This window comes from Solibacillus sp. FSL K6-4121, assembly GCF_038002585.1.
Classification (GTDB): domain Bacteria; phylum Bacillota; class Bacilli; order Bacillales_A; family Planococcaceae; genus Solibacillus; species Solibacillus faecavium.
This window is the reverse complement of sequence record NZ_JBBOCS010000001.1, coordinates 689960-746214: the sequence shown is the minus strand read 5'-3', so window position 1 is coordinate 746214 and position 56255 is coordinate 689960. Positions and strand designations below refer to the sequence as shown.

The window sequence follows — 56255 nt, the reverse complement described above, 5'->3', positions numbered from 1 at the left end:
GACGTAGCACAAGATGTTATTGTTCGTGAAGACGACTGTGGTACTGATCGCGGTTTATTAATCGGTTCATTAATGGAAGGCAATGAAATGATCGAAGCGTTAGACGAACGTATTGTTGGTCGTTACGTGAAGAAAACAGTTCGCCACCCAGAAACAGGAGCGGTTATCGTAGAACGTGATGGTTTAGTAACACAAGATGTTGCTCGTGCAATTGAAGATGCAAATATCGAAGAAGTTACAATCCGTTCAGCATTCACATGTAATACAAAACATGGCGTATGTAAAAAATGTTACGGTATGAACTTGGCTACTGGTGAAGAGGTAGAAGTTGGTGAAGCGGTAGGTATTATCGCAGCTCAATCTATCGGTGAACCAGGTACACAGTTAACAATGCGTACATTCCATACAGGTGGGGTAGCAGGTAACGATATTACACAAGGTCTTCCACGTATCCAAGAGATTTTCGAAGCTCGTAATCCGAAAGGGCAGGCAGTGATTTCTGAAATTACTGGTACAGTTATCGAAATCGAAGAAATCCGTGAAGGTCTAAAAGAAATTACGATCCAAGGTGACGTGGAAACACGTAAATACCAAGCACCTTATAATGCACGCCTAAAGGTAGCTGAAGGCGATACAATTATTGCAGGTCAAACTTTATCAGAAGGTTCGATCGATCCTAAACAATTACTAAAAGTTAAAGACGTATCGACAGTTCAAGAATATCTATTAAAAGAAGTACAAAAAGTATACCGTATGCAAGGGGTAGAAATCGGTGACAAGCACATCGAAGTAATGGTTCGCCAAATGCTTCGTAAAGTGCGTGTAATCGAAGCAGGTGACACAGAGTTATTACCAGGTTCACTGCTTGATATTCACCAATTCTCTGAGGCGAATGTTGATGCCGTTCTTAACGGAAAAACACCAGCAACTTGCCGTCCAGTCATTTTAGGTATTACAAAAGCTTCTCTTGAAACAGAATCATTCTTATCTGCTGCATCATTCCAAGAAACAACTCGTGTGTTAACGGATGCTGCAATTAAAGGTAAACGTGATGAGCTTCTAGGTCTGAAGGAAAACGTAATTATCGGTAAACTAGTTCCGGCTGGTACTGGTATGCAACGTTACCGTCAAATTCGCATGGATCAAGAAGGTTCAGCTGAAGTTGTAACAGCTGAATAACAGTCTATCAACAATTGAAATTCCGGTAGAGGTCATTCTCTGCCGGGGTTTTTCTAATAAATATTCCGGAATTAACAATAATCAATATTCTTTCATAAGAAATTGGTTGACAGTATAACTTTGGAATGATAATATATTGAAGGTTGATAGTTAACTGTCTGTACTTAGGAGGATATGTAAATGTCTTACGATCAAGTAAAACAGGCCAGTAAAACAATCATAGGTATAAAGCAAGCAGTGAAAGCAATGTATGCTGGACAAGTATCAGCTCTTTTTGTCGCAATCGATGCAGACAAGTGGGTTACCGATCCGGCCATTCTTCTCGCGAAAGAAATCGGTGTACCAGTTTATTATGTCGATTCTAGAAAAGAACTTGGTAAAGCTTGCGGCATTCATGTTGGAGCTGCAGTTGTTGCGATTACTGCGATGTAGTTTTTGTGTAAAATACACAAAGACTTTGTTTTTACCCAAAAAATGAACCACCTGGATGTGTGGTATTGAAACAAGGAAAAAATGAAGGGAGGACAAATCGATGCCTACAATTAACCAATTAGTACGTAAGCCTCGTCAATCTAAAAACACGAAATCAAAATCTCCAGCGTTAAACAAAGGATATAACTCATTTAAAAAATCTTTAACTGACGTTAAGTCTCCTCAAAAACGCGGAGTTTGTACTCGTGTTGGTACAATGACACCACGTAAACCGAACTCGGCTTTACGTAAATATGCTCGTGTACGCTTAACTAACCAACTTGAGGTTACTGCGTATATCCCAGGTGAAGGTCACAACTTACAAGAACACAGTGTAGTTCTTATCCGTGGCGGACGCGTAAAAGACTTAGCTGGAGTACGTTACCACATCGTTCGTGGAGCACTTGATACAGCTGGTGTTAACGGTCGTTTACAATCTCGTTCTAAATACGGTACTAAACGTCCAAAAGAAAAAAAATAATTTAAGTTTAAATAGACAACGATTTGAAAGGAGGAAAACACATGCCTCGTAAAGGTCCTGTTTCCAAACGTGACGTGTTACCAGATCCAATTTATAATTCAAAACTAGTAACTCGTTTAATCAACAAAATGATGATTGATGGTAAAAGAGGTACTTCTCAAAAGATTTTATACGGAGCTTTTGAATTAGTTCAAGAGCGTTCGGGTCAAAATGCTTTAGAAGTATTTGAAGCTGCTTTAAACAACGTAATGCCTGTACTTGAAGTACGTGCTCGTCGTGTTGGTGGTTCTAACTACCAAGTACCAGTAGAAGTTCGTCCAGAACGTCGTACAACTTTAGGTTTACGTTATTTAGTAAACTACGCTCGTCTTCGTGGAGAAAAAACGATGGAAGAGCGTTTAGCTAACGAAATCTTAGATGCATCTAACAACACAGGTGCTTCAGTTAAGAAACGTGAAGATATGCACAAAATGGCAGAAGCGAACAAAGCATTCGCTCACTACCGTTGGTAATTTGATCTATGCTCTAGCTTGCTAGGGCTTAGGTTTTTTACCCACTTATACAGCTAACCCAATATGGAAGGAGAAATTTCCTATGAAACGCGAATTCTCTCTAGAGAATACACGTAATATTGGGATCATGGCTCACATTGATGCTGGTAAAACAACAACAACTGAGCGTATCCTTTATTACACTGGTAAGATTCATAAAATCGGTGAAACTCATGACGGCGGATCTCAAATGGACTGGATGGAGCAAGAACAAGAGCGTGGTATCACGATCACTTCTGCTGCAACAACAGCTCAATGGAACGGTCACCGCATTAACATCATCGATACTCCTGGACACGTAGACTTCACTGTAGAAGTAGAACGTTCTTTACGTGTACTAGATGGTGCTGTAACAGTATTAGATGCTCAATCAGGTGTTGAGCCTCAAACTGAAACAGTATGGCGTCAAGCTACTACGTACGGGGTTCCTCGTATCGTATTCATCAACAAAATGGATAAAATGGGTGCAGACTTCTTATATTCTGTAGGAACTTTACACGATCGTTTACAAGCGAACGCTCACCCAATCCAATTACCAATCGGTGCTGAAGATGAGTTCTCAGCTATCATCGACTTAATCGAAATGAACGCTACGTTCTACGGTAACGAAGAAGGTACTGCAGTAACTGTTGGAGAGATTCCAGAATCTCATAAAGCACAAGCCGAAGAGTACCGTGAGAAGTTAATCGACGCTGTTGCAAGTGTTGATGAAGAGCTTATGGAAAAATACTTAGAAGGCGAAGAAATTTCTAATGAAGAATTAAAAGCGGCTATCCGTAAAGCTACAATCGCGGTAGAATTCTACCCTGTACTTTGTGGTACAGCATTCAAACACAAAGGTGTTCGTAAAATGTTAGATGCTGCTGTTGATTACTTACCAGCTCCAACTGATGTTCCTGCTATTAAAGGTACTGATGTTGACGGCGAAGAAGAAATCATCCGCCATTCTTCAGATGAAGAGCCATTCTCAGCTCTTGCATTCAAAGTAATGACTGACCCATTCGTAGGTAAGTTAACATTCTTCCGTGTGTACTCAGGTACATTGGATGCAGGTTCTTACGTACAAAACTCTTCTAAAGGTAAACGTGAACGTGTAGGACGTATCCTACAAATGCACGCTAACTCTCGTGAAGAGATTGGAAAAGTATTTGCTGGTGATATCGCTGCAGCTGTAGGTCTTAAAGATACTACAACAGGTGATACTCTATGTGACGAGAAAAATCTTGTTATCTTAGAATCAATGGATTTCCCAGAACCAGTTATCTCTCTTTCTGTAGAACCAAAATCTAAAGCTGACCAAGATAAAATGGGACAAGCTTTACAAAAATTACAAGAAGAAGATCCAACTTTCCGTGCTCATACTGACACTGAAACAGGTCAAACAATCATCTCTGGTATGGGTGAGCTTCACCTTGATATCTTAGTTGACCGTATGAAACGTGAATTTAAAGTTGAAGCTAACGTGGGTGCTCCAATGGTATCTTACCGTGAGACATTCCGTAGCGAAGCTAAAGTTCAAGGTAAATTCTCTCGTCAATCTGGTGGTCGCGGTCAATACGGTGACGTAACGATCGAGTTCTCTCCAAATGAAGAGGGTAAAGGTTTCGAATTCGAAAACGCTATCGTTGGTGGTGTTGTACCTCGTGAATACATCCCTGCAGTAGAAGCGGGTCTACGTGACTCTCTTGACCGCGGTGTAGTTGCTGGATACCCATTAATCGACATTAAAGCGAAATTAGTATTCGGTTCTTACCATGATGTTGACTCAAGTGAAATGGCGTTCAAAATTGCTGCATCTATGGCACTAAAAGAAGCAGCTAAAAAATGTAACCCAGTTATCCTTGAGCCAATGATGAAAGTAGAAGTTGTAATTCCAGAAGAGTACCTTGGTGATATTATGGGTAACATTACTGCTCGTCGCGGACGCGTTGAGGGTATGGAAGCTCGTGGTAACTCTCAAGTAGTACGTGCTATGGTACCACTATCTGAAATGTTCGGATATGCTACAACTTTACGTTCTGCAACTCAAGGTCGCGGTGTATTCTCAATGGTGTTCGATCACTATGAAGAAGTACCAAAATCAATTGCAGAAGAAATCGTTAAAAAAAATAAAGGTGAATAATTGAAATTTCACCTTGCATCAAGTATAAATAATTTGTAAGCTATGATTGACTGACTAGAGATGGGGCCCGTTGATAGTCAGCAATCTTAGAATAAATTTTAAAAAATAAAACATATCTCTGAGGAGGCATTTTCTAATGGCTAAAGAAAAATTTGACCGTTCAAAAACGCATGCTAACGTTGGTACTATCGGACACGTTGACCATGGTAAAACTACATTAACTGCTGCTATCGCAACAGTTCTTTCTAAAAAAATGGGTGGAGTAGCTAAATCTTACGCTGACATCGATAACGCTCCAGAAGAAAAAGAGCGCGGTATCACAATCAATACTTCACACGTTGAGTATGAAACTGAAACTCGTCACTATGCACACGTTGACTGCCCAGGACACGCTGACTATGTTAAAAACATGATCACTGGTGCTGCACAAATGGACGGCGGTATCTTAGTAGTATCTGCTGCTGATGGTCCAATGCCACAAACTCGTGAGCACATCTTACTTTCTAAACAAGTAGGTGTTCCTTACTTAGTAGTATTCATGAACAAATGTGATATGGTAGACGACGAAGAATTATTAGAATTAGTTGAAATGGAAATCCGTGACTTATTATCTGAGTACGACTTCCCAGGCGACGATCTTCCAGTAATCAAAGGTTCTGCTCTTAAAGCTCTTGAAGGAGAGCCAGAGTGGGAAGAAAAAATCGTTGAATTAATGAACGCTGTTGATGAGTACATCCCAACTCCAGAACGTCAAACTGACAAACCATTCATGATGCCAGTAGAGGACGTATTCTCTATTACTGGTCGTGGTACAGTTGCAACTGGTCGTGTTGAGCGTGGACAAGTTAAAGTTGGTGACGTTGTAGAAGTTATCGGTATCGATGAAGAAGCTAAAACTACAACTGTAACTGGTGTAGAAATGTTCCGTAAATTATTAGATTATGCTGAAGCTGGTGACAACATCGGTGCTTTATTACGTGGTATTGCTCGTGAAGATATCCAACGTGGTCAAGTATTAGCTAAACCAGGTTCAATTACTCCACACACAAACTTCAAAGCTGAAGTTTATGTTTTATCAAAAGAAGAGGGTGGACGTCATACTCCATTCTTCTCTAACTACCGTCCTCAGTTCTACTTCCGTACAACTGACGTAACTGGTATTTGTATGTTACCTGAAGGCGTAGAAATGGTTATGCCTGGTGATAACATCGAAATGACTGTAGAGTTAATCGCTCCAATCGCTTTAGAAGAAGGTACTAAGTTCTCTATCCGTGAGGGTGGCCGTACTGTAGGCGCTGGCGTAGTAGCTTCTATCCAAAAATAATTTTAGCTAATTGCTAATTGTTTAAACACCTTGCAGGGACGCTTGCAAGGTGTTTTTTTATTTGCCTTATAACTTAAAAGCATAATGTTTATTCGAATTATGTATTTCATTTATACCCACTCTTTCTATTATAATGAAAACAAGAACAGGGGATTCTTATTTTATTTTTAAATATGAAGGGGGATATATTTATGACAAATTATGTACAGGTGGGGAATTTACAAGTAGCAGATGTATTGCTTCAGTTTATTAATGAACAGGTACTACCAGACAGTGGCGTTGAGCAACAAGCATTTTGGGACGGTTTCGATCAATTAATTCACGAGCTGGCACCTGAAAATAAAGCGTTACTTGCACATCGTGATCAATTGCAGGATAAAATTAATCAGTGGCATAAAGAAAACAAGGGGAATTTCGAATTTGATAGTTATAAAGCTTTCTTAGAGCAAATCGGTTATGTTGAGCCAAAGGTTGAGGACTTCCGTGTAGAGACAGAAAATGTAGACGAAGAAATTGCTTTCCAAGCGGGTCCGCAATTAGTAGTACCGGTAAGTAATGCACGTTATGCCATTAATGCTGCGAATGCACGTTGGGGAAGTTTCTATGATGCATTATATGGGACTAATGTTATCAGTGATGAAGATGGTGCAACTGCAGGGAAAGGCTATAATCCGATTCGCGGGAACAAAGTTATTGAGTATGCAAAAAATTTCTTAAATCAGGCTGTTCCGTTATTAGATGGTGCTTCACATAAAGAAGCAACTCATTATGCAATTGTAAAAGGCACATTACAAGTAACGTTAAATAACGGCGAAAAAACAACATTAGCAAATCAGGAAAAATTAGTTGGCTACCAAGGTACAGCTGAAGAACCAACTGCAATTTTACTTAAGAATAATGATTTACACATAGAAATTCAAATCGACCGTAACCATCCAATAGGAAAAGATGATGCCGCTGGTGTAAAGGATATTTTCCTAGAGTCTGCCATTACAACGATTATGGACTGTGAAGATTCTGTTGCAGCAGTAGATGCAGAAGATAAAGTTGAAGTATATTCAAATTGGTTAGGTTTAATGAAAGGTGATTTATCGGCAACATTTGAAAAAGGTACAAAGACAGTGACGCGTACTTTAAATCCAGACCGTGAATATACAGGTTTAAATGGTGATACAGTTACTTTAAATGGACGTTCATTAATGTTTATTCGGAACGTGGGTCACTTAATGACGAATCCGGCTATTCTCGATAAAGATGGTGGCGAAGTACCTGAGGGAATTATGGATGGGGTTTTGACGAGCTTAATTGCAAAGCATGAAGTAATCGGAAATGGACAATATAAAAACTCACAAAAAGGCTCTATTTATATTGTAAAACCAAAAATGCATGGGTCTAAGGAAGTCGCTTTCGCTAATAAATTATTTGATCGGATAGAGGATTTAATCGGGTTGTCACGCTATACTTTAAAAATTGGTGTAATGGATGAAGAACGCCGTACGTCTCTTAACTTAAAAGCATGTATTCGTGAAGTAAAAAATCGTATTGTATTCATTAACACAGGTTTCCTAGATCGTACAGGTGATGAAATTCATACATCGATGGAAGCGGGACCAATGATTCGCAAAGGTGAAATGAAAACATCTACTTGGTTAACTTCTTATGAAAAATCAAATGTTGTAGTTGGTTTAAATACGGGATTACAAGGTCGTGCGCAAATAGGTAAAGGAATGTGGGCAATGCCGGATCTAATGGCGGAAATGATTGAGCAAAAGATTAATCATCCAAAAGCAGGTGCGAATACAGCCTGGGTACCATCTCCTACAGCAGCTACCTTACATGCAACACATTATCATGAAGTAAGTGTAAAGGATGTTCAAAAAGGTATTTCAACTTCAGAAGAATTACAAGATGCCATTTTAGAAATTCCGGTTGCTGCAAATACGGACTGGACAGCGGAAGAAATTCAGCAAGAGCTAGATAACAATGCTCAAGGAATTTTAGGGTATGTGGTACGTTGGGTGGAGAATGGTGTTGGTTGCTCAAAAGTGCCGGATATTAATAATATTGGCTTAATGGAAGACCGTGCAACTTTACGTATTTCAAGTCAGCATATTGCAAACTGGTTACACCACGGCATTTGCACAAAAGAACAAGTGGAAGAAACTTTAAAACGCATGGCAAAAGTGGTAGATGAGCAAAATGCAGATGATCCATCATGTACGTCAATGTCAGCAAACTATGAGGAATCTGTAGCTTTCCAGGCAGCAAGTGATTTAGTGTTTAAAGGTTACGAACAGCCAAACGGTTATACTGAGCCGATTTTGCACAAAAAACGAATTGAAGCAAAAGCAAAACAAAAAGTAAACGCATAATATTTTCTGAGTTACTGCTATTTTTAACGAGATAGCAGTATTTTTTTGTTTATTAGGTAAAGGTTAGTAGAAATTTACACGTTTAAAAGACAATAAGTGGTATAATAGTCATGATATAGATAATGAAAGAAGAGATTTGAGATGTTAAATAAAATTGAATCATTGGAGACGTTTATTTCAACGATAGAGGTTATGAATAAAGCCATTCCAACAGATTTATCAATTGCCGTATGCAATTTGGAAAAGTTCGTTGCGTATTTTCCAGGTAAAAATATAAATTTAAAAATAAAAGTCGGTCAACAGTTAAATATAGAAGAACCATTATTGGTTGCATTAAGGAAAAATCGCCGTTTAGAGGCTATAGTACCTTCTGATTTCTATGGGTTTGAATTTATAGGTACAGCTACGCCTTTGCATGACCTAACAGGAAAAGTAATTGGCGGGATTGCAGTACAAGTACGTAAACAGACTGAGTTAATAGAAATCTCAAACACGATGACCGGTTCTTTAACACAGGCAAACAATCAAATTAGTATGATTGCGGATGGTTCTTCTAAACTGACAGAATCAGCAAATGAGTTACTGGTACAATCTAAGCAAGCCGAAGAAAATGTACGGCAGACTTCAGAAATTCTAATATTATTGAAGCGGATGGCTGATCATACAAATTTGCTTGGATTGAATGCCGCCATCGAAGCTGCCCGTGCAGGCGAAAAAGGAAAAGGCTTTGAAGTTGTTGCAACTGAAATCCGTAAGTTTTCCAAAGAGACGATTGAATCTACCCAAAAAATTAGAGAAACAATGACGCAAATTAACGAAGCAACACAAAAAATTGCCCAATCAATTGCTCAGATTTCCAGTATTGGTGCTTCACAGACAGAGTCGATCCATCAAGTTTCAGATTTTGTGAAGGAAATTCAAGAGATGTCTACCCAGTTAAATGATTATGCCAATAAACTATAAAACGGTTGCCTAGATTTTGAACTTTTCTAGGCAACCGTTTTATTGTAAAACATATTCATGTGCGAGTTTGATAAATTCACGTACTGAAAAAGGTAGGTATTTGTTTTTCTTCCATGTTATACCGAGTTCTAGATGAATTGCTTCCTCTTGAAAAGGTATGCACTTGATGGATTTGTACGGAATCTTTTCTGCTAGCTTTTCTGGTAGTAAAGCAATGCCAAGCTTTGCCTGAACCATTTCTATAAAAAAGTCTTTTTGGGTCGTTTCACAGGCAATCATTGGAAAAAAACCATTTTTTGAACATTCTTCAATAATCCGATCATATAAAATAAAATCTTTCCTATATATAATAAAACTCTCTTTAGCTAAGTCTTTTAATTGTACTTTTTGCTTTTGAGCAAGTGGATTACTTTCATGTACGATTAAAAGTAGTGGATCTTTTAAAAACCGGATTGTCTCCAAATTTTCATTCGACGATGTCACACTACATACTAAACCAATATCCAACTCGCCTGATTCAATTTCCTGACGGATCCGCTTTGTACCTACTTCTGTTAATAAAATTTCAATGTATGGATAAAGCTCTTTGTAATAGCTAATTAATCTGGAGAAAAATTCAGCGCCGACAATTGGTGGAATGCCGATCCGAATTTGCCCCTTTTTTAGTTGCATTAAATCGGTTAGTTCTGAGCGCAAGTTTTGAAAGGATTCGAGTACTTGCATTGAATTAATGAGTACCGCTTGACCGGCATCCGTTAGTTCAAGCTGTTTTGATGAACGGTAAAATAACGGCACACCAAGTTCAGCTTCAAAGTTTTGAATTGCTTTACTAATAGATGGCTGCGATACATGCAATGTAGTAGCTGCTTTAGTAAAACTTAAATGTTTTGCTACTTCCACAAAGTATTCAATTTGGCGTATATCCATAGTTTCACCTCTTCTGGTGTAATTGAATTGATTATAGCAAAGTTTAGAAGTAGTGGCGTATTAGTTTTTGTATAATGGTAGTAGGTAAAAGGAGTGAATTGGATGAAGGTGCTACTCATTGAAGACGATGTTTCAATTTTTGATGTAATTTGTGAGCGTTTTGCCCAGTGGAATATAGATGTAATCGGTCCGGAAGACTTTCAGCAAATAATGGTGACTTTTAAAAAAGAGGAGCCACAGCTCGTTATTATTGATATTCAACTTCCGGCATTTGATGGCTTTCATTGGTGTCGCGAAATTCGGGCAGTATCAAATGTACCTATTTTGTTTCTTTCTTCACGTGACCATCCAATGGATATGGTTATGGCTATGCAAATGGGTGCTGATGACTTTGTTCAAAAACCATTTCATACAGAAGTTTTAATTGCAAAAGTACAAGCATTATTACGTCGGGCTTATAACTACCTGGAAACAATTCAGAGTGATGTTGAGAAATGGAATGGTGCTGAAATTCATTATGATCGGGCGATGGTTCATTATATGGGTGAACGTGTTGAGTTGACGAAAAATGAATTGTTTATTTTAAAGGTGCTGGTAAAGGCTAGAGGACAGATCGTTTCCCGAGATGAACTAATGCGTAAATTGTGGGATGATGAACGATTCGTAAATGATAATACTTTAACTGTAAATGTAAACCGTTTAAGGCAACGTTTAGAGGATATTGGTCTTTTAGATGGCATTATTACTAAAAAGGGCTTGGGCTACATGGCGGTGGATGCATGATTTCACTGTTTCTAAGACAATATTTATCGACCATCCTGTTTGTTACTGTACTTCAGCTAATTATAAATTTAATTATATTTGTCGATAAAGGATTTGAAGGTGTTTCCTTTTTTTATGTAAACATTGTATGGTTTGCACTCGTTGTTGGTTATTTTACCTGGCGTTTTATGAAAGATAGACAAACGATGAAGCCCTATGCAAAACGCAAAGGTAATTATATGGCAGTTATTCATGAAGAGCATGAAGAACAACTAGCAAGAAAGAGTGCTCAAGTGCAAGAGCAAAAGCTGTTAGTACTTGAACGACAGGATGAGTTTTTAGCATGGGTGCATGAAATGAAATCCCCTTTAACCGCTATGCAATTATTAATGGAAAAGATTGAGGATAGCGAATTAAAGGAACGTATTGAAAATGAGTGGCTACGTCTTTACTTATTATTAGATCAACAACTCCACGCAACCCGTCTGATGACAATCGAACTCGACAATCGAATCGAAAAAGTTGATGTAAAAAGTGTTATTATACAAGAAATAAAAGCACTTCGCAGCTGGTGCTTTGAAAAACAAATAGCTATAGAGCTTGATATTGAAAAGATAACAGTTCAATCTGATGCAAAGTGGCTTGGATTTATCGTACGGCAAATTTTATCTAATGCTGTAAAGTATAGTGACGTCGGAGGAGAAATCAGGGCACTAGCACATATGAAAGATGAACAAGTTATATTGGAAATCCAAGATGATGGAATAGGAATAAAAAGTGAAGATTTACCTCGTGTTTTTCGTAAATCCTATACCGGAACTATTGGTCGGGAAACAAGTGCGGCAACGGGAATGGGCTTGTATTTAGCTAAGCAGGCAGCCGACTCACTGCATGTTCTTCTCACAATTGAATCAACCGAAAATATCGGGACTTCCGTAAAAATTACTTTCCCAAAATCGAATAGTTATCATAAAACGCTTGGAATGTGACGAACTTGTCATTTACCGAGCGTTTTTGTCATGTAAATCAAACGATTAAATAGGGCAGAACTTGTAAAATGAACATAACAAGAAAGGATGGGGACAATGAGTATTCTAATCGCACGTAAAGTTCGAAAAACATATGGTAAGCGTTCGCTTGCACAGGAAGTATTAAAGGGGATTGATTTAGAAGTAGAAAAAGGTGAATTTGTTGGGATTATGGGTCCTTCAGGCTCAGGGAAAACAACGTTATTAAATGTACTTTGTTCAATAGATCAAGTGACAGATGGATTTGTGGAGATTAACGGACAAAAGTTACAAGGGATGAAAGAACGTACACTAGCAAAATTCCGACGCGATGAGCTCGGTTTTATATTCCAGGACTATAACTTACTCGACACATTGACAGTAAAGGAAAATATTCTATTACCGCTATCGCTTAGTTCTATTCCAAAAGCGGCTGCAGAAAAACGATTGCAGGATCTTGTGTCCATTTTAGGTATCTCGGATATTTTATCGAAATATCCGAATGAAATTTCAGGTGGTCAAAAACAACGTACATCAGCTGCACGTGCACTAATATCTAATCCTTCGTTAGTATTTGCCGATGAGCCAACAGGAGCACTTGATTCAAAGACGGCTACTGCACTGCTCGATAATTTATCGAAAATTAATGAAGCGAAAAACGCAACGATTATGATGGTTACACATGATGCAGTCGCTGCAAGTTTCTGTTCACGTGTACTGTTTTTAAAAGATGGTCAAATTTATACGGAGTTGTACAAGGGTGATAAATCCCGCACAGAATTTTTCCAGCAAATTTTAAATACGCAAAGTGTTTTAGGCGGTGAGCAAGGTGAAGCTTAGTCAGCTCGTTTTTAAAAGCATGCAAAAAAACATGCGTCACTATTATTTATACTTTTTTGCACTAATTTTTAGTGTGACACTGTTTTTCTCTTTTGTAACATTACAATACAATGAATCCATCATAGCAGCGACAAAAGCGAGTGGTACAGCATCATCAGGTTTTGAAGCTGCATCGTATATGCTGTATTTTATTGTGTTATTCTTTGTGCTTTATGCCAATCACTTATTCATTAAGCGCCGGAGCAAAGAAATTGGTCTGTACCAGCTTATCGGTATGACAAAAGGACTTGTAACACGCTTAATTGCCTTTGAAAATATATTACTATTTATCGGAGCAGTAAGTATCGGAATGGTATTAGGGTTACTGAGCTCACGATTGTTTGCAATGATTTTGTTGAAGCTTTTGCAATTTGATGCAGTAGTGACAATGACTTTTAGTAAAGTAGCGGTCGTAAATACTTTAATGGTATTTGGAATTTTATTAGTTATTATTTTAATTCAAATGGCGTTTATGGTTCGTAAAACAAGTTTACTTTCCTTATTTAATGCTTCTAAACAAGCAGATGAGCGTGTAAAACGTTTTAGTTTATTCCCGATGATGATGGGGGCGATTGGCCTCGGCTTAATAATTTATGGATATTATAGAAGTACTGTATTGTTTACAGGGCAAACGACAAATTTATTTGTAAGCATGGTTGTTATTTTAGCGACTACAATTGGCGGCACATATCTAGTGTTTCGTTTTTCAGTAGCATTTTTGTTGAATTTATTCCGTCTTACAAAAAAGGGACATTTAAATTTAACGGATGTACTGGCACTTACACCCATTATGCATCGAATGAAAGGTAATGCTAAATCCTTAACGCTTATTACAGTATTAACAGCGGTGTCCCTTGCGATTACAACACTTTCGTATATAAGCTACTATTCAGCTAGTAATACTGCAGAAGATGAAGTGCCGGCTGATTATATAGCTGTAGATGGGCGCGGGGAGCCATTGATTCAGGCACTTGAGCAGGAAGGAATAGCATTTGAACAAAAAACGTTTAGATTAACGAGTGCACAATTTGATTTGGCTACAGTATTTTCAGATGATGTAATAGGTATGTTTCAAGGTAATACATTAGCAGATGTCATGATACTTCCGCTTTCGGACTATCATCAACTTAATCGTGAGGTACAGCTCAACGAAGGAGAGGCTATCATTACAGGCTTTAGCGGCTTTCAGGCAAATATAATGCCTATTGAAGCACCGATTGATTTAACTCTTTTACATCAGGAAAGTGAATTCCCGCTACGTATCAAAGAAGTGAATGATACGGCTGTACTAGCTTGGCGGGTTACGGCAGGGGGATTTATCGTTGTAGTTGAAGACAGTGTTTTTAATCAGCTTCAACAATTAAATAGCGACTCCGCAATTGGTTACGCAACACAAGAGCAAACATCGATTAATTTAACTGATGCCGATGAGGAAACATATAAGCTGGTGGAAAAGCTTTATAAACAGACAGGTGCGAATGTATTATTTGAATCTCATGAAGGCAATACAGTGAATAAATTAAGTTCACAGCAGTCAACGGTTGAATATAATTTAAACCTTTACGGTACAACAATTTTTACAACAGCATTTTTAGGCTTGGCTTTTTTACTTGCAACAGGTAGTATTCTTTACTTTAAACAAATGTCTGAGGCAGATGAAGAGGCTGAATCATATAGAATTCTCCGTAAAATTGGTTTCACACAGGATGAATTATTAAGAGGCATTATGATGAAGCAGCTATTTAATTTTGGCGTTCCATTGCTTATTGGTTTACTGCACAGCTATTTTGCGGTTAAATCGGGATGGTTTTTATTCGGTACAGAAATGACAACCCCACTTCTGATTACAATGACTTTATATATTGCAATGTATATTGTGTTTGCAACATTAACGATCAGTTATTACAAAAAAATAATTAAACAAGCTTTATAATACTCCAAACCGTCAATTTTTCCTTAATTGACGGTTTTATTTTGTCCTGAAATATTGACTCGATAGTAGATTTCTTGTAACTTTAACACATTAGTAATTTAGCAGACGAAAGTGAAGTGTATAACATGAATGCTGTTTTAATAGCGGTTGGGGTTATGCTTATTTTAAGCCTACTGCGTATAAATGTCGTTTTATCTCTAACAGTAGGGGCTGTCATTGGTGGTCTTGTTGGAGGATTAAATTTAACTGATACAATAGAAGCTTTTGTAGGGGGGCTAGGAGGCGGTGCAAATATAGCGTTGAGCTATGCACTACTTGGAGGCTTCGCATTGGCAATATCCCGTACAGGCATACCAGAAGTGCTAGTAAAGGCAATTCTAAAAGTAGTACAACGTGAGGGCGACTCAAAAAAGCAAGGTGCTGCCAAAGCATTAATTTTCTTAGTATTACTGGCAATGGCGATCATGTCACAAAACCTTATACCAGTGCATATTGCTTTCATACCATTAATCGTTCCGCCACTGATTAAAATAATGAATATGCTGCAAATTGACCGCCGCTTAATCGCATCTATTTTAACATTTGGATTAATTATGCCTTATATGTTTATTCCAGCAGGCTTCGGCTTACTTTATCAAGGTATAATCGTGGAACAACTTGGTTTAGCTGGTCTTGAAATTGCTTTAAGTGATGTTCCAAAGGCAATGGTTATCGTGGCATTAGGAATGGTAGTAGGTCTTATCGGTGCATTTTTCGCTTTCCGTAAACCACGTCAATATGATGACTTAGAAATGGAAGTAACGAGTAGTTTAGAGAAAGAAGTAAATAGATTACACATACTATTTGCTGTAGTTGCACTAATTACTTCTATAGTAGTGCAAGTTATGACTGATTCAATGATCATTGGTTCGCTTGTCGGCATTATGGTTTTATATATAACAGGTGCACTAAAAGTGAAAGAAGCTGACGAAGTTCTTTCGGATGGTATGCGCATGATGGCATTTGTCGGTTTTGTAATGATTTCAGCAAATGGGTTTTCAGCGGTTATTAATGCTACAGGCGATGTAGAATCGCTTGTTGCTGGAGCAATGACTATTTTTAATGGAAATATAAGTGTTGCTGTATTAATAATGCTCATTGTCGGTTTAATCGTCACAATGGGAATTGGTTCTTCATTTGCAACTATACCGATCATCGCAGCAATATTTGTTCCGATTGCAATGGAACTAGGTCTAAGTGAACTAGCGATTATTTGTCTAATTGGAACGGCAGGGGTATTAGGAGACGCTGGTTCACCAGCTTCCGATTCAACGCTAGGACCGACAGCAGGGTTAAATGTGGATGGTCAACACAATCACATTTGGGATACGTGTGTACCGACATTTATCTTCTATAATATACCGCAAATCATTTTTGGATGGATTGCAGTTGTTTTCTTCCTATAGTAAGTAGCCACTTTCACTTAAATGAAAGTGGCTTTTTTTTAATTAAACACAACAGTTGTATTTTCAGAATATTTTATTTAAAATAGATTCTTCTCTTAATAGTTGCTTTCAAGTTAATACTCTTATATACTAGAAAACGGCTCAAAAAGAGCGAACGCAATTAATTAAAAACAAAGAACGAAACATTATTTAAAAGAAATTTGCTAAAACACTTGCGAACTTCTTTTTTATTGTATATAATGTTGAATGTTGGTCTTTGACTGCGATGAAGCGAGAGGTTGCCGACACACCCGGCCGCTTTGCCATGGCGGTGTGTAGGAGAAATTTTCGTGGAGAATGTCTAGAAAATAGGCGAGAAGGAGGGAAAGTAATGGCAAAACAAAAAATTCGTATTCGTTTAAAAGCGTATGATCACCGTATCCTTGATCAATCTGCTGAGAAAATCGTTGAAACTGCGAAACGTTCAGGTGCTGGAGTATCGGGTCCGATCCCACTACCAACTGAAAGATCTGTATACACGATCTTACGTGCGGTTCATAAGTACAAAGATTCTCGTGAGCAATTTGAAATGCGCACACACAAACGTCTTATCGACATCGTTAACCCGACACCACAAACTGTTGATGCGTTAATGAAGCTTGATTTACCATCTGGCGTTGATATCGAAATCAAACTTTAATGGTAAAAACACAATATAAAATCTTTTTCTCAAAATTTACAGGAGGTGTGACAAATGACTAAAGGAATCTTAGGTAGAAAAATTGGCATGACTCAAGTCTTTGCTGAAAACGGCGATTTAATCCCAGTAACAGTTATCGAAGCTGCTCCAAACGTAGTTTTACAAAAGAAAACTGTTGAAACTGATGGTTACGAAGCGATCCAATTTGGTTTTGAAGACAAGCGTATTAAGCTTTCTAACAAACCAGAGCAAGGACACGTAGCTAAAGCAAACACTGCTCCTAAGCGCTTCATCCGTGAGTTCCGCAACTTAGATGCTGCAGCTTACGAAGTTGGTCAAGAAGTCAAGGTAGAAATTTTCGCTGAAGGCGATGTAATCGATGTAACAGGTGTAACAAAAGGTAAAGGTTTCCAAGGTGTTATTAAACGTCATGGTCAATCTCGCGGCCCTATGTCTCACGGTTCTCGTTATCACCGTCGTCCAGGTTCAATGGGTCCAGTAGCTCCGAACCGCGTATTCAAACAAAAGAAATTACCTGGTCAAATGGGTGGCACAGTTGTTACTATTCAAAACCTTGAAATCGTTAAGGTTGATGCAGAGCGCAACTTACTACTTGTTAAAGGTAATGTTCCTGGTTCTAAAAAAGCATTAGTAACAGTTAAGACTGCTATTAAATCTAAATAATTTTCTCAAGAAAGGAGGAAACAGGAATGACAAAGGTTTCAGTACTTAGTCAAACAGGTGCTTCAGTTGGTGAAATCGAATTAAACGATGCGATTTTCGGAATCACACCAAACGAAGCAGTATTATTCGACGCAGTTGTTGCACAACGCGCATCTCTACGTCAAGGTAATCACAAAGTTAAAAACCGTTCAGCAGTTGCTGGTGGTGGTCGTAAACCATGGCGTCAAAAAGGAACTGGTCGTGCTCGTCAAGGTTCAATCCGCTCTCCACAATGGCGTGGCGGTGGTGTTGTATTCGGTCCTACTCCACGTAGTTACGCTTACAAGCTACCTAAGAAAGTTCGTCGCTTAGCGATTAAGTCTGCTTTATCTACGAAAGTATTAGAGCAAAACTTAGTAGTACTTGATGCATTATCATTTGATGCACCAAAAACAAAAGATTTCAAAGCAGTATTAGCTGCATTAGAAATCAGCAAAAAAGCATTATTCGTAACTTCTGAAGTTAACGAAAACGCAATTTTGTCTGCTCGTAACATCCCTGGTGTTACAGTGTTAACAGCTGAAGGAATCAACGTATTAGACTTATTAGGTCATGATAAAGTTGTATTCACTCAAGATGCTGTAAAAAAAGTTGAGGAGGTGCTTGGATAATGGAAGCACGTGATATCTTAAAACGTCCGGTCATTACTGAGCGTTCTTCAGAAATTATGGCAGAGAAAAAGTATACTTTCGAAGTAGACACTCGCGCTAACAAAACTCAAGTTAAAGATGCTGTTGAAGAAATCTTCGGCGTTAAAGTTGAGAAAGTAAACGTTATGAACTACAAAGGTAAGTTCAAACGCGTTGGTAAATTCGGTGGATACACTAACAAACGTCGTAAAGCGATTGTTAAATTAACTGCTGATTCAAAAGAAATCGAATTATTCGAAATCTAATTTCTAATTTATAAAGTAACCTTTAAGAAGGAGGGAAAACAAATGGCGATTAAAAAGTATAAGCCAACCTCAAATGGACGTCGTAACATGACATCATCTGACTTTGCTGAAATCACTACTAATAAACCTGAAAAGTCTTTATTAGAACCGACTAAACGTAAAGCTGGTCGTAACAACCAGGGTAAAATTACTGTTCGTCATCACGGTGGCGGTCACAAGAAACAATACCGTGTTATCGATTTTAAACGTCTTAAAGACGGCATTCCAGGACGCGTTGCTACAATCGAGTACGATCCAAACCGTTCTGCGAACATCGCTTTAATTAACTATGCTGACGGTGAAAAACGTTACATCTTAGCTCCGAAAGGTCTTGAAGTAGGTCACACTATTTATTCAGGTCCAGAAGCGGATATTAAAGTAGGTAACGCTTTACCATTAGCAAACATTCCAATGGGTACAACAATCCATAACATCGAAATGAAACCTGGTAAAGGTGGACAATTAGTACGTTCAGCTGGTACTTCTGCGCAAGTATTAGGTCGTGAAGATAAGTATGTAATCGTTCGCTTACAATCTGGTGAAGTACGTTTAATTCTTGCTACTTGCCGTGCAACAATCGGTCAAGTTGGTAACGAACAACACGAACTTATCAACATTGGTAAAGCAGGTCGCTCTCGTTGGTTAGGTAAACGCCCAACAGTTCGTGGTTCTGTAATGAACCCTAACGATCACCCACACGGTGGTGGTGAAGGACGTTCTCCAATCGGACGTAAATCACCAATGACACCATGGGGCAAACCAACTCTTGGTTTCAAAACTCGTAAAAAGAAAAATAAATCATCTAAATTTATTATTCGCGGACGTAAAAAATAAAGTGGTAATACTACGGTTCAGTTCGAGAGCCGTGGTCGTATCACGGAGGGAGGTTCCTAAATGGGTCGCAGCTTAAAGAAAGGACCTTTTGTTGATGACCACCTTATGAAAAAGGTGGAAGCACAAGAGGCTTCTGAGAAAAAACAAGTTATTAAAACTTGGTCTCGCCGTTCTACTATCTTCCCAAACTTCATCGGTTTAACAATCGCTGTATATGATGGACGTAAACACGTTCCTGTATACGTGACAGAAGATATGGTAGGTCACAAACTTGGTGAGTTCGCACCGACACGTACTTATAAAGGTCACGGTGCAGATGACAAGAAAACAAGACGCTAATTTTGAGAGGAGGTAAATCCTAATGACACAAGCTAAAGCTATCGCTCGTACAGTTCGTATCGCTCCTCGTAAAGTTCGTCTAGTAGTAGACTTAATTCGAGGCAAGCAAATTGGTGAAGCAGTTGCAATTTTACGTCATACTCCAAAAGCGGCGTCTCCAGTCGTTGAGAAAGTATTAAAATCTGCAGTCGCTAACGCTGAACACAACTACGAGTTAGATATTAATAACTTAGTTGTATCTGAAATCTTTGTTGATGAAGGTCCAACATTAAAACGTTTCCGTCCACGTGCCCAAGGTCGTGCATCGGCAATTAACAAACGTACTAGCCACATTACTATTGTGGTATCTGAGAAGAAGGGGGTTTAATCCGTGGGTCAAAAAGTACATCCAATAGGACTACGTGTTGGTATTATTCGTGACTGGGAATCTAAGTGGTTCGCTGAGAAAGATTATGCAAACTTATTACACGAAGATATCAAAGTACGTAAATATATCGAATCTAAACTTAAAGATGCATCTGTATCTAAAGTAGAAATCGAACGCGCTGCAAATCGCGTAAACATTACTATTCACACTGCGAAGCCAGGTATGGTTATCGGTAAAGGTGGTACGGAAGTTGAAAACTTACGTAAACATTTAACTGATTTAACTGGTAAACGTGTGCATATTAACATTATTGAAATTAAACGTGCAGATCTTGACGCTAAATTAGTAGCTGAAAACATCGCTCGTCAACTTGAGAACCGCGTATCATTCCGTCGTGCTCAAAAACAATCAATCCAACGCACAATGCGCGCTGGTGCAAAAGGTATTAAAACACAAGTATCTGGTCGTTTAGGTGGCGCTGACATCGCGCGTGCTGAACACTATAGCGAAGGAACTGTTCCACTTCACACATTACGTGCTGACATTGATTATGCACATGCTGAAGCAGACACTACTTATGGTAAACTAGGCGTAAAAGTTTGGATCTACCGTGGTGAAGTCCTTCCTACTAAAAAGAACTCTGTGGAAGGAGGCAAATAAAAATGTTATTACCTAAACGCGTAAAATATCGTCGTGAACACCGTGGTAACATGCGTGGAGAAGCGAAGGGCGGTAAAGAAGTATCTTTTGGTGAGTTTGGCTTACAAGCTACAACTGCATCTTGGATTACTAACCGTCAAATCGAATCTGCTCGTATCGCAATGACTCGTTACATGAAACGTGGCGGTAAAGTTTGGATCAAAATCTTCCCACATAAGCCTTACACGAAAAAGCCTCTAGAAGTCCGAATGGGTTCTGGTAAAGGTTCTCCTGAAGGTTGGGTAGCAGTAGTAAAACCAGGAAAAGTAATGTTCGAAATTGCTGGTGTATCTGAAGAGATCGCACGTGAAGCACTTCGTTTAGCATCACACAAGCTTCCTGTGAAATGTAAAATTGTAAAACGTCAAGAAACTGGTGGTGAATCTAATGAAAGCTAATGAAATCCGTGACCTTGCCACTAATGAAATTGAATTAAAAGTAAAATCACTGAAAGAAGAGCTTTTCAACCTTCGCTTCCAATTGGCGACTGGTCAATTAGAAAACACAGCTCGCATCCGTGAAGTTCGCAAAGCGATCGCACGTATGAAAACTGTGATTCGTGAAAGAGAAATCAGTGCAAATAACTGATAAAGGAGGGTTTTATGTATGACTGAGCGTAACCAACGCAAAGTTTACACGGGCCGTGTCGTTTCAGACAAAATGGATAAAACAATTTCTGTATTAGTTGAAACTCATAAAAAGCATAAGCTTTATGGCAAGCGTGTAAAATACTCGAAAAAGTTTAAGGCTCATGATGAGCTAAACACTGCGAATATCGGTGATATCGTACGTATCATGGAAACTCGCCCGCTATCAGCTACTAAACGCTTCCGTTTAGTTGAAGTTGTAGAAAAAGCGGTTATTATTTAATAACATTTCGGAATAAAATAAAATTTCCGAAGGGAGGTAACCTAAGTGATTCAACAAGAAAGTCGTATGAAAGTTGCTGACAACTCAGGTGCACGTGAAGTTTTAACAATTAAAGTTCTTGGTGGTTCTGGACGTAAAACTGCTAACATCGGTGATATCGTTGTTTGTACAGTTAAGAAAGCAACACCAGGTGGCGTTGTCAAGAAAGGCGACGTAGTTAAGGCTGTTATCGTTCGCACAAAATCAGGTGCACGTCGTAAAGACGGTACTTACATTAAGTTTGATGAGAATGCTTGCGTAATTATCAAAGATGATAAATCACCACGCGGAACTCGTATTTTCGGACCAGTTGCACGTGAATTACGTGATGGCAACTTCATGAAAATCGTTTCTTTAGCTCCAGAAGTTCTTTAATTTCATGACAGTACCAATCAAGGAGGTGCGACACATAATGCATGTTAAAAAGGGCGACAAAGTAAAAGTAATTACTGGTAAAGACAAAGGTAAAGAAGGCGTAATCTTAGCTGCTTTCCCTAAACAAGACCGCGTTCTTGTTGAAGGTGTAAACATCGTTAAGAAACACGTTAAACCTAACCAACTTAACCCACAAGGTGGAATTGTATCTCAAGAAGCTGCAATCCACGTTTCGAACGTAATGCTAATCGATCCTAAATCTGGCGAGCCGACTCGTGTAGGTATTGAGATCAAAGATGGCAAAAAAGTTCGTGTTGCAAAAAAATCAGGTGTAGTAATCGACTAATAAGTAAAATGAGAAGGGAGGTACACACATGAGCCGCCTAAAAGAAAAGTATTTAAATGAAGTATCACCTGCTCTTATGAGCAAGTTCGAATATAAATCAGTAATGCAAGTGCCTAAAGTAGACAAAATCGTAATCAACATGGGTGTTGGTGACGCAGTTCAAAACTCTAAAGCTCTTGATGTAGCTGTTGAAGAATTAACAACAATCACTGGTCAAAAACCAGTTGTAACTAAAGCGAAAAAATCTATCGCAGGTTTCCGTTTACGTGAAGGTCAAGCGATCGGTGCTAAAGTTACATTACGCGGTGAGCGTATGTATGAATTCCTGGATAAATTAATTTCTGTTGCACTTCCACGTGTACGTGACTTCCGTGGTGTTTCTAAAAAAGCATTCGACGGTCGCGGTAACTATACATTAGGTGTTAAAGAGCAGTTAATTTTCCCAGAAATCGATTACGATAAAGTTTCAAAAGTACGCGGTATGGACATCGTGATCGTAACTACTGCGAATTCTGACGAAGAAGCTCGCGAGTTATTAACACAGTTCGGTATGCCGTTCCAAAAGTAATAAAATAAGGAGGGCGAAGACGTGGCAAAAAAATCAATGATCGTTAAACAACAACGCACGCAAAAATTTAAAGTTCAAGAATATACACGTTGTGAACGCTGTGGCCGTCCACACTCTGTATACCGCAAATTTAAACTTTGCCGTATTTGTTTCCGTGAACTTGCATATAAGGGACAAATTCCTGGCGTTAAAAAAGCCAGCTGGTAATCCCCTAATTTGGGAAGGAGGTAAATTTTCATGACAATGACTGATCCGATTGCAGATATGCTTACACGCATTCGTAATGCGAACATGGTACGTCACGAGAAGTTAGAAGTTCCTGCTTCTAACGTAAAGAAAGAGATCGCTGAAATTTTAAAGCGTGAAGGTTTCGTACGTGATGTAGAATATGTAGAAGACAACAAGCAAGGTATCATCCGTATTTTCTTAAAATATGGTAAAGAGAACGAGCGTGTTATTACTGGTCTTAAACGTATTTCTAAACCAGGTTTACGTGTATATGCTAAAACAAACGAAGTACCTAAAGTATTAAACGGTCTTGGTATCGCTTTAGTATCTACTTCAAACGGTTTATTAACTGACAAAGAAGCTCGCGCTAAACAAGTTGGCGGAGAAATCTTAGCATACATTTGGTAATTAGTAAGAAAAGAACGGAGGTGCAATATAAATGTCTCGCGTAGGTAAAAAAGTTATCGAGGTACCTGCAAACGTAACGATCGAAGTCGGTACTGACAACGTTGTTACTGTTAAAGGTCCAAAAGGCGAATTAACTCGTCAATTCAACCAAGATATGAAAATCGAGCAAGAAGGCAACATTCTTTCTGTAGTTCGTCCTTCTGATTCTAAAGAACACCGTACTAACCACGGTACAACTCGTGCGTTATTAGCTAATATGGTAACTGGTGTTTCTGAAGGATTCACTCGTTCTCTAGAACTAATCGGTGTAGGTTACCGTGCACAATTACAAGGCAACAAGCTTGTATTGAACGTAGGTTACTCTCATCCAGTAGAGTTCACACCTGAAGAAGGTTTAGAGGTCGAAGTTCCTTCGAACACTAAGATCATCGTAAAAGGTATTTCTAAAGAGCGTGTTGGTGCATTAGCATCTAACATTCGTGACGTTCGTCCACCAGAGCCGTACAAAGGTAAAGGTATTCGTTACGAAGGCGAATTCGTTCGTCGTAAAGAAGGTAAAACAGGTAAATAATGCGGCTTAAATCGCATTAATAATTGAAAGGAGTGACCACTGTGATTACGAAACAAGATAAAAATCAAGTTCGTAAAAAACGTCATGGGCGTGTTCGTTCTAAAATTTCGGGTACTGCACAACGTCCACGTTTAAACGTATTCCGTTCTAACAAGAACATTTATGCACAACTAATCGACGACGTAGCTGGCGTAACTTTAGTTTCTGCTAATACTCAAGAAAAAGCTTTCGAAGGTATGAGCGCAAACATTGAGGCTGCTGCTAAAATCGGTGAAACAATCGCTAAACGCGCTGCTGAAAAAAATATTACTACAGTAGTATTTGACCGTAGCGGTTACTTATATCACGGACGTGTAAAAGCTTTAGCAGAAGCTGCACGTGAAAACGGCTTAGAATTTTAATAAGAAGGAGGGACATACTTCATGAGTCGCATTGACGCAAACAAATTAGAACTTGAAGAACGCGTAGTTACAATTAACCGTGTTGCTAAAGTTGTTAAAGGTGGTCGTCGCTTCCGCTTCTCTGCTCTAGTAGTAGTAGGAGATAAAAATGGTCATGTAGGATTTGGTACTGGTAAAGCCCAAGAGGTTCCAGATGCAATCCGTAAGGCTGTTGAAGACGCGAAGAAAAACTTAATCGAAGTACCACGCGTGGGTGGAACTACTCCACACTTAGTGCAAGGTCGCTTCGGTGCAGGTTCAATCTTAATTAAACCTGCAGCTCCTGGTACAGGAGTTATCGCTGGTGGTCCAGTACGTGCCGTACTAGAACTAGCTGGTATTACTGATATTCTTTCAAAATCTCTTGGTTCAAACACACCAATTAACATGGTGCGTGCAACTGTAGCAGGTTTAACTGAATTAAAGCGTGTAGAAGATGTAGCAAAACTACGCGGTAAATCAGTGGAAGAGTTATTAGGATAAGGGGGGGAATTATAATGGCTAAATTACAAATTACCCTTAATAAATCTGTCATCGGTACTAAACCAAACCAACGTAAAGTTGTTGAGGCTTTAGGATTACGTAAATTAAACCAAACTGTGGAACAAGCAGATAATGCTGCTATCCGCGGGATGATTACAAAAGTAGCTCACTTAGTTACTGTTAAAGAAATTTAATTTCAATTATACGAACAAGGAGGTGCCACCCAAATGAAACTTCATGAGTTAAAACCAGCAGAAGGTTCACGTAAAGTACGTAACCGCGTTGGTCGTGGTATCGGTTCTGGTAACGGTAAAACTTCTGGTAGAGGTCATAAAGGTCAAAACGCTCGTTCTGGCGGCGGCGTTCGCCCAGGATTTGAGGGGGGTCAAAACCCACTTTTCCGTCGTTTACCTAAACGTGGCTTTACGAACATTAATCGTAAAGAATACGCGATCGTTAACCTTGATGCGTTAAACCGTTTTGAAGATGGTGCAGAAGTAACACCTGCATTATTACTAGAAACTGGTATCGTGAGCAATGAAAAAGCTGGAATCAAGATTCTAGGTCATGGTACGTTAAGCGTTAAGCTTAATGTTAAAGCTCACAAATTCTCTGCTTCTGCAAAAGAAGCAATTGAGAACGCTGGCGGAACAACTGAGGTGATCTAATGTTTCAGACAATCTCTAACTTTATGCGCGTTCGAGATATACGAAATAAAATCATCTTCACACTATTAATGTTAATCATTTTTCGTATCGGGACATTCATCCCGGTACCAAATGTTAACGCAGATGTATTAAAGGCAACTGATGAGTTCAGCTTAGTAGGTTTCCTTAATACGTTTGGCGGTGGTGCATTAGCAAACTTCTCTATCTTTGCGATGGGGATTATGCCATACATTACTGCTTCAATCATTGTCCAGTTACTTCAAATGGATGTCGTTCCTAAGTTTGCAGAATGGGCGAAACAAGGTGATGTAGGTCGACGCAAGTTGGCTCAATTCACTCGTTACTTCACAATTGTACTAGCATTTATTCAATCTTTCGCTATGAGTTTTGGTTTTAACCAATTTTATGGAGGATCATTGATTACGGATACTAGTATTCAATCGTACTTAACGATTTCTGTCGTGTTAACAGCAGGTACAGCATTCCTATTGTGGTTATCTGAACAAATTACTGCATATGGTGTTGGTAATGGTATTTCAATCATTATCTTCGCTGGTATCGTAGCTGCGATTCCTAACGCAGTAAACCAAGTGTATGCACAACAAATTGATGGAGCTGGAGATCAATTATTTATTAATATTGCTATCTTAGCTTTACTAGTTTTAGTGCTACTAGCTGTTGTAGTTGGAGTTATATATATTCAACAAGCGTTGCGTAAAATTCCAATTCAATATGCAAAACGAGTTGCTGGGAATTCACCTAAAGTAGGGGCACAGCAAACGCATTTACCGTTAAAAGTAAATGCTGCAGGGGTTATTCCGGTAATCTTTGCAATAGCGTTTATTGTTACTCCACAAACTTTAGCAACATTCTTTGGAGATAATAATGTAACTGCATTCATCACTAATGCGTTTGACTATACTAAACCTATTGGGATGATTATCTATGTTGCGTTAATTATCGCCTTCACATACTTCTATGCATTCATTCAAGTGAATCCGGAAAATGTGGCAGATAACTTGAAAAAGCAAGGTGCTTATATTCCGGGTATTCGCCCAGGAAATGACACACAAGCTTACTTAACAAAAGTTCTTTATCGTTTAACATTTGTTGGTGCTCTATTCTTAGTAGTCATTTCAATCATGCCAATTCTATTCATCAACTTTATGAACCTGCCAGCTTCGGCTCAAATCGGGGGAACGAGTATGATTATCGTAGTTGGTGTTGCACTTGAAACGATGAAACAGTTAGAGTCTCAATTAGTAAAACGCCATTATAAAGGATTTATGAAATAATGCAGGTTTAGGAAACATTTACGTTTCCTTGCCGGCTTATGTTGTAAAGGGGAACATTACGTATGAATATCGTTTTAATGGGTCTTCCAGGTGCCGGTAAAGGTACTCAGGCTGACAAAATTGTTGAGAAGTACGCAATCCCTCATATTTCTACAGGCGATATGTTCCGTGCCGCTATTAAAGAAGGTACTGAATTAGGTTTAAAGGCAAAATCGTTTATGGATCAAGGTGCATTAGTGCCGGATGAAGTAACGATTGGTATTGTTCGTGAACGTCTTTCACAACATGACTGCGAAAAAGGATTCTTATTAGATGGATTCCCACGTACAGTTCCTCAAGCAGAAGCTTTAGATAGCATTCTTGATGAATTAGGTCGTCCAGTTGAGCATACAATTAATGTTCAAGTTGAAAAAGAAGAATTAATCGCACGTTTAAGTGGACGTCGTATATGTAAGACTTGTGGTACATCGTATCATTTAGTGTTCAATCCTCCAAAAGAGGAAGGCAAATGTGATAAAGATGGCGGCGAATTATATACACGTGCGGATGATAATCCTGAAACTGTTGCAAACCGTCTGGAAGTAAATATGAACCAAGCACAACCTTTACTTGATTTTTATAAAGCAAAGGGTGTACTTAAAAATATTAATGGACAGCAAGAAATTTCTAAAGTATTTGCTGATCTTGATGCTCTATTGCAGGGCAGCCGCAGCTGATATCCGTCCGGGCGCTAGACAGCTTCCGCGGTATTCATGCGGAGGCAACAACGAAACATAATTTTTTGAGAGTTGCAAAAGCATATTGTGCCCGGTATATACTATAAGGGTTGAGCACAAAATTCGTGTGATGACATCTTTGTAACGTATAATGGGTTTCGTGGAAGCATCTGTGTAACGGGTATGAATCTCTCATCAAGACATTCCGGCTATCGTGTTAACATAAGGGATGCGGTTCCTTATTATAAGGACTGTTTCCATGGATTGTGTGAAGCGAAACCAGACGAGCGTCTTATTGTACATCTCTCATGCAATCCAAAACATATGTTGGAACGAGTTGCTTCTTAATCAGGAGAAACAGTTGCAAGAGCTCGCATGAGTTTTTTGATATTAGCATATAGAAGGGAGACGAGAAGATGGCGAAAGACGATGTAATTGAAGTCGAAGGGACAGTTGTTGAGACTTTGCCAAACGCGATGTTTAAGGTAGAATTAGAAAATGGGCACACTGTGCTAGCACACGTTTCTGGAAAGATCCGTATGCACTTTATCCGTATCCTACCTGGAGATAAGGTTACTATTGAGTTATCTCCTTATGATTTAACTCGCGGTCGTATCACATACCGTTTTAAATAATCTTTTGCACTCCGGACTATTAAGGAGGTTAGGTTAGATGAAAGTGAGACCATCTGTGAAACCGATCTGCGAAAAATGTAAAGTAATTCGCCGACGCGGTAAAGTAATGGTAATCTGTGAAAATCCTAAACACAAACAAAAACAAGGATAATTAATCAAGGAGGTGCACTAACGAATGGCACGTATTGCTGGTGTTGATATTCCTCGCGACAAACGCGTTGTAATTTCATTAACTTACATTTACGGTATTGGTAAAACTACTTCTCAAAAAGTATTAGCAGGTGCAGGTATTGACGAAAATACTCGCGTTAAAGACTTAACAGAAGATCAATTAAACCAAATTCGTGAACAATTAGATTCATACAAAACAGAAGGTGACTTACGTCGTGAAGTTTCTTTAAACATCAAACGTTTAATGGAAATCGCTTCAAACCGTGGTATCCGTCACCGTCGTGGTTTACCTGTTCGTGGTCAAAATACGAAAAACAATGCGCGTACGCGTAAAGGTCCTCGTAAAACTGTAGCGAACAAGAAAAAATAATTAAGTAAAGGAGGTTCCTTCTTAACATGGCTCGTAAACAACAAACTCGTAAACGTCGTGTGAAAAAGAACATCGAATCTGGTGTTGCTCACATCCGTTCTACATTCAACAATACAATCGTAACGATCACTGATATGCAAGGTAACGCATTATCTTGGTCTTCAGCTGGTGCTTTAGGTTTCCGTGGTTCACGTAAATCAACTCCATTCGCAGCTCAAATGGCTGCTGAAACAGCTGCTAAAACTTCAATGGAACATGGTTTAAAAAACATTGAAGTAACAGTTAAAGGTCCTGGTTCTGGTCGTGAAGCTGCAGTTCGTGCACTTCAAGCTGCTGGATTAGAAGTAACTGCTATTAAAGACGTTACTCCAGTTCCACATAACGGTTGCCGTCCGCCAAAACGTCGTCGCGTGTAATGGGTGCAGCTTAGAAGTATAATTTTGTACTTCTATGTACATCATGTTACTTTGTACAAAAGTCTTGTGCATTTTTTAGTCTATCTTAGATTAACAACTATGATGATAAGAACCTATACATTAGATGTTTTGAAGGAGGGTAAATTGGAATGATCGAAATTGAAAAACCAAAGATTGAAACAGTGGAGATTAGCGAAGATGCCAAATACGGCAAGTTTGTTGTAGAACCGCTTGAACGTGGTTATGGTAATACTTTGGGAAATTCTTTACGTCGTATCCTTCTGTCTTCATTACCTGGAGCTGCTGTAACGTCAATTCAAATTGACGGCGTACTACACGAATTCTCAACTGTAGAAGGCGTTGTAGAAGATGTTGCTTCAATTATCTTAAACGTGAAAAAGCTAGCTTTAAAAATCTACTCGGACGAAGAAAAAGTCATTGAGATAGATGTGAAGGGTGACGGAACGGTTACTGCAGCTGACATTACACATGACAGTGATGTAGAAATATTAAACCCAGATTTATATATCGCAACAATCGCAAAAAACGGTCATTTACGTATGCGTATGTACGCACAACGTGGCCGTGGTTATACTCCTGCTGATCAAAACAAACGTGAGGATCTTCCTATCGGCGTGATCCCGATCGACTCTATTTACACTCCAGTTTCACGCGTCAACTTCCAAGTAGAGAACACTCGTGTTGGACAAAATTCTGACTACGACAAGTTATCACTTGATGTATGGACAGATGGAAGCATCGGTCCTAAAGAGGCGATTTCACTTGGAGCGAAAATTTTAACTGAACACTTAAATATCTTCGTAGGCATGACGAACGAGGCACAAACTGCTGAAATCATGGTCGAAAAAGAAGAAGATCAAAAAGAAAAAGTATTAGAGATGACTATCGAAGAACTTGATCTTTCTGTTCGTTCTTACAACTGCTTAAAGCGCGCTGGTATCAACACGGTATTAGAGTTAGCTAATAAGTCTGAAGACGATATGATGAAAGTACGTAATCTTGGTCGTAAGTCTCTTGAAGAAGTTAAGCATAAGTTAGAAGAGCTTGGTTTAGGATTACGTAAAGAAGACTAAGCGAAAAATTATAAAATTTAGCTAGATCAGATATATTTAAAAGGAGGGAAACGTCCATGGGTTACAGAAAACTTGGTCGTACAAGTTCTCAACGTAAAGCATTACTACGCGACTTAGCTACTGATTTAATCATCAACGAGCGCATCGAAACAACTGAAGCGCGCGCTAAAGAAACTCGTAAAGCAGTTGAGAAAATGATTACTTTAGGTAAACGCGGTGATTTACACGCTCGTCGTCAAGCGGCAGCATTCATCCGTCGTGAGTTAGTAACAGTTGGAGAAGGCGAAGAAGAAAAAACTGTTTTCGCACTTCAAAAATTATTTGATGATATCGCACCTCGTTATGCGGAGCGTCAAGGTGGTTACACTCGTATTCTTAAAGTAGGTCCTCGTCGTGGAGACGGCGCACCAGTAGTAGTTATCGAATTAGTTTAATTCTAACGAAATAGGTGAAGAGGGGTGTCCGGTTCACCGGTTGAACCCATGCACCCCTCTTTTTTCATAGGTTTTGTGATTTTATACGACAATAATTAAGCTGAGCGTTATGATGAGCGGAGTAGTCAACTACTGGCGTCTCGTTTAGCTCTCCGCACCTCATTCAATGAATTTTCGGGCTTGAGCACCCGTAAATTTTGTAAATGTAACGACAAGCGCATTTCTCTGAATGAGGTGCGCGCTTTTTTATTTATGGAATACTAGGATTGAGCCCCTACATTCCTCATACATATGCAAACATAAAGTACGTTTAAATAGGTGGCATTAAGCTGAACTTGTTTGAGAACGTGCTTTATTTTTATATATGTATAATTTCCTGGGAAATTTAAACTACATATTTATATATGTGTAATACATTCAAGGCAAAGGGGAGAATAGCTGAGTATGAATGAGATTTTATCATTTAATCATGTAACATTTTCATATACGCCCGATGAACCAACTGCACGAAATGCTGTAGAGGATGTCTCTTTTGCAATTAACAAAGGTGAATGGATTACAATAGTTGGTCACAATGGTTCTGGAAAGTCGACAATGGCAAAATTAATGAGCGGCTTACTATTGCCTCAGCAAGGGGAAGTCCGCATAAAACATAATATTCTAACAGAAGAAAACCTATGGGACATCCGTTCGCAAATTGGGATTGTCTTTCAAAACCCAGATAATCAGTTCGTTGGGGCTACTGTGCAGGACGATGTAGCTTTCTCTCTTGAAAATAACGGTGTACCGCATAAAGAGATGGTTCAACGGGTACAGGATGCACTTCAACAAGTTAAAATGGAGGCGTTCATTAATCATGAGCCACATCATTTATCAGGAGGGCAGAAGCAGCGTGTAGCGATTGCTGGGGCTTTAGCAATGCATCCTCAAATTCTAATATTGGATGAAGCGACTTCGATGTTGGATCCTCAAGGTCGTGAAGAAGTGTTGACGCTCGTTGAAACATTAAGAAAAGAAATTGACTTAACTGTTTTGGCAATTACGCATGATTTGGAAGAGGCACTTTTGGCGGATCGTATAATTTTTATGAATGATGGTAAGAAGTATGAAGAAGGTACACCTGCAGAAATTTTTTCATTAGGAGATAAACTGCTGCAGTTTGGTCTGGATATGCCTTTTGCCATGAAGATGACTAAGCTACTACAAGCACAGGGAGTACAGCTTGTAGGGCAACATATGACAGAAGAAGAGCTGGTGAATGATTTATGGACATCCAACTTCAACAAGTAAGCTATGCCTATGCAAAAGGCACTCCATTTGAAAAACAAGCTTTACATGAGGTTGACTTAACAATTAAAAGTGGAACATTTCAGGCAATCATCGGACATACAGGATCAGGTAAATCAACAATACTCCTTCATTTTAATGGTCTACTAAAGCCATCGAGTGGTACGGTGAAAATCGGAGACCGATTAATTGAAGCTGGGAAAAAGGCGAAAGATTTGAAATCCGTACGGCAGAAGGTTGGAATTGTCTTTCAATTCCCGGAGCATCAGCTATTTGAGGAAACCGTATTACAGGATATTATGTTTGGTCCGATGAATTTCGGTATTTCAGAGGAAGAAGCGGAAAAGCGTGCACGTGAATTAATCTCGCTTGTAGGGCTGCCTGAGGATATTCTCGAAAAATCTCCGTTCGATTTGTCAGGGGGACAAATGCGTCGAGTAGCAATTGCAGGGGTTTTAGCAATGGATCCTGAAGTAATTGTTTTGGATGAACCAACTGCTGGTCTTGACCCTCGAGGGCAAAAGGAGATTATGGACTTATTTTATGAGTTACATAAACAACGAGGCTTAACAACAATTCTTGTTACACATAGTATGGAAGATGCAGCACGTTATGCGGATTCAATTGCCATCATGCATGAAGGGCGATGTGTGTTAAATGGCAATCCAAGAGAAATCTTCGGTGACAGCCGAACACTTGCACAATTTCGTCTAGAACCACCACGCATTGTCCGTTTCCAGCGGCAAGTTGAGAAAATGATGGAGACATCATTATCAAAAGTTTGCTTAACTGAAGAAGAGCTTGCATTTGAAATCGGACAAGCGATTCCTAAGGAGCGTGAAGGACAATGATGGAAAAAATGATTTTTGGTCGATATATTCCGGGGAATTCATTTGTTCATATGCTTGACCCACGCTCAAAGCTGCTCTTTGTATTTGCATTTATTATTGTTGTCTTTTTGGCCAATAATACGTTAACGTACGGAATATTATTAGCTTTTACCTTAATTGTAATTTTGCTTTCAAAAATTCGGCTTTACTTTTTAATTAATGGATTAAAGCCGGTTATATTTTTAATGCTTTTTACACTCATATTGCATTTATTTATGACGAGAGAAGGCCCTGTACTCATTGACCTTGGCTTTATGAAAATTTATGAAGAAGGTCTGCGCCAAGGTGTATATATTTCACTGCGCTTTTTAATGCTCGTCTTTATGACATCCATCTTAACGCTAACAACTTCGCCTATTTCCATTACAGATGGCTTAGAGGTACTGTTAAACCCATTTAAGAAGTTGAAGCTCCCTGTGCATGAGCTAGCACTTATGATGTCTATTTCACTGCGTTTCATTCCCACATTAATGGATGAAACAGATAAAATTATGAAAGCACAAATGGCGCGAGGTTCAGATTTAAGTGCGGGACCGATTAAAGACCGTCTAAAGGCCGTGGTACCATTGCTAGTGCCGCTGTTTATTAGCGCATTTAAACGGGCAGAAGATCTTGCTACGGCCATGGAAGTACGTGGCTATCGCGGAGGCGAAGGTCGTACGAAGTATCGTTTGTTGAAATGGCATGCAAAAGATACGATTATTTTAGTCGCGCTAGTAATAATGGCGGTCCTGCTGTGGATGCTACGAGGTTAAGAGGGGTATTGAAATGGTCAGATTAAAAGCAACAATAAGCTATGATGGTACGTCATTTGCTGGTTATCAAGTTCAGCCTGGAGAACGTACAGTACAGCTTGAAATTGAAAAAGTATTAGCTATCATGCATAAAGGAAATCAGGTGAAAATTACAGCCAGTGGACGTACGGATGCGCGTGTCCATTCAACAGGCCAAGTGATTCACTTCGATACACCTTTATCCATACCGCTAGAAAAATATCAAAAGGCATTAAATGTGCAGTTACCACGTGATATTCGAGTAATGCAAGTAGAGCAAGTAAAGGATGATTTTCATGCACGCTATGATGTACTAGGAAAGCGTTACCGGTACATTTGGGATTGCAGCATGATTCAAAGTCCATTTAGACGTCATTATGCAGTAGAGACTAATGGGGTAAAACCCGATATTGAAGCAATGCGGGGTGCGGCTCAAGCTATTATAGGAAAGCATGATTTTAGCTGTTTTTGCGCGGCGAATACAAGTGTGGTTGATAAGGTGCGTATAGTTAATGCATTAGAGCTTAATTGGCATGATGAGGAATTGCATATGACAATAAGCGGGAATGGCTTCCTGTACAATATGGTCCGGATTATAGCGGGTACGTTATGGGAGGTAGGAACAGGAAGAAGGGAAGTAAGTTCACTTCCCCAGGTGATTGCTTCGAAGGATCGTTCTTTGGCAGGTAAGACTGCCCCAGCGCACGGTTTATATTTAGAACAAGTTTTTTATGAATAATTTATATATTTTTAAAAATTTTTTGTACGATTATGTAAAAATACGAGAGAAATAGCCGTGGGAAAAGGATTAACAACCTCTCCAGGTGTTCAATTAAATATCTTGACTTTAAACGAGATACATTATATGATGATGTATGGTATTTTCATTACCACCACAATAATAAGCCCCGAAACTTATATAGTGTATATAATGAAAAATAACGGTAATTCATATCGATTAGGAGGATACAAACATGCGCACAACTTTCATGGCTAAAGGTCAAGAAGTAGAACGTAAATGGTTAGTAGTTGACGCAGAAGGCCAAACATTAGGTCGTTTAGCTTCTGAAGTAGCTTCTATCTTACGTGGTAAACATAAACCAACTTTCACACCAAACGTTGATACAGGAGATCACGTGATCATCATCAACGCTGATAAAATTGAGTTAACAGGTAACAAATTACAAAAGAAAATTTACTACCGTCACACTCAATTCGCTGGTGGTTTAAAACAACGTACAGCTGGAGAAATGAAAGAAAAATACCCAACACAAATGCTTGAATTAGCAATTAAGGGTATGCTTCCAAAGAACTCTTTAGGTCGTCAAATGTTCACTAAACTGAACGTTTACACTGGTTCTGAACATCCACATGCTGCACAAAAACCAGAAGCTTACGAGCTACGTGGTTAATAAACTATAATAGGAGGAAATAACTTTGGCACAAGTACAATACATCGGCACAGGTCGCCGTAAAAGCTCAACTGCTCGCGTACGTTTAGTACCAGGCGAAGGTAAAGTAGTAATCAACAATCGTGAAATTGCAGATTACCTACCATACGAAACTTTACACTTAATTATCAACCAACCATTAGTAGCTACAGAAACTAAAGGTTCTTATGACGTTCACGTTAACGTAAACGGTGGTGGATTCACAGGTCAAGCTGGAGCAATCCGTCACGGTATCGCTCGTGCATTATTACAAGTTGATCCAGACTTCCGTCCAGCTTTAAAAGCTGCAGGTCTATTAACTCGTGATTCTCGTATGAAAGAGCGTAAAAAACCAGGTTTACGCGGCGCTCGTCGTGCACCTCAGTTCTCAAAACGTTAATCTTTACGATTACTATTTTGCGAAATTACAAAACCCTTTCTTGGATTTTTCCAAGAAAGGGTTTTTTCTTTATTCATTTGCAAAGCCGTTTGTCGCATGAAGTTTTCCTTTAACTTTTGTGAGAGGTAAATGATTACCGCTTAACCACGAATGAAAATCAATGACGATAGGTAATGCGTCTCCACCTAAAGCGAAAATACATTTACCTTCAGTTGGTATATAGCCAACCGTATGGAGAGTACCATCCCAAGCTCCGTATTTTGTAGCAAATACACCATTTTCGATTCGATTCATTAATTTAAACGCATTTTCAAAAGAAAGTGAATTTTCCTGGGCATTCGAAATAATGTGTTCGCGTGCTAAAGAATCTTCCATTCGGTAACGATTTTCTTCTGTCAGAACTTTAAAGTGGTTCGTGCAGGCTGTTGCATCTCGAACGGCAACGTTGCGCGGAGATGCTTCTACCGCCACCATAGTTTGCTCCGCATCAAGTAATACATAATTAAATGAATGCTTATGGGGGATATTTTTTAATAATGAAATCCCCTCGGCAACATTTGCGCAACATTCCAATAATAAACGTCCGATCATATTGCAAACAAAGCCATCCGCCCTGTTCTTCGTATTTACAAAGTTATAACCGACGACTAGCCCTTTTTCATTCATTCCATCCATACGTCCTGTAATTTGCATAGAAGGTCCTACTGTCGCGTAACCATCATTAGTTGGGGCATATAACACGAAACGCCCATCATAACTTTGTGGGTCATTGTCATAGTTGCGAATCATATAATGCGGATTTGTCGTAATAGAACAGCCACTTTTTTTATGTGCGGCATAATAACCACCATAATGAAGTAAAGCCTGTTCTTCCTTATAACCAAGTACATAAGCAAGACCTTCTATTTCCTCTTCAATTCCTGGACCAAACTGGGTTAAAAGTTGCTTAACATATAATTTATCTATAGAAAATCTATGATCTAATTGTTTATAAAATTCTTCTCTATTATAAAAAAGAGGGGAATTCTTTAAAAGCTCTCCTTGGTATATACCAAACTCATAATGCGATCCTCTGAATTGAATAATATCGCTTGTCACGTTTTTCAATTTATGTACCCCTTTAATGAAACTGTTTTTTCCATAGTAACGATTTTTAGTGGATAAACAAAACAAAAGGATTTGGAAAGCAGTCCTCCCCAAACTCCTTCGGTAGCAGTAGAATTTTTGTATACATTAGTATACAATAGTATTCAAAAAGGGAGGGTGAAAAATATGAGATCAGAAGGTAGAGGGAGACCTCGAGGTGAAGGGGAACAAAGTAATCGCCGTTCTAAGGGTGCCCAAACATTCCGTCGCGGACGTGCTCTGGAGTTTTATCGCCAACTCGAAATGAAGCGTTCAACATTAAAACAACAGTTGGAGTCTGCGGAATTGCAATCGATTCATCCTGTCATTGCTGGGGAGTTGAAAGCAACTGAAGCGATTATGAATGATTTTGTAGGTTTGTTTCAGTTGAATGAATTGTTGGAAGAAGCACAAGCAACAGAAGAGGAATAATTTTTCACAACATAAGGAAGTGAACTTGGTAATGCAGGCAGTAGGGAAATTATCGAAATATATAAAACCATATATTCTGTTTGCTATCATTGCACCGATAATGATGATAGTCGAAGTAAGTATGGATTTATTACAGCCAACAATTTTACAACATATTATTGACGATGGGATTGCTGAAAACGATACGGCATTTATACTAAGAAGTTTTGGTTTAATGATTATTACATCATTAATCGGTTTGATAGGTGGGGTTGGATGTTCGATTTATGCCTCACGTACAGCGGTTAATTTTTCAACGGATCTTCGTCATGATTTGTATGAAACGATTACTTATTTTTCAAATAGTAGTAAAGACAAATTTACACTCGGAAAACTTGTTACGAATTTAACGAGTGACATTGAAATGCTTCAGCGTGCATTAACGATGCTGCTTAAAATATTTGTTCGTGGTCCAATGATGTTTATCGGGGCTATTGTCATTGTATTTATTACAGCGCGGGAGCTATTTCCGATTTTGATGGTAGTAGTACCGATTTTAGCGTTTTGTATGTATTACTTCACAGCACTGTCAGGCAAGCTTTTCCATAAAGTTCAGTTGGTAGTCGACGTAGTAAATACAAAAGTTCAGGAAAATTTGGCCGGTATTCGGGTTATTAAGGCTTATAACCGAAAAAATCATCAAATTGATCAGTTTACAGACATTAATACACAATTAATGAAACGCTCTATGTCAGCAGATCAAATTATTGGTGTGCTAGCTCCATTGACGATGTTTGTCGTGAATATGGGAATTGTTGCAGCATTATGGATGGGTGCCATTAAGGTAGATAATAATACCTTACAAGTAGGGGTTATTTTAGCCTTTATTAACTATTTAATGATGGTCATGCAAGGGCTGATGAGTTCTTCAATGGTTCTTGTACAGCTTGCACGTGCAGTTCCGAGTGCAGAGCGTATTGTAGAAGTATTGGAGGAAAAAATAGAATTTACAAATCCTTCCGTACCAGAGTCACATAAGATTCAAGGAAGTGTGAGTTTTGAAAATGTCAGCTTCTCTTATTTAAAAGGAACGGAATCTGTACTTAAAAATATTAGTTTCCATGTAAATGCCGGTGAAACGGTTGGCATTCTAGGAATGACAGGGAGCGGGAAATCCACGTTGGTCAAGATGATTCCAAGATTGTTTGATGTCGATAGTGGTGTGATAAAAATTGATGGGATACCAATAGGACAATACGGGCTTGAACATCTACGCCAGTCAATAGGATTTGCTCCTCAAAAGGCGACCTTGTTTTCAAAAACAATAGCTGAGAACCTTCAATATGGAAAGTCAGAGGCAACAGAGCAACAAATTTTACAAGCATTGCAAGCATCGAATGCGAGAGAATTTGTTGATAGACTTGAGGCAGGGACAGAGCATGTGCTAACACAAGGGGCAACGAATTTATCGGGTGGACAAAGGCAACGGCTGGCAATGGCACGAGCATTTATACGCAAACCGAATATTTTAGTGTTGGATGATGTGACGAGTGCAGTTGATAGTATTTCCGAAAAGGCTATTCAGCAGGCAATTGATGAACAGTTTGCCGGGGCGACGAAATTTATCGTTTCATCTAAAATTTCCTCAGTTCGACATGCCAATCAAATTCTCTTAATGGATGACGGGAAAATAATTGCCAAAGGGACGCATGAGCAATTGTTAAAGACGAGCGAGTTATATAATGAAATGGCAAAAACACAAGCGGAAAAAGGGGTGACCTTAAGTGAATAAACAACAAGGGGGACCACCAAATCCGATGGGCCATCCAGGAGGGCGATTTACCGGTCCTGTTGTGAAGCCGAAAAATCAAAAAGAGACATTACTTCGTATATGGAGCTATTTACGTATTCAAAAGGTTGAACTAATTAGTGTTGTTATTTTTGTAATTATAAGTACGCTTTTAAGTTTAGTCGGTCCATTTTTAATAGGTAAAACAATTGATGACTATATTATAAAGTTAAATATATCAGGTTCAATTCGTATGGCGCTTCTGTTAGCGGGAGTGTATATCGCATCATCTTTACTAACGTGGATTCAAACATTTGTAATGATACGTGTATCACAAAAGACAATTCGCCGTTTACGTCAACAGCTTTTTGAGCAATATCAATCACTGCCATTAGCTTTTTATGATAAAAAGCAACAGGGTGATTTAATGAGTCGGATGACAAATGATATTGAAAATTTAAATGCAGCATTGTCGCAAAGTGTTATTCAAATTGTATCGAGCTTTTTAACCATTGTTGGTACGGCATTTGCGCTATTTTATTTGGATTGGCGTTTAGCACTTGTCACACTTATTATCATCCCGCTTATCGTGTTCGCTACGAAACAGATTATAAAAAGAAGCAGTGTTAACTATAAAGCGCGTCAACGGGATCTAGGTAATTTAAATGGCTACATTGAAGAGACGATTTCTAATGCAGATATCATTACACTGTTCGGTAAAGAAAAATCAACGCTGGCAGAATTTAAAGAAGCGAACGAAAGACTACGTGGTTCTGCAATGCGGGCAGATATTATTTCCGGGTTCATGGGTCCAGTTAATAACTTCATGAATAACCTAGGATTAAGTTTAGTAATTGGGACAGGTGCAGTTATGGCGGTAACGAGTGGACTTACGATTGGGGTTATCGCATCGTTTGTTACATATACACGCCAGTTTTTCCGTCCAATTAATCAGCTATCAAACTTATTAAATACATTCCAGTCTGCAATTGCTGGTTCTGAGCGAGTATTTGAAGTGTTAGATGAAGTAAGGGAAATAGAAGACATCGAGCATGCAAAAGAAAAACCTCAGTTTAAAGGGGATGTCACTTTTGAAAATGTCAAATTCGCGTATGAGTCAGGGAAACCAGTACTGCGCGGCATCAACTTTAAAGCGAAAGCCGGGGAAACAATTGCGATTGTTGGTCCAACCGGTTCAGGAAAAACGACCATTATTCAATTGCTTACACGTTTTTACGATGCAACAGGAGGTCGAATACTACTGGATGATGAGCCGATTACGCATTACAAAATGAATAATGTTCGGGATCATGTCGGGGTAGTCCTACAGGATACGTATTTATTTTCCGGGACGGTACGTGAAAATATTCGTTTCGGCAAGTTGAATGCTACAGACGAGGAAGTTGAACAGGCGGCCAAAATTGCCTATGCACATAATTTTATCAAGTACTTGCCAGAGCAATACGATACAGTGTTATCAAGTGGCGGCTTAAACTTAAGTCAAGGGCAGCGTCAACTTATTGCCATTGCACGTGCGATTTTGGAGGATCCAGATATTTTAATTTTAGATGAAGCAACTTCGAGCGTTGATACGATGACTGAAGTTCATATTCAAAAAGGGTTGAATAATTTAATGAAAGGCCGTACAAGCTTTGTTATTGCACACCGTTTAAAAACGATAGAAAACGCCGATCAAATTCTCGTAATTAAAGATGGACAAATTTTAGAGCAAGGCAATCACGATTCTTTAATTAATGCCAAAGGATTTTATGCAACGCTTCAAAATCAGCTAATGGCCAATTAATCGAGGTAATAAACGCCCCCTCTTTTGCGTATAGTAGGCAAAAAGGGCGGTGTTTTTATGAAGCGTTGGCTTGCACTTATATTCGTTATTTTTTGTTCGATGCTAGTCGTTGTATATGAAACAAATGCTTCCGACCGGCGATTTTTTTTACCCGAGCCATTAGGTGGGTTGAAAATTGTATTGGATGCTGGTCATGGAGGTATTGATGGTGGTGCTTCAAATGGTGATGTAATCGAAAAAGATGTGACATTGGCAATTACAAAAAAAGTAGCTCGTCAATTGACACGTTTAGGGGCAGAAGTAATATTAACGCGTTCAACAGATGGAGATGTACTAAGTGAACATGCACCAAAGGAGACATTTCCAACACTTCGTGAGCGTAAGAAACAGGATATTTTCCTACGTGAAACATTAGTGGAATCACATGAGCCGGATATATTTATTACGATTCATGCAAACGCAATTCCAAATAGTAAATGGAGAGGAGCCCAAGTGTTTTATCATCATGAAGGACATGAAAAGAGTGAAGCACTCGCACAGGCTGTTCAACAATCCATTCGTACTACGATGGAAAATACAGACAGGGAAGCATTATCGATTAAAAATGTTTATTTACTAAAGAAGGTGGAAATACCTGCAGTATTGGTAGAAACGGGTTTCCTAAGCAATGAAGAAGAAAGGGACTTGCTTGCTACTGAAAGTTATCAGGATAAGATGGCATTTGCTATTGCGCGCGGAATTGAAAATTATATTCATGTGAAATTTGACTAGGCAACATGTAATAGCAATACGGGACTAGTATGATATACTAACAATGGATATTTCATTCAGGGGAGTGTTTGATGTGCTAAATGAACAACAAGTTCGAGAACTATTAGGCGAATTACAGGATCCGTTTTTACATAAAACATTAGCAGAAACAAAAGGTGTAACAAACGTTTCAATTAAAGCAGAAAAAGGGCATGTTAGTGTTCGTATTGCAATTGCAAAGGTAAATACGCCGGAACAAATGACACTTCAAATGAAAATTGTAGAAGTGTTAAAAGAAAATGGCGCGGCTTCAGTAGGGATTCGTTTTGAAGAATTACCAGCAGAAGTTTTACAATCATTCCGTGGACAAGCGACGGAGTCACAGGCTCAAGATATATTATCACCATTATCAAGTGTGCAATTTATCTCAATTGCTTCTGGTAAAGGTGGCGTAGGGAAATCGACTGTATCTGTCAACATGGCAGTTGCTTTAGCGCGCTTAGGAAAAAAAGTAGGATTAATCGATGCAGATATATATGGCTTCTCTGTTCCAGATATGATGGGTGTAACGGAAATGCCAGTTGTAAAAGAAGATCGTATATATCCAGTTGAGCGTTTAGGTGTAAAAGTTATTTCAATGGGGTTCTTCGTAGAAAATAATGCACCAATTGTATGGCGCGGTCCTATGCTTGGAAAAGTACTAGACCAGTTCTTCCGTGATGTAGAGTGGGGCGAATTGGATTATCTACTATTAGATTTACCGCCAGGAACAGGGGACGTAGCACTTGATATTCACCAGATGCTACCGGCTTCAAAGGAAATTGTTGTTACAACGCCACACCCAACAGCAGCATTTGTAGCAGCTCGTGCAGGTGCAATGGCATTACAAACGAATCATGAGATTTTAGGTGTTATCGAAAACATGGCTTGGTATGAAAGCAAAACTGGTGAAAAGGAATTTGTATTCGGTCAAGGCGGCGGTCCAAAGCTAGCTGAAGAATTACGTACTAAGCTACTTGGTCAAATTCCGTTAGGTCAACCAGATTGGACTGAAGAAGATTTTGCGCCATCTATCTATGCAGAGAATCACCCTACAGGTCAGATTTACTTGAAAATTGCTGAAGAGATTGTATCGGCATTAAATAAATAAGCTTATATTAACAACCAGTTGTCCCAAAATGGAACAACTGGTTGTTTTATTATGATCCGCCGCCACCGCTTTTTTCTTCACTACTTCCCTTCTCAGATCCACCTCCACCACCAGATCCGGATTCTTTTTCAGACGAAGAACCTTCACCACTCTTTTTAATCAGCTCTTCCCATTTTGACTGCATCAGAGGGTTCTCTATTGTTTCGGTCACCACTTTTTCCAGTTCCTTACGCATTACAGCACCTTTCATAATTGATTCCAGTTGCTTTTGCATATCCGGCTGTCCAAAAAATGATGTTAAAGCTTCTTGGTACGCAGCATCGTTTAATAGGTTTTTCATTAAATCCTTTTGTTGATCCTGCATACTTTTTGCGAAGTTCTCTTTAAACTTAGGGTCTTCAAATGTTTTTACCCAAAAATCCATGGCTTCTTTTGACAGCATTGTTTCCTCGGTCGCCTTTTTTACTTCCTCGGTATTTAAAATAAGCAGCTCCCGGAAGCTCTTATCTTCAAATATTTGTCGGATCGCCTTTTTCCCATCTTCTGTTTGGATAGCATCAACCATAATTTTCTTTACTTCGTCATAAGAAAGCGTCGTTGATTTGGAATCGTTACAACCAGCAATTAGAATGATGGAAAAGGCAAGTATTATTAAACGTTTCACTATTTCTTCCTTCCTTTCTTCACTTAAGCGCTTTCGTTTATTGTTCACAATTTAACAAAATATATGTAACAACTTTTAGTAGAGGTCGCTTTTTTCAAATCGAATTGATAAAATATACAAGTATATTAAAAAATGGGGGAATTGTTCGTGACGATACGAAACTGGGTTAAATTTGCTTTTTGGGCATTGTTAATTGGTGGTTTAGTGAATGCAGTTGCCTCGTTAATTATTCGTTGGGACTTTTACCAACCATATTTAGCGAACGGGGAAATTTCTGAATTTCTGGCTGCGGTTATTTGGAATATCGTTTTAGGTATGACGATGAGTGTGATGGCCCAAGCAGGTTTTTTTGCTTATTTAACGTTACATCAAGTTGGTGTTAATATATTTAGATCATTAACGCTTTGGAACTGGATACAAATGTTATTGATCATTATTGTTTTAGTCGATATTGTAATTTTCCGCTTTGCCCCAGGAGCTAGTACAATGGGGGATTGGCTGATTTACGGATTTTTACTTATAGTTTTAGTCGGAGCGGCCATATTAACGGCAGTAAAGAAAATAAAAATGACGAAAAAGCCACATGTCTTAATCTCCACAATGTTCTTTATGATTGTTGTAACTTCATTAGAGTGGATTATCGCTTTAATGGGACGCCAGGATAACATTGACGTATATGTTGCACTATTATTGTTCCCGTTAGTGGCAGTTAATGCATACCAAATTTTAATGTTGCCAAAATATAATGCACAATCTGAAGCTGATCGAAAAAAATTGGAAGAACGTCGTAAAGAAAGAAAAGAGTCGCATACTACGGCAAAAGCTTAAATAGAAAGGGCTGTCACAAATATAAACGTTTGTGACGGCCCATTGTTTTTTTAAAATAGACATAGATTCATATTATTATGGGAATCGTTTTGTAGAAATTTCATATCCAAATATATTTTGTTCAATTGAAACAAAAATATGCTCATTCATAAATTGTTTAATGGCATCAAAAGAGACATTCTCCTCACGATGTAAAGGAATACTTACAAATGAACCTTCAGGAATTTTACTTTCTACTATAGGAAAGGTTTCTGTTGGAGCAATTATGTTAATGCCAAGTTGATGTAAAGCTGATTGCATAGAATCTTCCATTTTGTAATCAGCGGTCGCAAACCATAGTGGCTTTTTGTAAAATGTTTTTTCGTAAATAGCGAGCTGTTTGTTTAAAAGTGTTTCATCGACATATTGATCACTCGTAGAACCGAGTAGACCAACTCTAATATTCTTTTCTATTAATACTTTTACCAAATCAGGACTTCGTAATAGCCAATCACTATCTGCTAAAAAAAGTGGATAAGGCTCTTTCAGGTTTGTCACCCATTCTTCCAAACCTTTATGAGAATAACTGAGTTCAATGATTACACTTTTTCCGAATTGACCTTTTGTGATGATTGCTGGAGTCTCTGTTAATTGAAATACGGGCATAATACTACTTTTTTCATCAAAATAAATGAATACCAGAAATAAGCATAAAATTAGTGATACCAACGTTTTGAACATGATTAACTACCCACTTTCCGATTGTATTAAACACGATTCTATTAAAAACTTATGAAAAAGTGTTGACGGATATAACAAGAGGATGTTACTATAAGTGAGTCGCCAAGAGATGACGCGACAAACGAAACACAATGAACCTTGAAAACTGAACAAGCAACGTTAATGAAACAAGCTTCTTAAATGAAGCAAACAATAGATTTCAACTTTTAATTAAGTTGAATCGCTAGCAAAGCAAATGAGCTTTCAAACTACTTTTATGGAGAGTTTGATCCTGGCTCAGGACGAACGCTGGCGGCGTGCCTAATACATGCAAGTCGAGCGGATGATGAGAGAAGCTTGCTTCTCTCTGATTTAGCGGCGGACGGGTGAGTAACACGTGGGTAACCTACCTTATAGATTGGGATAACTCCGGGAAACCGGGGCTAATACCGAATAATACTTTTAAACACATGTTTGAAAGTTGAAAGACGGTTTCGGCTGTCACTATAAGATGGACCCGCGGCGCATTAGCTAGTTGGTGAGGTAACGGCTCACCAAGGCAACGATGCGTAGCCGACCTGAGAGGGTGATCGGCCACACTGGGACTGAGACACGGCCCAGACTCCTACGGGAGGCAGCAGTAGGGAATCTTCCACAATGGACGAAAGTCTGATGGAGCAACGCCGCGTGAGTGAAGAAGGATTTCGGTTCGTAAAACTCTGTTGCAAGGGAAGAACAAGTAGCGTAGTAACTGGCGCTACCTTGACGGTACCTTGTTAGAAAGCCACGGCTAACTACGTGCCAGCAGCCGCGGTAATACGTAGGTGGCAAGCGTTGTCCGGAATTATTGGGCGTAAAGCGCGCGCAGGTGGTTCCTTAAGTCTGATGTGAAAGCCCCCGGCTCAACCGGGGAGGGTCATTGGAAACTGGGGAACTTGAGTGCAGAAGAGGATAGTGGAATTCCAAGTGTAGCGGTGAAATGCGTAGAGATTTGGAGGAACACCAGTGGCGAAGGCGACTGTCTGGTCTGTAACTGACACTGAGGCGCGAAAGCGTGGGGAGCAAACAGGATTAGATACCCTGGTAGTCCACGCCGTAAACGATGAGTGCTAAGTGTTGGGGGGTTTCCGCCCCTCAGTGCTGCAGCTAACGCATTAAGCACTCCGCCTGGGGAGTACGGTCGCAAGACTGAAACTCAAAGGAATTGACGGGGGCCCGCACAAGCGGTGGAGCATGTGGTTTAATTCGAAGCAACGCGAAGAACCTTACCAGGTCTTGACATCCCGGTGACCACTATGGAGACATAGTTTCCCCTTCGGGGGCAACGGTGACAGGTGGTGCATGGTTGTCGTCAGCTCGTGTCGTGAGATGTTGGGTTAAGTCCCGCAACGAGCGCAACCCTTATTCTTAGTTGCCATCATTCAGTTGGGCACTCTAAGGAGACTGCCGGTGATAAACCGGAGGAAGGTGGGGATGACGTCAAATCATCATGCCCCTTATGACCTGGGCTACACACGTGCTACAATGGACGATACAAACGGTTGCCAACCCGCGAGGGGGAGCTAATCCGATAAAATCGTTCTCAGTTCGGATTGTAGGCTGCAACTCGCCTACATGAAGCCGGAATCGCTAGTAATCGCGGATCAGCATGCCGCGGTGAATACGTTCCCGGGCCTTGTACACACCGCCCGTCACACCACGAGAGTTTGTAACACCCGAAGTCGGTGAGGTAACCTTTATGGAGCCAGCCGCCGAAGGTGGGATAGATGATTGGGGTGAAGTCGTAACAAGGTAGCCGTATCGGAAGGTGCGGCTGGATCACCTCCTTTCTAAGGATTATTTCGGAATCATTCTCATGGAGAATGAAACATTAACGTTTGCTGTTCAGTTTTGAAGGTTCATTCTTAATTGAATGAGATACTTCAAAACTTCGTTCTTTGAAAACTGGATAAAACGACATTGAAAGCAATAAAACAAATTTCTATTTTATAGAAATGTAACAAGTCAAGCAATTGACGTGTAAACTTAAATCTTGGATTTTATCCAAGTGTTAACTTTTGGTTAAGTTAATAAGGGCGCACGGTGGATGCCTTGGCACTAGGAGTCGATGAAGGACGGCACTAACACCGATATGCCTCGGGGAGCTGTAAGTAAGCTTTGATCCGGGGATTTCCGAATGGGGGAACCCACTATCTTTAATCGGATAGTATCTACACGTGAATACATAGCGTGATGAGGACAGACGCAGGGAACTGAAACATCTAAGTACCTGCAGGAACAGAAAGAAAATTCGATTCCCTGAGTAGCGGCGAGCGAAACGGGAAGAGCCCAAACCAAAGAGCTTGCTCTTTGGGGTTGTAGGACACTCTATACGGAGTTACAAAAGAATGAGTTAGACGAAGCGACTTGGAAAGGTCCGCGAAACAAGGTAAAAGCCCTGTAGTCAAAAGTTCATTCCCTCCAGAGTGTATCCTGAGTACGGCGGAACACGTGAAATTCCGTCGGAATCCGGGAGGACCATCTCCCAAGGCTAAATACTACCTAGTGACCGATAGTGAACCAGTACCGTGAGGGAAAGGTGAAAAGCACCCCGGAAGGGGAGTGAAATAGATCCTGAAACCGTGTGCCTACAAGTAGTTAGAGCCCGTTAATGGGTGATAGCGTGCCTTTTGTAGAATGAACCGGCGAGTTACGATTACGTGCGAGGTTAAGTTGAGAAGACGGAGCCGCAGCGAAAGCGAGTCTGAATAGGGCGAATTAGTACGTGGTCGTAGACCCGAAACCAGGTGATCTACCCATGTCCAGGGTGAAGGTGAGGTAACACTCACTGGAGGCCCGAACCCACGCACGTTGAAAAGTGCGGGGATGAGGTGTGGGTAGCGGAGAAATTCCAATCGAACCTGGAGATAGCTGGTTCTCTCCGAAATAGCTTTAGGGCTAGCCTCGTGATTGAGAATACCGGAGGTAGAGCACTGTTTGGACTAGGGGGGCATCTCGCTTTACCGAATTCAGACAAACTCCGAATGCCGGATATTTATACACGGGAGTCAGACTGCGAGTGATAAGATCCGTAGTCAAGAGGGAAACAGCCCAGACCACCAGCTAAGGTCCCCAAGTAATCGTTAAGTGGAAAAGGATGTGGCGTTGCTTAGACAACCAGGATGTTGGCTTAGAAGCAGCCATCATTTAAAGAGTGCGTAATAGCTCACTGGTCGAGTGACGCTGCGCCGAAAATGTATCGGGGCTAAACGATTCACCGAAGCTGTGGATGCATACTTTGAGTATGCGTGGTAGGAGAGCGTTCTAATAGCGTTGAAGTCAGACCGGAAGGACTGGTGGAGCGATTAGAAGTGAGAATGCCGGTATGAGTAGCGAAACATGGGTGAGAATCCCATGCACCGTATGACTAAGGTTTCCTGAGGAAGGCTCGTCCGCTCAGGGTTAGTCGGGACCTAAGCCGAGGCCGATAGGCGTAGGCGATGGACAACAGGTTGATATTCCTGTACCACCTCCTCACCGTTTGAGAAATGGGGGGACGCAGTAGGATAGGGTAAGCACGCCGTTGGTTGCGCGTGTTCAAGCAGTAAGGCGTGTATGTAGGCAAATCCGCATACTATAACGTTGAGCTGTGATGACGAGCTCTTTAGAGCGAAGTTCCTGATTTCACACTGCCAAGAAAAGCCTCTATCGAGGTGAGAGGTGCCCGTACCGCAAACCGACACAGGTAGTCGAGGAGAGAATCCTAAGGTGTGCGAGAGAACTCTCGTTAAGGAACTCGGCAAAATGACCCCGTAACTTCGGGAGAAGGGGTGCTTCTTTGGGTGCATAGCCTAGAGAAGCCGCAGTGAATAGGCCCAGGCGACTGTTTAGCAAAAACACAGGTCTCTGCAAAACCGTAAGGTGACGTATAGGGGCTGACGCCTGCCCGGTGCTGGAAGGTTAAGAGGAGCGGTTAGCGCAAGCGAAGCTGTGAATTGAAGCCCCAGTAAACGGCGGCCGTAACTATAACGGTCCTAAGGTAGCGAAATTCCTTGTCGGGTAAGTTCCGACCCGCACGAAAGGCGTAACGATCTGGGCACTGTCTCAACGAGAGACTCGGTGAAATTATAGTACCTGTGAAGATGCAGGTTACCCGCGACAGGACGGAAAGACCCCGTGGAGCTTTACTGTAGCCTGATATTGAATTTTGGTACAACTTGTACAGGATAGGTAGGAGCCAGAGATCCCGGAGCGCCAGCTTCGGAGGAGGCGTCGGTGGGATACTACCCTGGTTGTATTGAACTTCTAACCCATGCCCCTTAGCGGGGTAGGAGACAGTGTCAGGCGGACAGTTTGACTGGGGCGGTCGCCTCCTAAAGAGTAACGGAGGCGCCCAAAGGTTCCCTCAGAATGGTTGGAAATCATTCGAAGAGTGTAAAGGCATAAGGGAGCTTGACTGCGAGACCTACAAGTCGAGCAGGGTCGAAAGACGGGCTTAGTGATCCGGTGGTTCCGCATGGAAGGGCCATCGCTCAACGGATAAAAGCTACCCCGGGGATAACAGGCTTATCTCCCCCAAGAGTCCACATCGACGGGGAGGTTTGGCACCTCGATGTCGGCTCATCGCATCCTGGGGCTGTAGTCGGTCCCAAGGGTTGGGCTGTTCGCCCATTAAAGCGGTACGCGAGCTGGGTTCAGAACGTCGTGAGACAGTTCGGTCCCTATCCGTCGTGGGCGTAGGAAATTTGAGAGGAGCTGTCCTTAGTACGAGAGGACCGGGATGGACACACCGCTGGTGTACCAGTTGTCTTGCCAAAGGCATCGCTGGGTAGCTATGTGTGGACGGGATAAGTGCTGAAAGCATCTAAGCATGAAGCCCCCCTCAAGATGAGATTTCCCATTACGCAAGTAAGTAAGACCCCTGAAAGACGATCAGGTAGATAGGTTCGAGGTGGAAGTGCGGTGACGCATGCAGCTGACGAATACTAATCGGTCGAGGACTTAACCACATTTTATTGCACAACTCAATGAAACGTTTATCCAGTTTTGAAAGAATGATTCTTTCAAAGGGTTCCAAGACATAAGCTGTATTGGAAACCAAAATAGTCTAGTGATGATGGCAAAGAGGTCACACCCGTTCCCATACCGAACACGGAAGTTAAGCTCTTTAGCGCCGATGGTAGTTGGGGGCTTCCCCCTGTGAGAGTAGGACGTCGCTAGGCTCAAAAAGTCGTTGCTGATTCAGTCAGTAGTGGCTTTTTTATTATTTAAAATTAGCGAATGAATTAAAGATAACAAGCATGACTTGAAAGGATAAAACTTTCTAGGTCATGCTTTTTTGTTTATATAAAATAGACAATAGAAAGTGGAGATTATAAATTATTGCAAATAGGAGAAGAAGTAGCTAGATAAACGTCTTCTGTACAGAAATTCAAATTGATTTATCATTCCTCAAGGCACTTTTACCATTTGAAACTTTTACAGCTAGATTACGTATACAAAAGAATAAGTTTAATTAAGGAGGAAGCTGATGCGTAAAATATTGTATATGGCAGTAGCTAGCGTATTACTGACAGCCTGTGGAAATGATAAAACAAGCAGTACCGACTTAGCTACAACAGGGCAAACTGAAAGCTCTCAGGAGGTCAACCAGATGAACGAAACATTATTAGGGAAATGGCAAGGTATGATTGAAATCCCGCAGTCACCATTGGAAATTATTTTGGATTTGCAAAAAACAGGGGGGAATATATCGGTTCCAGCCCAAGGATTAAGTGAATTTTCATTTGAATCTGTTCAATATAATGATAGTGAAATAGAGATTAAAATTGATTTGGCAGGGTCTTTAATAAAAATAGAAGGGACTTATGAAAAGGAACAAATAGAAGGGACGTTTACACAAAATGGACAAACATTTTCGATTACTTTAAATCCATATACAGAGGCTTCTATAACATATGAAGAGCATACCGTTCCTGTTTTAGGAGGGGAATTAAAGGTAGCCCTACAAGTGCCAGAACAACCAACAGGGGAGCTTGTTATTATCCATGCTGGTTCAGGACCAACGAATAAAGATGGAAATACTATTGGCGGTGGATCTAATAACAGCCTTAAGATGATTGCGGAAAGTCTAGCCGAACAGGGAATTGCATCAATACGGTTTGATAAGCGGGGTATTGGTGAAAATACAGCACTAATTGCAAAAGAAGAGAACTTAACATTTGAAATGTATGTACAGGACGTAACGTCAATCGTTGATTATGCTAAAAAAGACAGCCGTTTTACGGAGGTTCATTTACTTGGTCATAGTGAAGGTGCATTAATTATGGCAATCGCTGCACAAAAAGGCAATGTAGACTCACTTATCTCCATTGCTGGGGCAGGTAGACCGGTCGATGAGATTTTGATGGAACAACTAGCAGCGAGTCTACCACCTAATTTGTTGTTGGAATCTGAAAAAGCATTGGAGCAGCTGAAAGCCGGTAATAAAGTCGGGAAAGTTTCGTCTGAACTTCAGTCCTTATTTAGACCCTCTGTTCAACCGTATATGATTTCTTGGTTAAAATATAACCCACAGCAGGAAATAATGGATGTGAAAGTTCCTATACTAATCATACAAGGAAAAATGGATATCCAAATTACAGAAGAAGATGCGGAAAGTCTAAAATCGGCAAATAGCAAAGCACAGCTTCATTATTTTGATCATATGAATCATGTCTTAAAAGACATACAAGGAAATCGTGAACAAAATATAGCGAGTTATTCAAATCCCACGATACCATTGGCGAATGGTTTAGTGGAGAAAATTGTTAAATTCGTAAAATAAACAAAGTCCAGGAAAGAGGAGTTTTCCTCTTTCTGCAATAAAAAAATAAAAGACAAATTATTTCAATAAAGTGCTTGTATAAATTAAAAACGTTGCTATAATAATAAATGTACAAGGGAAACATTGTACATGAGGTACATATATAGTAGCGTTCCGAAGTAGCTCAGTTGGTAGAGCATCCGGCTGTTAACCGGCAGGTCGCAGGTTCGAGTCCTGCCTTCGGAGCCATTTTTTTTTGCCTTTTTGTATTGTGGAAAAAAATAAAAACATTTTTTAAAAAAAGTTTTTAAAAAGGCTTGCATGATAGTGAAAATGATGATATTATAAATCTTGTCTTAAAGAGAACGTATCATTTACATAACGGCCCGTTGGTCAAGTGGTTAAGACACCGCCCTTTCACGGCGGTAACACGGGTTCGAATCCCGTACGGGTCACCATTTAAGGCTTCATAAAAAAATAAATTAGTAACACTTGTTATGTATGGAGGATTAGCTCAGCTGGGAGAGCACCTGCCTTACAAGCAGGGGGTCGGCGGTTCGAGCCCGTCATCCTCCACCATTCATTTTTTAACAGTGTTGCATCATTTGTCGGAGGGGTAGCGAAGTGGCTAAACGCGGCGGACTGTAAATCCGCTCCTTAGGGTTCGGCGGTTCGAATCCGTCCCCCTCCACCATCTTTAAAATGTTTGGGGTATAGCCAAGCGGTAAGGCAACGGATTTTGATTCCGTCATGCCCTGGTTCGAATCCAGGTTCCCCAGCCATTTTTTTATTTTTTTCTGAGCCATTAGCTCAGTTGGTAGAGCATCTGACTTTTAATCAGAGGGTCGAAGGTTCGAGTCCTTCATGGCTCACTTTTATTTTATAAATTTAGAAGTGCACTTAAACTTAAAAACTACAATCCTTTACTTATATTAATGAGTAAAGGATTTTTTGCATATTAAAGGGAAAACCGTTTGGGAAATCGAAATTTCAATAGAGAGTTTAGCTGAGCATAGAATAGCCGACCAAATATTAAGATTTCGTAAGGGGATGGGAAAATGAATAGAAAAATTTCAATTGTAGGGGTTCCGTGTGATTATGGTCAACAACGTCGTGGGGTGGATATGGGACCAAGTGCTATTCGATATGCAGGCTTGCAACAACGTTTAGTAAACCTAGGATTTGAAGTTGAAGATGAAGGCAATATTCAAGTAATTGAACGAAATGCAATTGACCAGAAAGACGAAAAGCTTCTAAATTTAGATGAAGTAATTAAAGTGAATACAGCACTTGCCGAGAAAGTATATGAAGTTGTAAAAAAGGATCATACACCTCTAGTACTAGGTGGTGACCATAGTATAGCAATAGGTACGTTAGCGGGACTTTCTATGAAGTATAAAAACTTGGGGGTAATATGGTTTGATGCCCATGCCGATTTGAATACGCCGGAGACAACACCGTCAGGGAATATTCACGGTATGCCTCTTGCTACAAGTATAGGGCTTGGGCATAAGCGATTGACTTCTATATTACATGGAGAACCAAAAATTAAAGCGGAAAATATAATTATAATTGGCGGGCGCTCAATTGATGAGGGAGAACGTGAATTAATAAAAACGCGTGGCATTAAAATTTATACGATGCATGAAATTGACCGGCTTGGAATGACACATGTAATGGAAGAAACGGTGAATTATTTTAAACAAAATCAAATAGATGGTATGCATTTATCTCTTGACCTTGATGCACTGGATCCTTTATACACACCCGGAGTTGGAACACCTGTGGCCGGGGGAATTACCTATAGGGAAAGTCATCTAGCAATGGAGATGATTCAGGAATCAGGATTGTTGACGTCTGCAGAGTTTGTGGAAGTGAATCCTATACTGGATGAACGTAATAAAACGGCTGATGTAGCAGTTGCGTTAATTGGTTCTTTGTTTGGTGAAACTTTAGTATGAATATTGTGAAAAAATGGGTATAGCATAATGAAATTTGTTATAATGGGAACACATATTTTTGCGGAAAAGACAAAATAATTTTTTTGAAAATGAAACCTTTTAAGAAACAATCCGTATATATAGAACAGCTGAAAAGGTGGAGAGGAAAGACAAATGGATGCGTTAGTAAATAAAAGAATAAAGCAAGTGCTTAAAGGTGATCAAAACGCATATGCCGACATTGTTAACCTCTACCAGCACAAGCTGTACCAAGTGTGTTTTCGAATGCTTGGAAATAAACAAGAAGCAGAAGATATTGCACAAGAGGCATTTATACGTGCCTATATTAATCTACATTCGTATGATCAAAATCGAAAATTTTCAACATGGCTTTATCGTATAGGTACGAATTTATGTATCGACCGTATTCGTAAAAAGAAGCCAGATTACTATTTAGATGCCGAAGTTGCTGGGACAGAAGGATTGGATATGTATTCACAGATTGCTGCGGATGAGCAATCACCTGAAGCAGCTATTGAACAAATGGAGCTTCAGGACAGAATTCAATTTGAAATCAGTCGCCTTCCTGACAAATATCGTTCGGTCATTGTTTTAAAATATATTGAGGAATTATCGCTCCAGGAAATCAGTGAAATTTTAGATATGCCGCTTGGTACAGTAAAAACCCGTATTCACCGTGGTCGTGAAGCGTTGAGAAAGCAGTTAAACAATTTGTAGGAGGAAGATACGCATGAAAACGTGTGCATCACAATTCGTGGATTATATGCACGAATATTTAGATGGTGATATTAGTCGTGAGCATGAACAATCATTGAAACAACATTTGCAGACATGCCCGGATTGCCAACAACATATGCATGAATTAAGTGACACGGTTGCGTTTATCAAGAGTGCAGCGCATATTACTGCCCCTCCAAGCTTTGAGGAACAAGTAATAAGTCGTTTACCGAAACGCAAAAGTTCTGTCGGCATAAAACGTTGGTTCCGTCAGCATCCGATGCTCGTTGCTGCTGCAATGTTTTGCTTGTTTATGAGCGCTACAGTGCTAAGTAGTTTCCCGAACGACAATCAATTTTCTGTGACAAAACAGCCAAATATAGTTGTTGAAGGGCAAACGGTAACAGTTCCCGCTGGTGAAGTTGTTAAAGGTGACATCGTTGTGAAAAACGGCGATATCATTATTGAAGGGGAAGTAGATGGGAATGTTACAGTAATAAATGGAAACTATATGGCTTCCACTGCAGTAGTTACAGGACAAGTCGAGGAAATCGATGAAATGTTCGAGTGGTTATGGTATAAAATTAAAGATGGCTTTAATGATTTGATGGCGGTCTTTAGCAATAAATAAATATCAGTTTTACTGAAAACCACATAAAAATAATTTTTTCCTGACGAATAGTGAAACTTTCTTCAAAAAAATGACGTTCTATTATAAAAAGCAAAGTCTACTCGTTCGGGTAGACTTTTTTCTGTTATGAAAGTTAATCATTGCCGGAATTATGCTATACTAAAGGCAATATGGATTAGCTATAAAAGGTGGGGGATGCCACATGCAAATAATTGAACAATTTACAGACATTGCTGCTGTAGAGATGATTTTTAAAGTGTTGGACGTACTGCTTGTTTGGTACGTAGTTTATAAGGCATTGACCCTCATTAAAGGAACGAAAGCCGTTCAATTATTAAAAGGGTTGCTGATTGTTGTTTTGGCAAAGTTTGCTACCTATGTTTTTGGTCTAGATACACTCGATTGGCTATTACAGGAAGTAATTGACTGGGGTTTCTTAGCAATCATAATTATATTCCAACCGGAAATTCGCCGGGCACTTGAGCAAATAGGGCGTGGGAAGCTTTTCCAACGTACTAATAATCAGCAAGATGATGAACAAACACGTTTAATTGAAGCTGTAAAAAAATCTGTGAGCTATATGGCAAAGCGTCGTATTGGAGCACTTATCTCAATTGAAAAAGATACGGGTCTAAATGAATATGTAGAAACAGGTATTAAAATGGATGCCGCGCTTTCTTCTGAGTTGCTAATTAACATTTTTATCCCAAACACACCTCTACATGATGGGGCTGTGATTATCCAAAAAAACCAAATTTCAGCTTCTGCCTGTTACTTACCGTTATCTGAAAGTGCATTTATTTCTAAGGAGCTTGGAACAAGACACCGGGCTGCACTTGGATTAAGTGAAGTGACAGATGCGATTACAATTGTTGTATCAGAGGAAACAGGTGCCATTAGTATTACAGCAAATGGTAACTTGCATCGTAACCTTACTATGACAGAATTTGAAGAACTATTACGTAAAATGTGGTTTGGTCCTGAGCAAGATTCTAACTTAGCTTCTAAGTGGACTTGGGGAGGGAAAAAGAATGGATAAATTAT

At 39.7% G+C, this 56255-nt stretch carries 64 protein-coding genes, 6 tRNA genes and 3 rRNA genes (2 of these 73 running past the window's edge); 69 read left to right on the top strand and 4 right to left on the bottom strand.

What is annotated here, in order from left to right; all coding sequences use genetic code 11:
* The 8 genes from rpoC to MHH95_RS03820 all read left to right on the top strand — a co-directional run.
* A protein-coding gene (gene rpoC, locus MHH95_RS03855) for a DNA-directed RNA polymerase subunit beta' (RefSeq protein ID WP_191701143.1) crosses the window boundary here: on the top strand, positions 1-1179 show its final stretch. The gene continues 2502 nt to the left of window position 1, outside the view; 1179 of the gene's 3681 nt are visible here — the last part of the coding sequence; its start codon lies off the left edge, out of view; it ends in the stop codon at positions 1177-1179.
* A gap of 180 nt (positions 1180-1359) precedes the next feature.
* Entirely contained in the window at positions 1360-1611 is a 252-nt protein-coding gene (locus MHH95_RS03850; protein ID WP_191701144.1) for a ribosomal L7Ae/L30e/S12e/Gadd45 family protein, read from the top strand.
* Positions 1612-1711: 100 nt separating this feature from the next.
* Positions 1712-2131 (top strand): 30S ribosomal protein S12, encoded by a 420-nt coding sequence (rpsL, locus tag MHH95_RS03845; protein ID WP_191701145.1) that lies wholly within the window; start codon positions 1712-1714, stop codon positions 2129-2131.
* 41 nt (positions 2132-2172) lie between these two features.
* Positions 2173-2643: a 30S ribosomal protein S7 gene (gene rpsG, locus MHH95_RS03840; RefSeq protein WP_191701146.1), complete on the top strand. Its 471-nt coding sequence runs from the start codon at positions 2173-2175 to the stop codon at positions 2641-2643.
* Between the two features lie 82 nt (positions 2644-2725).
* Positions 2726-4804 (top strand): elongation factor G, encoded by a 2079-nt coding sequence (fusA, locus tag MHH95_RS03835; protein WP_191701147.1) that lies wholly within the window; start codon positions 2726-2728, stop codon positions 4802-4804.
* Between the two features lie 136 nt (positions 4805-4940).
* Positions 4941-6128, top strand: coding sequence for an elongation factor Tu (gene tuf, locus MHH95_RS03830; RefSeq protein WP_191701148.1), 1188 nt, complete (start codon positions 4941-4943; stop codon positions 6126-6128).
* Between the two features lie 191 nt (positions 6129-6319).
* Entirely contained in the window at positions 6320-8500 is a 2181-nt protein-coding gene (locus MHH95_RS03825) for a malate synthase G (RefSeq protein WP_340726493.1), read from the top strand.
* Positions 8501-8641: 141 nt separating this feature from the next.
* Positions 8642-9463: a methyl-accepting chemotaxis protein gene (locus MHH95_RS03820; protein WP_340726492.1), complete on the top strand. Its 822-nt coding sequence runs from the start codon at positions 8642-8644 to the stop codon at positions 9461-9463.
* A gap of 39 nt (positions 9464-9502) precedes the next feature.
* On the opposite strand, the gene MHH95_RS03815 is transcribed toward MHH95_RS03820, so the two are convergent.
* Positions 9503-10390 (bottom strand): LysR family transcriptional regulator, encoded by an 888-nt coding sequence (locus tag MHH95_RS03815; protein ID WP_340726491.1) that lies wholly within the window; start codon positions 10388-10390, stop codon positions 9503-9505.
* A 102-nt stretch (positions 10391-10492) separates the two neighbouring features.
* Here MHH95_RS03815 and MHH95_RS03810 point away from each other — a divergent pair, with 102 nt between their 5' ends.
* From MHH95_RS03810 to rpsI, 40 genes are all read left to right on the top strand, one after another.
* Positions 10493-11173 carry a response regulator transcription factor gene (locus tag MHH95_RS03810; RefSeq protein ID WP_340726490.1) on the top strand — a complete coding sequence of 227 codons (681 nt, stop codon included), beginning with the start codon at positions 10493-10495 and terminating at the stop codon, positions 11171-11173.
* The gene (locus tag MHH95_RS03805; RefSeq protein ID WP_340726489.1) at positions 11170-12141 is read left to right on the top strand and encodes a sensor histidine kinase; all 972 of its coding nucleotides are present in this window, start codon (positions 11170-11172) and stop codon (positions 12139-12141) included. Before MHH95_RS03810 ends, MHH95_RS03805 begins: the two co-directional genes overlap by 4 nt.
* A gap of 96 nt (positions 12142-12237) precedes the next feature.
* Entirely contained in the window at positions 12238-12999 is a 762-nt protein-coding gene (locus tag MHH95_RS03800) for an ABC transporter ATP-binding protein (protein ID WP_340726488.1), read from the top strand.
* 19 nt (positions 13000-13018) lie between these two features.
* Entirely contained in the window at positions 13019-14971 is a 1953-nt protein-coding gene (locus MHH95_RS03795; protein WP_340726487.1) for an ABC transporter permease, read from the top strand.
* Between the two features lie 125 nt (positions 14972-15096).
* Positions 15097-16416 (top strand): Na+/H+ antiporter family protein, encoded by a 1320-nt coding sequence (locus MHH95_RS03790; protein ID WP_340726486.1) that lies wholly within the window; start codon positions 15097-15099, stop codon positions 16414-16416.
* 370 nt (positions 16417-16786) lie between these two features.
* Positions 16787-17095: a 30S ribosomal protein S10 gene (rpsJ, locus tag MHH95_RS03785; protein WP_008406970.1), complete on the top strand. Its 309-nt coding sequence runs from the start codon at positions 16787-16789 to the stop codon at positions 17093-17095.
* Positions 17096-17149: 54 nt separating this feature from the next.
* The gene (rplC, locus tag MHH95_RS03780; protein ID WP_191701156.1) at positions 17150-17779 is read left to right on the top strand and encodes a 50S ribosomal protein L3; all 630 of its coding nucleotides are present in this window, start codon (positions 17150-17152) and stop codon (positions 17777-17779) included.
* A 26-nt stretch (positions 17780-17805) separates the two neighbouring features.
* Positions 17806-18429 carry a 50S ribosomal protein L4 gene (gene rplD, locus MHH95_RS03775; protein WP_191701157.1) on the top strand — a complete coding sequence of 208 codons (624 nt, stop codon included), beginning with the start codon at positions 17806-17808 and terminating at the stop codon, positions 18427-18429.
* Positions 18429-18713 (top strand): 50S ribosomal protein L23, encoded by a 285-nt coding sequence (gene rplW / locus MHH95_RS03770; RefSeq protein WP_008406966.1) that lies wholly within the window; start codon positions 18429-18431, stop codon positions 18711-18713. Before rplD ends, rplW begins: the two co-directional genes overlap by 1 nt.
* Positions 18714-18755: 42 nt before the next feature.
* Positions 18756-19586, top strand: a complete 831-nt coding sequence (gene rplB, locus MHH95_RS03765; RefSeq protein WP_191701158.1) for a 50S ribosomal protein L2 — start codon at positions 18756-18758, stop codon at positions 19584-19586.
* Positions 19587-19646: 60 nt separating this feature from the next.
* Positions 19647-19925 carry a 30S ribosomal protein S19 gene (gene rpsS / locus MHH95_RS03760; RefSeq protein WP_004233637.1) on the top strand — a complete coding sequence of 93 codons (279 nt, stop codon included), beginning with the start codon at positions 19647-19649 and terminating at the stop codon, positions 19923-19925.
* A 22-nt stretch (positions 19926-19947) separates the two neighbouring features.
* On the top strand, positions 19948-20292 hold the full coding sequence (gene rplV / locus MHH95_RS03755) for a 50S ribosomal protein L22 (RefSeq protein ID WP_191701159.1): 345 nt from the start codon (positions 19948-19950) through the stop codon (positions 20290-20292).
* 3 nt (positions 20293-20295) lie between these two features.
* Positions 20296-20952 carry a 30S ribosomal protein S3 gene (gene rpsC / locus MHH95_RS03750; protein ID WP_340726485.1) on the top strand — a complete coding sequence of 219 codons (657 nt, stop codon included), beginning with the start codon at positions 20296-20298 and terminating at the stop codon, positions 20950-20952.
* Between the two features lie 2 nt (positions 20953-20954).
* Complete coding sequence (gene rplP / locus MHH95_RS03745) at positions 20955-21389, top strand: 50S ribosomal protein L16 (protein ID WP_191704084.1); 435 nt, start codon at positions 20955-20957, stop codon at positions 21387-21389.
* Complete coding sequence (gene rpmC / locus MHH95_RS03740) at positions 21379-21579, top strand: 50S ribosomal protein L29 (RefSeq protein WP_008406958.1); 201 nt, start codon at positions 21379-21381, stop codon at positions 21577-21579. Before rplP ends, rpmC begins: the two co-directional genes overlap by 11 nt.
* An 18-nt stretch (positions 21580-21597) precedes the next feature.
* Positions 21598-21861: a 30S ribosomal protein S17 gene (gene rpsQ / locus MHH95_RS03735; protein ID WP_008406957.1), complete on the top strand. Its 264-nt coding sequence runs from the start codon at positions 21598-21600 to the stop codon at positions 21859-21861.
* Between the two features lie 45 nt (positions 21862-21906).
* Positions 21907-22275: a 50S ribosomal protein L14 gene (gene rplN / locus MHH95_RS03730; protein WP_008406955.1), complete on the top strand. Its 369-nt coding sequence runs from the start codon at positions 21907-21909 to the stop codon at positions 22273-22275.
* A 37-nt stretch (positions 22276-22312) separates the two neighbouring features.
* Positions 22313-22621, top strand: coding sequence for a 50S ribosomal protein L24 (gene rplX / locus MHH95_RS03725; protein ID WP_191701161.1), 309 nt, complete (start codon positions 22313-22315; stop codon positions 22619-22621).
* A 28-nt stretch (positions 22622-22649) separates the two neighbouring features.
* A complete protein-coding gene (rplE, locus tag MHH95_RS03720) occupies positions 22650-23189 on the top strand; it encodes a 50S ribosomal protein L5 (RefSeq protein ID WP_191701162.1) in 540 nt (179 codons plus the stop codon).
* Between the two features lie 21 nt (positions 23190-23210).
* Entirely contained in the window at positions 23211-23396 is a 186-nt protein-coding gene (gene rpsN, locus MHH95_RS03715; RefSeq protein WP_008406949.1) for a 30S ribosomal protein S14, read from the top strand.
* A 30-nt stretch (positions 23397-23426) separates the two neighbouring features.
* Entirely contained in the window at positions 23427-23825 is a 399-nt protein-coding gene (gene rpsH / locus MHH95_RS03710) for a 30S ribosomal protein S8 (RefSeq protein WP_008406947.1), read from the top strand.
* 31 nt (positions 23826-23856) lie between these two features.
* Positions 23857-24396 carry a 50S ribosomal protein L6 gene (rplF, locus tag MHH95_RS03705; protein ID WP_191701163.1) on the top strand — a complete coding sequence of 180 codons (540 nt, stop codon included), beginning with the start codon at positions 23857-23859 and terminating at the stop codon, positions 24394-24396.
* Positions 24397-24437: 41 nt separating this feature from the next.
* Entirely contained in the window at positions 24438-24797 is a 360-nt protein-coding gene (gene rplR / locus MHH95_RS03700; protein WP_191704081.1) for a 50S ribosomal protein L18, read from the top strand.
* Positions 24798-24818: 21 nt separating this feature from the next.
* The gene (gene rpsE, locus MHH95_RS03695) at positions 24819-25319 is read left to right on the top strand and encodes a 30S ribosomal protein S5 (protein ID WP_191701165.1); all 501 of its coding nucleotides are present in this window, start codon (positions 24819-24821) and stop codon (positions 25317-25319) included.
* Positions 25320-25333: 14 nt separating this feature from the next.
* Positions 25334-25513, top strand: a complete 180-nt coding sequence (gene rpmD, locus MHH95_RS03690) for a 50S ribosomal protein L30 (RefSeq protein WP_008406936.1) — start codon at positions 25334-25336, stop codon at positions 25511-25513.
* A gap of 33 nt (positions 25514-25546) precedes the next feature.
* Complete coding sequence (rplO, locus tag MHH95_RS03685) at positions 25547-25987, top strand: 50S ribosomal protein L15 (protein WP_191701166.1); 441 nt, start codon at positions 25547-25549, stop codon at positions 25985-25987.
* Positions 25987-27282 carry a preprotein translocase subunit SecY gene (gene secY / locus MHH95_RS03680; RefSeq protein WP_191701167.1) on the top strand — a complete coding sequence of 432 codons (1296 nt, stop codon included), beginning with the start codon at positions 25987-25989 and terminating at the stop codon, positions 27280-27282. The genes rplO and secY overlap by 1 nt, the downstream gene beginning before the upstream one ends.
* A 62-nt stretch (positions 27283-27344) precedes the next feature.
* Complete coding sequence (locus tag MHH95_RS03675; RefSeq protein WP_340726484.1) at positions 27345-27998, top strand: adenylate kinase; 654 nt, start codon at positions 27345-27347, stop codon at positions 27996-27998.
* Positions 27999-28414: 416 nt separating this feature from the next.
* Positions 28415-28633 (top strand): translation initiation factor IF-1, encoded by a 219-nt coding sequence (gene infA, locus MHH95_RS03670; protein WP_016839390.1) that lies wholly within the window; start codon positions 28415-28417, stop codon positions 28631-28633.
* 37 nt (positions 28634-28670) lie between these two features.
* Entirely contained in the window at positions 28671-28784 is a 114-nt protein-coding gene (gene rpmJ / locus MHH95_RS03665) for a 50S ribosomal protein L36 (protein ID WP_000868344.1), read from the top strand.
* Between the two features lie 24 nt (positions 28785-28808).
* Positions 28809-29174 carry a 30S ribosomal protein S13 gene (rpsM, locus tag MHH95_RS03660; protein ID WP_008406720.1) on the top strand — a complete coding sequence of 122 codons (366 nt, stop codon included), beginning with the start codon at positions 28809-28811 and terminating at the stop codon, positions 29172-29174.
* Between the two features lie 26 nt (positions 29175-29200).
* The gene (rpsK, locus tag MHH95_RS03655; RefSeq protein WP_008406718.1) at positions 29201-29590 is read left to right on the top strand and encodes a 30S ribosomal protein S11; all 390 of its coding nucleotides are present in this window, start codon (positions 29201-29203) and stop codon (positions 29588-29590) included.
* A 149-nt stretch (positions 29591-29739) separates the two neighbouring features.
* Entirely contained in the window at positions 29740-30684 is a 945-nt protein-coding gene (locus MHH95_RS03650; RefSeq protein ID WP_008406717.1) for a DNA-directed RNA polymerase subunit alpha, read from the top strand.
* A 56-nt stretch (positions 30685-30740) separates the two neighbouring features.
* Positions 30741-31118, top strand: a complete 378-nt coding sequence (rplQ, locus tag MHH95_RS03645; protein ID WP_008406715.1) for a 50S ribosomal protein L17 — start codon at positions 30741-30743, stop codon at positions 31116-31118.
* A 444-nt stretch (positions 31119-31562) separates the two neighbouring features.
* Entirely contained in the window at positions 31563-32408 is an 846-nt protein-coding gene (locus MHH95_RS03640; protein ID WP_340726483.1) for an energy-coupling factor ABC transporter ATP-binding protein, read from the top strand.
* Positions 32384-33256: an energy-coupling factor ABC transporter ATP-binding protein gene (locus MHH95_RS03635; RefSeq protein WP_340726482.1), complete on the top strand. Its 873-nt coding sequence runs from the start codon at positions 32384-32386 to the stop codon at positions 33254-33256. Before MHH95_RS03640 ends, MHH95_RS03635 begins: the two co-directional genes overlap by 25 nt.
* Entirely contained in the window at positions 33253-34050 is a 798-nt protein-coding gene (locus tag MHH95_RS03630) for an energy-coupling factor transporter transmembrane component T family protein (protein ID WP_340726481.1), read from the top strand. The genes MHH95_RS03635 and MHH95_RS03630 overlap by 4 nt, the downstream gene beginning before the upstream one ends.
* Positions 34051-34063: 13 nt before the next feature.
* Entirely contained in the window at positions 34064-34807 is a 744-nt protein-coding gene (gene truA, locus MHH95_RS03625) for a tRNA pseudouridine(38-40) synthase TruA (RefSeq protein ID WP_340726480.1), read from the top strand.
* A 235-nt stretch (positions 34808-35042) separates the two neighbouring features.
* Positions 35043-35480: a 50S ribosomal protein L13 gene (gene rplM, locus MHH95_RS03620; RefSeq protein ID WP_191701173.1), complete on the top strand. Its 438-nt coding sequence runs from the start codon at positions 35043-35045 to the stop codon at positions 35478-35480.
* 25 nt (positions 35481-35505) lie between these two features.
* Complete coding sequence (gene rpsI, locus MHH95_RS03615) at positions 35506-35898, top strand: 30S ribosomal protein S9 (RefSeq protein WP_191701174.1); 393 nt, start codon at positions 35506-35508, stop codon at positions 35896-35898.
* A 69-nt stretch (positions 35899-35967) separates the two neighbouring features.
* Here rpsI and MHH95_RS03610 read toward each other — a convergent pair whose 3' ends face one another.
* Positions 35968-37005: a C45 family peptidase gene (locus MHH95_RS03610; protein WP_340726479.1), complete on the bottom strand. Its 1038-nt coding sequence runs from the start codon at positions 37003-37005 to the stop codon at positions 35968-35970.
* Between the two features lie 165 nt (positions 37006-37170).
* Between MHH95_RS03610 and MHH95_RS03605 the strand changes: the two genes are divergently transcribed.
* From MHH95_RS03605 to MHH95_RS03585, 5 genes are all read left to right on the top strand, one after another.
* On the top strand, positions 37171-37455 hold the full coding sequence (locus MHH95_RS03605) for a 2-keto-3-deoxygluconate kinase (RefSeq protein WP_340726478.1): 285 nt from the start codon (positions 37171-37173) through the stop codon (positions 37453-37455).
* Positions 37456-37486: 31 nt separating this feature from the next.
* The gene (locus MHH95_RS03600) at positions 37487-39226 is read left to right on the top strand and encodes an ABC transporter ATP-binding protein (RefSeq protein WP_340727298.1); all 1740 of its coding nucleotides are present in this window, start codon (positions 37487-37489) and stop codon (positions 39224-39226) included.
* Positions 39219-41027 (top strand): ABC transporter ATP-binding protein, encoded by a 1809-nt coding sequence (locus tag MHH95_RS03595; protein ID WP_445682989.1) that lies wholly within the window; start codon positions 39219-39221, stop codon positions 41025-41027. Before MHH95_RS03600 ends, MHH95_RS03595 begins: the two co-directional genes overlap by 8 nt.
* 57 nt (positions 41028-41084) lie before the next feature.
* On the top strand, positions 41085-41798 hold the full coding sequence (locus tag MHH95_RS03590) for an N-acetylmuramoyl-L-alanine amidase (RefSeq protein WP_191701178.1): 714 nt from the start codon (positions 41085-41087) through the stop codon (positions 41796-41798).
* 73 nt (positions 41799-41871) lie between these two features.
* Entirely contained in the window at positions 41872-42927 is a 1056-nt protein-coding gene (locus MHH95_RS03585) for a P-loop NTPase (protein WP_339214509.1), read from the top strand.
* Positions 42928-42976: 49 nt separating this feature from the next.
* On the opposite strand, the gene gerD is transcribed toward MHH95_RS03585, so the two are convergent.
* A complete protein-coding gene (gene gerD / locus MHH95_RS03580; protein WP_340726477.1) occupies positions 42977-43591 on the bottom strand; it encodes a spore germination lipoprotein GerD in 615 nt (204 codons plus the stop codon).
* 147 nt (positions 43592-43738) lie between these two features.
* Between gerD and MHH95_RS03575 the strand changes: the two genes are divergently transcribed.
* Positions 43739-44419, top strand: a complete 681-nt coding sequence (locus MHH95_RS03575; protein WP_340726476.1) for a KinB-signaling pathway activation protein — start codon at positions 43739-43741, stop codon at positions 44417-44419.
* A 75-nt stretch (positions 44420-44494) separates the two neighbouring features.
* On the opposite strand, the gene MHH95_RS03570 is transcribed toward MHH95_RS03575, so the two are convergent.
* Positions 44495-45139: a hypothetical protein gene (locus MHH95_RS03570; protein ID WP_340726475.1), complete on the bottom strand. Its 645-nt coding sequence runs from the start codon at positions 45137-45139 to the stop codon at positions 44495-44497.
* Between the two features lie 253 nt (positions 45140-45392).
* Here MHH95_RS03570 and MHH95_RS03565 point away from each other — a divergent pair.
* The 15 genes from MHH95_RS03565 to MHH95_RS03495 all read left to right on the top strand — a co-directional run.
* Positions 45393-46947: ribosomal RNA gene (locus MHH95_RS03565) — 16S ribosomal RNA — on the top strand.
* Between the two features lie 230 nt (positions 46948-47177).
* Positions 47178-50106, top strand: a 23S ribosomal RNA gene (locus tag MHH95_RS03560).
* Between the two features lie 97 nt (positions 50107-50203).
* Positions 50204-50319, top strand: a 5S ribosomal RNA gene (gene rrf / locus MHH95_RS03555).
* The 16S, 23S and 5S rRNA genes sit together here, the layout of an rRNA operon.
* Positions 50320-50627: 308 nt before the next feature.
* Positions 50628-51923: an alpha/beta hydrolase gene (locus MHH95_RS03550; RefSeq protein ID WP_340726474.1), complete on the top strand. Its 1296-nt coding sequence runs from the start codon at positions 50628-50630 to the stop codon at positions 51921-51923.
* Positions 51924-52075: 152 nt separating this feature from the next.
* Positions 52076-52151, top strand: a tRNA-Asn gene (locus MHH95_RS03545).
* Between the two features lie 134 nt (positions 52152-52285).
* Positions 52286-52360, top strand: a tRNA-Glu gene (locus tag MHH95_RS03540).
* Between the two features lie 45 nt (positions 52361-52405).
* A tRNA-Val gene (locus MHH95_RS03535) sits at positions 52406-52481 on the top strand.
* Between the two features lie 31 nt (positions 52482-52512).
* Positions 52513-52596 (top strand) — tRNA-Tyr (locus tag MHH95_RS03530).
* A 13-nt stretch (positions 52597-52609) separates the two neighbouring features.
* Positions 52610-52684: transfer RNA gene (locus MHH95_RS03525), tRNA-Gln, on the top strand.
* A gap of 17 nt (positions 52685-52701) precedes the next feature.
* Positions 52702-52774 (top strand) — tRNA-Lys (locus MHH95_RS03520).
* 186 nt (positions 52775-52960) lie between these two features.
* Positions 52961-53863, top strand: a complete 903-nt coding sequence (gene rocF / locus MHH95_RS03515) for an arginase (protein WP_340726473.1) — start codon at positions 52961-52963, stop codon at positions 53861-53863.
* A 153-nt stretch (positions 53864-54016) separates the two neighbouring features.
* Positions 54017-54580 carry an RNA polymerase sigma factor SigW gene (sigW, locus tag MHH95_RS03510; RefSeq protein WP_191701471.1) on the top strand — a complete coding sequence of 188 codons (564 nt, stop codon included), beginning with the start codon at positions 54017-54019 and terminating at the stop codon, positions 54578-54580.
* Between the two features lie 13 nt (positions 54581-54593).
* Complete coding sequence (locus MHH95_RS03505) at positions 54594-55211, top strand: zf-HC2 domain-containing protein (protein WP_340726472.1); 618 nt, start codon at positions 54594-54596, stop codon at positions 55209-55211.
* 202 nt (positions 55212-55413) lie between these two features.
* Entirely contained in the window at positions 55414-56250 is an 837-nt protein-coding gene (cdaA, locus tag MHH95_RS03500; protein WP_340726471.1) for a diadenylate cyclase CdaA, read from the top strand.
* On the top strand, positions 56243-56255 hold the beginning of the coding sequence (locus tag MHH95_RS03495) for a CdaR family protein (protein ID WP_340726470.1). It continues 986 nt past the right edge of the window; the window shows 13 of its 999 coding nt (coding positions 1-13); its start codon is at positions 56243-56245; its stop codon lies beyond the right edge, outside the window. Before cdaA ends, MHH95_RS03495 begins: the two co-directional genes overlap by 8 nt.

What these genes read in the sequence shown, in the direction of transcription:
- MHH95_RS03850 (WP_191701144.1), top strand. Translation starts at nt 1,360, where the DNA reads ATGTCTTACGATCAAGTAAAACAGGCCAGTAAAACAATCATAGGTATA.
- rpsL (WP_191701145.1), top strand. Translation starts at nt 1,712, where the DNA reads ATGCCTACAATTAACCAATTAGTACGTAAGCCTCGTCAATCTAAAAAC.
- rpsG (WP_191701146.1), top strand. Translation starts at nt 2,173, where the DNA reads ATGCCTCGTAAAGGTCCTGTTTCCAAACGTGACGTGTTACCAGATCCA.
- fusA (WP_191701147.1), top strand. Translation starts at nt 2,726, where the DNA reads ATGAAACGCGAATTCTCTCTAGAGAATACACGTAATATTGGGATCATG.
- tuf (WP_191701148.1), top strand. Translation starts at nt 4,941, where the DNA reads ATGGCTAAAGAAAAATTTGACCGTTCAAAAACGCATGCTAACGTTGGT.
- MHH95_RS03825 (WP_340726493.1), top strand. Translation starts at nt 6,320, where the DNA reads ATGACAAATTATGTACAGGTGGGGAATTTACAAGTAGCAGATGTATTG.
- MHH95_RS03820 (WP_340726492.1), top strand. Translation starts at nt 8,642, where the DNA reads ATGTTAAATAAAATTGAATCATTGGAGACGTTTATTTCAACGATAGAG.
- MHH95_RS03815 (WP_340726491.1), bottom strand. Translation starts at nt 10,390, where the DNA reads ATGGATATACGCCAAATTGAATACTTTGTGGAAGTAGCAAAACATTTA.
- MHH95_RS03810 (WP_340726490.1), top strand. Translation starts at nt 10,493, where the DNA reads ATGAAGGTGCTACTCATTGAAGACGATGTTTCAATTTTTGATGTAATT.
- MHH95_RS03805 (WP_340726489.1), top strand. Translation starts at nt 11,170, where the DNA reads ATGATTTCACTGTTTCTAAGACAATATTTATCGACCATCCTGTTTGTT.
- MHH95_RS03800 (WP_340726488.1), top strand. Translation starts at nt 12,238, where the DNA reads ATGAGTATTCTAATCGCACGTAAAGTTCGAAAAACATATGGTAAGCGT.
- MHH95_RS03795 (WP_340726487.1), top strand. Translation starts at nt 13,019, where the DNA reads ATGCAAAAAAACATGCGTCACTATTATTTATACTTTTTTGCACTAATT.
- MHH95_RS03790 (WP_340726486.1), top strand. Translation starts at nt 15,097, where the DNA reads ATGAATGCTGTTTTAATAGCGGTTGGGGTTATGCTTATTTTAAGCCTA.
- rpsJ (WP_008406970.1), top strand. Translation starts at nt 16,787, where the DNA reads ATGGCAAAACAAAAAATTCGTATTCGTTTAAAAGCGTATGATCACCGT.
- rplC (WP_191701156.1), top strand. Translation starts at nt 17,150, where the DNA reads ATGACTAAAGGAATCTTAGGTAGAAAAATTGGCATGACTCAAGTCTTT.
- rplD (WP_191701157.1), top strand. Translation starts at nt 17,806, where the DNA reads ATGACAAAGGTTTCAGTACTTAGTCAAACAGGTGCTTCAGTTGGTGAA.
- rplW (WP_008406966.1), top strand. Translation starts at nt 18,429, where the DNA reads ATGGAAGCACGTGATATCTTAAAACGTCCGGTCATTACTGAGCGTTCT.
- rplB (WP_191701158.1), top strand. Translation starts at nt 18,756, where the DNA reads ATGGCGATTAAAAAGTATAAGCCAACCTCAAATGGACGTCGTAACATG.
- rpsS (WP_004233637.1), top strand. Translation starts at nt 19,647, where the DNA reads ATGGGTCGCAGCTTAAAGAAAGGACCTTTTGTTGATGACCACCTTATG.
- rplV (WP_191701159.1), top strand. Translation starts at nt 19,948, where the DNA reads ATGACACAAGCTAAAGCTATCGCTCGTACAGTTCGTATCGCTCCTCGT.
- rplP (WP_191704084.1), top strand. Translation starts at nt 20,955, where the DNA reads ATGTTATTACCTAAACGCGTAAAATATCGTCGTGAACACCGTGGTAAC.
- rpmC (WP_008406958.1), top strand. Translation starts at nt 21,379, where the DNA reads ATGAAAGCTAATGAAATCCGTGACCTTGCCACTAATGAAATTGAATTA.
- rpsQ (WP_008406957.1), top strand. Translation starts at nt 21,598, where the DNA reads ATGACTGAGCGTAACCAACGCAAAGTTTACACGGGCCGTGTCGTTTCA.
- rplX (WP_191701161.1), top strand. Translation starts at nt 22,313, where the DNA reads ATGCATGTTAAAAAGGGCGACAAAGTAAAAGTAATTACTGGTAAAGAC.
- rplE (WP_191701162.1), top strand. Translation starts at nt 22,650, where the DNA reads ATGAGCCGCCTAAAAGAAAAGTATTTAAATGAAGTATCACCTGCTCTT.
- rpsH (WP_008406947.1), top strand. Translation starts at nt 23,427, where the DNA reads ATGACAATGACTGATCCGATTGCAGATATGCTTACACGCATTCGTAAT.
- rplF (WP_191701163.1), top strand. Translation starts at nt 23,857, where the DNA reads ATGTCTCGCGTAGGTAAAAAAGTTATCGAGGTACCTGCAAACGTAACG.
- rpsE (WP_191701165.1), top strand. Translation starts at nt 24,819, where the DNA reads ATGAGTCGCATTGACGCAAACAAATTAGAACTTGAAGAACGCGTAGTT.
- rpmD (WP_008406936.1), top strand. Translation starts at nt 25,334, where the DNA reads ATGGCTAAATTACAAATTACCCTTAATAAATCTGTCATCGGTACTAAA.
- rplO (WP_191701166.1), top strand. Translation starts at nt 25,547, where the DNA reads ATGAAACTTCATGAGTTAAAACCAGCAGAAGGTTCACGTAAAGTACGT.
- secY (WP_191701167.1), top strand. Translation starts at nt 25,987, where the DNA reads ATGTTTCAGACAATCTCTAACTTTATGCGCGTTCGAGATATACGAAAT.
- MHH95_RS03675 (WP_340726484.1), top strand. Translation starts at nt 27,345, where the DNA reads ATGAATATCGTTTTAATGGGTCTTCCAGGTGCCGGTAAAGGTACTCAG.
- infA (WP_016839390.1), top strand. Translation starts at nt 28,415, where the DNA reads ATGGCGAAAGACGATGTAATTGAAGTCGAAGGGACAGTTGTTGAGACT.
- rpmJ (WP_000868344.1), top strand. Translation starts at nt 28,671, where the DNA reads ATGAAAGTGAGACCATCTGTGAAACCGATCTGCGAAAAATGTAAAGTA.
- rpsM (WP_008406720.1), top strand. Translation starts at nt 28,809, where the DNA reads ATGGCACGTATTGCTGGTGTTGATATTCCTCGCGACAAACGCGTTGTA.
- rpsK (WP_008406718.1), top strand. Translation starts at nt 29,201, where the DNA reads ATGGCTCGTAAACAACAAACTCGTAAACGTCGTGTGAAAAAGAACATC.
- MHH95_RS03650 (WP_008406717.1), top strand. Translation starts at nt 29,740, where the DNA reads ATGATCGAAATTGAAAAACCAAAGATTGAAACAGTGGAGATTAGCGAA.
- rplQ (WP_008406715.1), top strand. Translation starts at nt 30,741, where the DNA reads ATGGGTTACAGAAAACTTGGTCGTACAAGTTCTCAACGTAAAGCATTA.
- MHH95_RS03640 (WP_340726483.1), top strand. Translation starts at nt 31,563, where the DNA reads ATGAATGAGATTTTATCATTTAATCATGTAACATTTTCATATACGCCC.
- MHH95_RS03635 (WP_340726482.1), top strand. Translation starts at nt 32,384, where the DNA reads ATGGACATCCAACTTCAACAAGTAAGCTATGCCTATGCAAAAGGCACT.
- MHH95_RS03630 (WP_340726481.1), top strand. Translation starts at nt 33,253, where the DNA reads ATGATGGAAAAAATGATTTTTGGTCGATATATTCCGGGGAATTCATTT.
- truA (WP_340726480.1), top strand. Translation starts at nt 34,064, where the DNA reads ATGGTCAGATTAAAAGCAACAATAAGCTATGATGGTACGTCATTTGCT.
- rplM (WP_191701173.1), top strand. Translation starts at nt 35,043, where the DNA reads ATGCGCACAACTTTCATGGCTAAAGGTCAAGAAGTAGAACGTAAATGG.
- MHH95_RS03605 (WP_340726478.1), top strand. Translation starts at nt 37,171, where the DNA reads ATGAGATCAGAAGGTAGAGGGAGACCTCGAGGTGAAGGGGAACAAAGT.
- MHH95_RS03600 (WP_340727298.1), top strand. Translation starts at nt 37,487, where the DNA reads ATGCAGGCAGTAGGGAAATTATCGAAATATATAAAACCATATATTCTG.
- MHH95_RS03590 (WP_191701178.1), top strand. Translation starts at nt 41,085, where the DNA reads ATGAAGCGTTGGCTTGCACTTATATTCGTTATTTTTTGTTCGATGCTA.
- MHH95_RS03570 (WP_340726475.1), bottom strand. Translation starts at nt 45,139, where the DNA reads ATGTTCAAAACGTTGGTATCACTAATTTTATGCTTATTTCTGGTATTC.
- MHH95_RS03550 (WP_340726474.1), top strand. Translation starts at nt 50,628, where the DNA reads ATGCGTAAAATATTGTATATGGCAGTAGCTAGCGTATTACTGACAGCC.
- rocF (WP_340726473.1), top strand. Translation starts at nt 52,961, where the DNA reads ATGAATAGAAAAATTTCAATTGTAGGGGTTCCGTGTGATTATGGTCAA.
- sigW (WP_191701471.1), top strand. Translation starts at nt 54,017, where the DNA reads ATGGATGCGTTAGTAAATAAAAGAATAAAGCAAGTGCTTAAAGGTGAT.
- MHH95_RS03505 (WP_340726472.1), top strand. Translation starts at nt 54,594, where the DNA reads ATGAAAACGTGTGCATCACAATTCGTGGATTATATGCACGAATATTTA.
- cdaA (WP_340726471.1), top strand. Translation starts at nt 55,414, where the DNA reads ATGCAAATAATTGAACAATTTACAGACATTGCTGCTGTAGAGATGATT.